The organism is Arthrobacter sp. zg-Y895 (assembly GCF_020731025.1).
GTDB lineage: Bacteria > Actinomycetota > Actinomycetes > Actinomycetales > Micrococcaceae > Arthrobacter_B.
This window is the reverse complement of sequence record NZ_JAJFZY010000013.1, coordinates 1-57145: the sequence shown is the minus strand read 5'-3', so window position 1 is coordinate 57145 and position 57145 is coordinate 1. Positions and strand designations below refer to the sequence as shown.

General features: G+C 66.6%; 49 protein-coding genes, 2 tRNA genes and 1 riboswitch (1 of these 52 cut by a window edge). Of the genes, 11 read left to right on the top strand and 40 right to left on the bottom strand.

The genetic code is table 11. From position 1 onward, the window contains the following. The 7 genes from LJ760_RS16595 to LJ760_RS16565 form a co-directional block, all read right to left on the bottom strand. Nucleotides 1-132, bottom strand: partial view of a glycosyltransferase gene (locus LJ760_RS16595; protein WP_227924431.1) — the beginning only. Its footprint begins 1068 nt before the window's first position; 132 of the gene's 1200 nt are visible here — the first part of the coding sequence; the start codon lies at nt 130-132; its stop codon lies beyond the left edge, outside the window. Then, nucleotides 129-1061, bottom strand: coding sequence for a DMT family transporter (locus LJ760_RS16590; protein WP_227924430.1), 933 nt, complete (start codon nt 1059-1061; stop codon nt 129-131). Before LJ760_RS16590 ends, LJ760_RS16595 begins: the two co-directional genes overlap by 4 nt. Before the next feature lie 48 nt (nt 1062-1109). Then, nucleotides 1110-1751 (bottom strand): CDP-alcohol phosphatidyltransferase family protein, encoded by a 642-nt coding sequence (locus tag LJ760_RS16585; protein WP_227924429.1) that lies wholly within the window; start codon nt 1749-1751, stop codon nt 1110-1112. A 36-nt stretch (nt 1752-1787) separates the two neighbouring features. Further along, the gene (locus tag LJ760_RS16580) at nt 1788-2576 is read right to left on the bottom strand and encodes a phage holin family protein (RefSeq protein ID WP_227924428.1); all 789 of its coding nucleotides are present in this window, start codon (nt 2574-2576) and stop codon (nt 1788-1790) included. A 101-nt stretch (nt 2577-2677) separates the two neighbouring features. Next, entirely contained in the window at nt 2678-4114 is a 1437-nt protein-coding gene (locus LJ760_RS16575) for a sugar porter family MFS transporter (protein WP_227924427.1), read from the bottom strand. Nucleotides 4115-4400: 286 nt separating this feature from the next. Then, on the bottom strand, nt 4401-5597 hold the full coding sequence (locus tag LJ760_RS16570; RefSeq protein WP_227924426.1) for an NAD(P)-dependent malic enzyme: 1197 nt from the start codon (nt 5595-5597) through the stop codon (nt 4401-4403). Between the two features lie 401 nt (nt 5598-5998). Beyond that, nucleotides 5999-6074 (bottom strand) — tRNA-Asn (locus tag LJ760_RS16565). A 112-nt stretch (nt 6075-6186) separates the two neighbouring features. On the opposite strand from LJ760_RS16565, the gene LJ760_RS16560 reads away from it, so the two are divergent. Beyond that, nucleotides 6187-6642, top strand: a complete 456-nt coding sequence (locus tag LJ760_RS16560) for an NUDIX domain-containing protein (RefSeq protein WP_227924425.1) — start codon at nt 6187-6189, stop codon at nt 6640-6642. Between the two features lie 26 nt (nt 6643-6668). Here LJ760_RS16560 and LJ760_RS16555 read toward each other — a convergent pair. The 5 genes from LJ760_RS16555 to dusB all read right to left on the bottom strand — a co-directional run bounded on the left by LJ760_RS16555 (nt 6669) and on the right by dusB (nt 14764). Then, a tRNA-Asn gene (locus tag LJ760_RS16555) sits at nt 6669-6741 on the bottom strand. A 73-nt stretch (nt 6742-6814) separates the two neighbouring features. Then, nucleotides 6815-8860, bottom strand: a complete 2046-nt coding sequence (dnaG, locus tag LJ760_RS16550) for a DNA primase (RefSeq protein WP_227924424.1) — start codon at nt 8858-8860, stop codon at nt 6815-6817. A 113-nt stretch (nt 8861-8973) separates the two neighbouring features. Next, nucleotides 8974-11856, bottom strand: coding sequence for a thioester domain-containing protein (locus LJ760_RS16545; RefSeq protein WP_227924423.1), 2883 nt, complete (start codon nt 11854-11856; stop codon nt 8974-8976). A gap of 320 nt (nt 11857-12176) precedes the next feature. Continuing rightward, complete coding sequence (locus LJ760_RS16540; RefSeq protein ID WP_227924422.1) at nt 12177-13460, bottom strand: deoxyguanosinetriphosphate triphosphohydrolase; 1284 nt, start codon at nt 13458-13460, stop codon at nt 12177-12179. 8 nt (nt 13461-13468) lie between these two features. Next, nucleotides 13469-14764 carry a tRNA dihydrouridine synthase DusB gene (dusB, locus tag LJ760_RS16535; protein WP_442860676.1) on the bottom strand — a complete coding sequence of 432 codons (1296 nt, stop codon included), beginning with the start codon at nt 14762-14764 and terminating at the stop codon, nt 13469-13471. A gap of 57 nt (nt 14765-14821) precedes the next feature. On the opposite strand from dusB, the gene LJ760_RS16530 reads away from it, so the two are divergent. Continuing rightward, nucleotides 14822-16282, top strand: a complete 1461-nt coding sequence (locus LJ760_RS16530) for a short-chain fatty acid transporter (RefSeq protein WP_227924420.1) — start codon at nt 14822-14824, stop codon at nt 16280-16282. Nucleotides 16283-16354: 72 nt separating this feature from the next. Continuing rightward, nucleotides 16355-16939, top strand: a complete 585-nt coding sequence (locus LJ760_RS16525) for a TetR/AcrR family transcriptional regulator (RefSeq protein WP_227924419.1) — start codon at nt 16355-16357, stop codon at nt 16937-16939. Nucleotides 16940-17007: 68 nt separating this feature from the next. On the opposite strand, the gene LJ760_RS16520 is transcribed toward LJ760_RS16525, so the two are convergent. From LJ760_RS16520 to LJ760_RS16510, 3 genes are all read right to left on the bottom strand, one after another. Beyond that, nucleotides 17008-17913, bottom strand: a complete 906-nt coding sequence (locus LJ760_RS16520) for a GNAT family N-acetyltransferase (RefSeq protein ID WP_227924418.1) — start codon at nt 17911-17913, stop codon at nt 17008-17010. Beyond that, a complete protein-coding gene (locus LJ760_RS16515; protein ID WP_227924417.1) occupies nt 17913-19301 on the bottom strand; it encodes a glycine--tRNA ligase in 1389 nt (462 codons plus the stop codon). Before LJ760_RS16515 ends, LJ760_RS16520 begins: the two co-directional genes overlap by 1 nt. A 191-nt stretch (nt 19302-19492) precedes the next feature. Beyond that, nucleotides 19493-20506 carry a DMT family transporter gene (locus LJ760_RS16510; protein ID WP_227924416.1) on the bottom strand — a complete coding sequence of 338 codons (1014 nt, stop codon included), beginning with the start codon at nt 20504-20506 and terminating at the stop codon, nt 19493-19495. Between the two features lie 76 nt (nt 20507-20582). Here LJ760_RS16510 and LJ760_RS16505 point away from each other — a divergent pair, with 76 nt between their 5' ends. Further along, a complete protein-coding gene (locus LJ760_RS16505; RefSeq protein WP_227924415.1) occupies nt 20583-20813 on the top strand; it encodes an RNA-binding S4 domain-containing protein in 231 nt (76 codons plus the stop codon). Here LJ760_RS16505 and LJ760_RS16500 read toward each other — a convergent pair. After that, nucleotides 20810-21472 (bottom strand): alpha/beta hydrolase, encoded by a 663-nt coding sequence (locus LJ760_RS16500; protein ID WP_227924414.1) that lies wholly within the window; start codon nt 21470-21472, stop codon nt 20810-20812. The two genes, LJ760_RS16505 and LJ760_RS16500, sit on opposite strands and share 4 nt — an antisense overlap. Nucleotides 21473-21560: 88 nt before the next feature. On the opposite strand from LJ760_RS16500, the gene LJ760_RS16495 reads away from it, so the two are divergent. Continuing rightward, nucleotides 21561-22403, top strand: a complete 843-nt coding sequence (locus tag LJ760_RS16495; protein ID WP_374200076.1) for an SGNH/GDSL hydrolase family protein — start codon at nt 21561-21563, stop codon at nt 22401-22403. Nucleotides 22404-22411: 8 nt separating this feature from the next. Here the strand turns inward: LJ760_RS16495 and LJ760_RS16490 are convergent, their stop codons facing one another. Continuing rightward, nucleotides 22412-22852 (bottom strand): SRPBCC domain-containing protein, encoded by a 441-nt coding sequence (locus LJ760_RS16490; protein ID WP_227924413.1) that lies wholly within the window; start codon nt 22850-22852, stop codon nt 22412-22414. A gap of 119 nt (nt 22853-22971) precedes the next feature. On the opposite strand from LJ760_RS16490, the gene LJ760_RS16485 reads away from it, so the two are divergent. Then, nucleotides 22972-23751 (top strand): VOC family protein, encoded by a 780-nt coding sequence (locus tag LJ760_RS16485; RefSeq protein ID WP_227924412.1) that lies wholly within the window; start codon nt 22972-22974, stop codon nt 23749-23751. Nucleotides 23752-23756: 5 nt separating this feature from the next. Here the strand turns inward: LJ760_RS16485 and metX are convergent, their stop codons facing one another. Both metX and LJ760_RS16475 read right to left on the bottom strand, forming a co-directional pair. After that, complete coding sequence (metX, locus tag LJ760_RS16480; RefSeq protein WP_227924464.1) at nt 23757-24872, bottom strand: homoserine O-acetyltransferase MetX; 1116 nt, start codon at nt 24870-24872, stop codon at nt 23757-23759. Between the two features lie 38 nt (nt 24873-24910). Next, nucleotides 24911-26227 carry a bifunctional o-acetylhomoserine/o-acetylserine sulfhydrylase gene (locus LJ760_RS16475; protein ID WP_227924411.1) on the bottom strand — a complete coding sequence of 439 codons (1317 nt, stop codon included), beginning with the start codon at nt 26225-26227 and terminating at the stop codon, nt 24911-24913. A 77-nt stretch (nt 26228-26304) separates the two neighbouring features. Further along, a riboswitch (SAM riboswitch) is annotated at nt 26305-26421 on the bottom strand. A 160-nt stretch (nt 26422-26581) separates the two neighbouring features. On the opposite strand from LJ760_RS16475, the gene LJ760_RS16470 reads away from it, so the two are divergent. Further along, the gene (locus LJ760_RS16470; RefSeq protein ID WP_227924410.1) at nt 26582-27232 is read left to right on the top strand and encodes a VOC family protein; all 651 of its coding nucleotides are present in this window, start codon (nt 26582-26584) and stop codon (nt 27230-27232) included. Nucleotides 27233-27781: 549 nt separating this feature from the next. After that, on the top strand, nt 27782-28609 hold the full coding sequence (locus LJ760_RS16465; protein ID WP_227924409.1) for an endonuclease domain-containing protein: 828 nt from the start codon (nt 27782-27784) through the stop codon (nt 28607-28609). 118 nt (nt 28610-28727) lie between these two features. On the opposite strand, the gene LJ760_RS16460 is transcribed toward LJ760_RS16465, so the two are convergent. The 8 genes from LJ760_RS16460 to LJ760_RS16425 all read right to left on the bottom strand — a co-directional run bounded on the left by LJ760_RS16460 (nt 28728) and on the right by LJ760_RS16425 (nt 38485). Then, nucleotides 28728-30536: a glycoside hydrolase family 2 protein gene (locus LJ760_RS16460; RefSeq protein ID WP_227924463.1), complete on the bottom strand. Its 1809-nt coding sequence runs from the start codon at nt 30534-30536 to the stop codon at nt 28728-28730. A gap of 61 nt (nt 30537-30597) precedes the next feature. Beyond that, nucleotides 30598-31386, bottom strand: coding sequence for a CPBP family intramembrane glutamic endopeptidase (locus LJ760_RS16455; RefSeq protein ID WP_227924408.1), 789 nt, complete (start codon nt 31384-31386; stop codon nt 30598-30600). 61 nt (nt 31387-31447) lie between these two features. After that, nucleotides 31448-32008, bottom strand: a complete 561-nt coding sequence (locus LJ760_RS16450; protein WP_227924407.1) for a dihydrofolate reductase family protein — start codon at nt 32006-32008, stop codon at nt 31448-31450. 43 nt (nt 32009-32051) lie between these two features. Next, entirely contained in the window at nt 32052-33275 is a 1224-nt protein-coding gene (hutI, locus tag LJ760_RS16445; RefSeq protein WP_227924406.1) for an imidazolonepropionase, read from the bottom strand. Further along, nucleotides 33272-34723, bottom strand: coding sequence for a formimidoylglutamate deiminase (locus tag LJ760_RS16440; RefSeq protein ID WP_227924405.1), 1452 nt, complete (start codon nt 34721-34723; stop codon nt 33272-33274). The genes hutI and LJ760_RS16440 overlap by 4 nt, the downstream gene beginning before the upstream one ends. Next, nucleotides 34720-35919, bottom strand: coding sequence for an allantoate amidohydrolase (locus LJ760_RS16435; RefSeq protein ID WP_227924404.1), 1200 nt, complete (start codon nt 35917-35919; stop codon nt 34720-34722). Before LJ760_RS16435 ends, LJ760_RS16440 begins: the two co-directional genes overlap by 4 nt. 21 nt (nt 35920-35940) lie before the next feature. Further along, the gene (gene hutU / locus LJ760_RS16430) at nt 35941-37626 is read right to left on the bottom strand and encodes a urocanate hydratase (protein WP_227924403.1); all 1686 of its coding nucleotides are present in this window, start codon (nt 37624-37626) and stop codon (nt 35941-35943) included. Nucleotides 37627-37651: 25 nt separating this feature from the next. Continuing rightward, entirely contained in the window at nt 37652-38485 is an 834-nt protein-coding gene (locus LJ760_RS16425; RefSeq protein ID WP_227924402.1) for an IclR family transcriptional regulator, read from the bottom strand. A gap of 161 nt (nt 38486-38646) precedes the next feature. Between LJ760_RS16425 and hutH the strand changes: the two genes are divergently transcribed. Together hutH and LJ760_RS16415 are read left to right on the top strand one after the other, a co-directional pair. After that, nucleotides 38647-40224 carry a histidine ammonia-lyase gene (gene hutH, locus LJ760_RS16420; protein ID WP_227924401.1) on the top strand — a complete coding sequence of 526 codons (1578 nt, stop codon included), beginning with the start codon at nt 38647-38649 and terminating at the stop codon, nt 40222-40224. A 148-nt stretch (nt 40225-40372) separates the two neighbouring features. Then, nucleotides 40373-40672, top strand: a complete 300-nt coding sequence (locus LJ760_RS16415) for an acylphosphatase (protein WP_227924400.1) — start codon at nt 40373-40375, stop codon at nt 40670-40672. Nucleotides 40673-40924: 252 nt separating this feature from the next. Here LJ760_RS16415 and LJ760_RS16410 read toward each other — a convergent pair whose 3' ends face one another. The 9 genes from LJ760_RS16410 to LJ760_RS16370 form a co-directional block, all read right to left on the bottom strand. Beyond that, nucleotides 40925-41836 (bottom strand): hypothetical protein, encoded by a 912-nt coding sequence (locus tag LJ760_RS16410; RefSeq protein WP_227924399.1) that lies wholly within the window; start codon nt 41834-41836, stop codon nt 40925-40927. Between the two features lie 183 nt (nt 41837-42019). Further along, on the bottom strand, nt 42020-43144 hold the full coding sequence (locus LJ760_RS16405) for an NAD(P)/FAD-dependent oxidoreductase (protein WP_227924398.1): 1125 nt from the start codon (nt 43142-43144) through the stop codon (nt 42020-42022). Next, nucleotides 43134-43931 carry a hypothetical protein gene (locus LJ760_RS16400; RefSeq protein WP_227924397.1) on the bottom strand — a complete coding sequence of 266 codons (798 nt, stop codon included), beginning with the start codon at nt 43929-43931 and terminating at the stop codon, nt 43134-43136. Before LJ760_RS16400 ends, LJ760_RS16405 begins: the two co-directional genes overlap by 11 nt. A gap of 4 nt (nt 43932-43935) precedes the next feature. Then, the gene (locus LJ760_RS16395) at nt 43936-44835 is read right to left on the bottom strand and encodes an aminoglycoside phosphotransferase family protein (RefSeq protein ID WP_227924396.1); all 900 of its coding nucleotides are present in this window, start codon (nt 44833-44835) and stop codon (nt 43936-43938) included. A gap of 116 nt (nt 44836-44951) precedes the next feature. Then, nucleotides 44952-46469 carry an Asp-tRNA(Asn)/Glu-tRNA(Gln) amidotransferase subunit GatB gene (gatB, locus tag LJ760_RS16390; protein WP_227924395.1) on the bottom strand — a complete coding sequence of 506 codons (1518 nt, stop codon included), beginning with the start codon at nt 46467-46469 and terminating at the stop codon, nt 44952-44954. After that, complete coding sequence (gatA, locus tag LJ760_RS16385; protein WP_227924394.1) at nt 46470-47972, bottom strand: Asp-tRNA(Asn)/Glu-tRNA(Gln) amidotransferase subunit GatA; 1503 nt, start codon at nt 47970-47972, stop codon at nt 46470-46472. Between the two features lie 8 nt (nt 47973-47980). Further along, entirely contained in the window at nt 47981-48277 is a 297-nt protein-coding gene (gene gatC / locus LJ760_RS16380) for an Asp-tRNA(Asn)/Glu-tRNA(Gln) amidotransferase subunit GatC (protein ID WP_227924393.1), read from the bottom strand. A gap of 204 nt (nt 48278-48481) precedes the next feature. Beyond that, complete coding sequence (locus LJ760_RS16375) at nt 48482-48976, bottom strand: GNAT family N-acetyltransferase (protein WP_227924392.1); 495 nt, start codon at nt 48974-48976, stop codon at nt 48482-48484. Between the two features lie 119 nt (nt 48977-49095). Further along, nucleotides 49096-49596, bottom strand: coding sequence for a TraR/DksA family transcriptional regulator (locus LJ760_RS16370; protein ID WP_227924391.1), 501 nt, complete (start codon nt 49594-49596; stop codon nt 49096-49098). Between the two features lie 149 nt (nt 49597-49745). Here LJ760_RS16370 and LJ760_RS16365 point away from each other — a divergent pair, with 149 nt between their 5' ends. Then, nucleotides 49746-50498 carry a class I SAM-dependent methyltransferase gene (locus LJ760_RS16365; RefSeq protein WP_227924390.1) on the top strand — a complete coding sequence of 251 codons (753 nt, stop codon included), beginning with the start codon at nt 49746-49748 and terminating at the stop codon, nt 50496-50498. A 155-nt stretch (nt 50499-50653) separates the two neighbouring features. Here LJ760_RS16365 and LJ760_RS16360 read toward each other — a convergent pair whose 3' ends face one another. The 4 genes from LJ760_RS16360 to ligA all read right to left on the bottom strand — a co-directional run bounded on the left by LJ760_RS16360 (nt 50654) and on the right by ligA (nt 56801). Further along, nucleotides 50654-52618: an HNH endonuclease signature motif containing protein gene (locus tag LJ760_RS16360; protein ID WP_227924389.1), complete on the bottom strand. Its 1965-nt coding sequence runs from the start codon at nt 52616-52618 to the stop codon at nt 50654-50656. A gap of 252 nt (nt 52619-52870) precedes the next feature. Further along, complete coding sequence (locus tag LJ760_RS16355; RefSeq protein ID WP_227924388.1) at nt 52871-53722, bottom strand: phosphotransferase; 852 nt, start codon at nt 53720-53722, stop codon at nt 52871-52873. Nucleotides 53723-53748: 26 nt separating this feature from the next. Beyond that, nucleotides 53749-54543 (bottom strand): inositol monophosphatase family protein, encoded by a 795-nt coding sequence (locus tag LJ760_RS16350; protein ID WP_227924387.1) that lies wholly within the window; start codon nt 54541-54543, stop codon nt 53749-53751. Then, nucleotides 54540-56801 carry an NAD-dependent DNA ligase LigA gene (gene ligA / locus LJ760_RS16345; protein ID WP_227924386.1) on the bottom strand — a complete coding sequence of 754 codons (2262 nt, stop codon included), beginning with the start codon at nt 56799-56801 and terminating at the stop codon, nt 54540-54542. The genes LJ760_RS16350 and ligA overlap by 4 nt, the downstream gene beginning before the upstream one ends. Nucleotides 56802-57145: the final 344 nt, after the last annotated feature.

Sequence of the window (57145 nt, the reverse complement as noted above, 5' to 3'; positions counted from 1 at the left end):
GACGTTGTGCCCACGCCCGTGCATCCCCCGGGCCAGCCGGTAGCCGAACTGCGCGGCGCCGTTCAGGTGGGGAGGATAAGTGTCACAAGCGATGAGGACAGTCAGCGGTTTGTCTACCGGGGCGTCGGTCACGTTGTAGGTCCTGCTTTCGGATTCTTTGAGGCCGGCTTCTGCCGCCTCCGCTCTTCGTTCCGACGTTGAATAACGTCAGGGTGATACCTCGAGAGGGCAACGACCCCAACAATAGCAATCAGGGCCGCCACGGACATGGCCACCGCGGCGACGGCGGGAACATCCGGCCGCAATTCGTGCAGGACTCCAATGCCGATGGCGATTCCCACCATGGGGTCGATTACCGTCAGCCCCGCAATCACCAGGTCCGGCGGGCCGCTCGAGTAGGCGTTCTGCACGAACCAGGAACCAAGCGCACCGGCAGCGGCGATCGCCACGATGGTGTACCAGGGCACGTTCAGGAGGAACCGGCCGTTCGGGTTGAGCAGGTCCCCGGCTATAACCTTGGTCAGGACGGCAACGAAGCCGAACAGGATGCCGGCGCCGAGGATGTGCACGATGGCCCGGAGCCGCTTGCCGAAAAACACGTTCAGGCTGCCGAAGAAGATCACGACGACGGCGAGGATGAGGACAATAGTCACTTCCTGCCGCGGCTCCACTACCTGCTCTGAGCGGGTGACCATGATGGCCAGCGACACAAAAAGCATGCTGCCGGCAACGCACGCAGTAATGGCCGCGACCGTAATGCGGTTCATGTGCAGGCCCTGGTCCCGTGAATTCACGACTGTCGTGATGACCAGTGCGATGGAACCAATCGGCTGCACCACCGTCAGGGGAGCCATTGACAGTGCAGCCACGTTCAGGGCCATGCCCGTCCCCAGCAGCAAAAGCCCGAAAAGCCAGCGGGGGTTGCGCAGCAGGCGGCTGATCTGGGAGGAGTTCAGGCCCAGGCCGCCAGTGTCCGCCTTGACGGCGCTGCCTTGGCGCTGGGCACCGAAGGCAAGGAAAAATGCGCTGGCCAAGGCGCAGGCTACGGCGATCCCTACCATCGGCCCGGTCCAGGAGCTGCCGTGCAGTGCGGGGAAACGGAGTGTGCCCTAGGGTGCATGGCCGGTCCCGGTTCCGGCCGGTACATGCTCGCGCTGGTGCAGGTATTTACGCCACGCAGCCACGAGGTATCCGGCGGCCGCCGCCACGTGACCGATGCAGCCCAGTGCCAGTACGGCGGAACCGGCCGCCAAGAGCCAGTGATGGTCAAATCCCTCCACCCGTTCCAGCAGCAGCAGGGGCGCACCCAGCAGCAGCAACGCGGTGCGGATTTTGCCGACGATGCTTACCGGCAGATCGGGGTTGCCCCGGAACAGCAGGAGCGAATTGGCGATCAGGACGGCGTCGGGGATGGCGATGCTCAGGATCAACCAGGCCGGCGCGATGCCGTCTGCCACAAAGGTGGCGGCCACAATGATCAGTGCCAGCCTGTCGGCTACCGGATCCAGCCACTGGCCGGTAGTGGAGACCTGGTTCAGCCGGCGGGCCAGGTAGCCGTCTATCCAGTCGGTACAGCCCACTGCCACCAGGGTGAGGAACGCACTCCCGTAGCGGTCCTGGCTGATGAACAGCACAAACAGGGGGATGCCGAGAAAGCGAAGGACCGTGACCAGATTCGGTAGGGTCCAGAACCGTTCCGATACGGTAATTTCCGTATCGGGACGCGCTCCGGCACCGATAAATCTGATCACGGTCCGATCCCCTCGTCAAAGATGTACGAGTACAGCTTACTTTCGCGCGAGCCGACGGGACATGAGGAGCAGTGCCAGCAGGGAGGCGGCCATTACCGAGAGCGGCTGCCAGCGTTCCTTGATCATGGCCAGCACATCGTCGGATGTGGAGGGACCGGCGGTGCTGGCTTCCTTGCCGCGGGATGCGGCGGCACGGCGGGACTTCAGCTCCTGGATGCGCGCCTTGACGTCCACCTTCTCGCCGAGCCCGTCACGGACCGCAGCGAGGTGCTCGCGGCGCTGCCGCGCACGGGTGCGCAGTTCCTCGGGAGTGGGCTGCTTCGGACCTTCAGGCTTGTCGTCCTTCTCGGCCTTCTTGTCCTTCTTTTCCTTCGGTTCCTTGGGCTTGTCCAGTGTGGCCGGATCGAAGCTGCGGCCTTCCTTCAGCACGCCGACGTCGTAGCGGATGCCGCGGATGGCTTCCTCAGGAAGCAGCGGGAGGGTCTTCTTGAAGCGGCTGTAGCCAATGAGTCCGGCGATGCCTGCGATCACCAGGAACAGTGCGGCGACCAGCAGGGCGGCCAGCCAGCCCGGCAGGACCAGCGACAGTGCCAGGATGCCGGCTACCAGCAGCGAAATGGCCAGTGCGGCAACCATAAGCAGAGCCACGACCATAAAGGCCGCAGCAATGCCGGCCTTGATGCCCTTTTGCTTCATTTCGGCTGTGGCGAGGGCGAACTCGTCATTCAGCTGACGCGGCGTCAGGCGGGCCATGACCTTCGCCAGCCCAACCAGCGACGAGCTTCCCGCCGTTCGCTGTGTCCGAGTGCTAGCGGAGCGGTTCATGCGCCCAGCCTCCGTCCCCTGTTCAGTATTCACCGTTGCCATAACCCCAAATTACCATTCTCCTCAGCGTTATCAGTTTGCCCATCCGCACCAGCTGCGCGTCAGGACGTTTCGAGGCCCTCACGGTCCTCGAGCTCGCGGCCGGACAGCTCGGGAAGTTTGGTCTTCACGAACCAGAAGGACAGCACCGCGAACGCGGTAAAGATGGCGTACATAATCCAGACCCCGAAGTTATCGCTGACCCACGGGAAGGCAAGGGTAACAATGAAATTGAAGATCCAGTTGACCATGGCGCCCAGGCCCAGGGCCAGGGACCGGATGTTGTTCGGGAAGACCTCGCCCAGCGTCACCCACATGACCGGACCCCAAGTGGCCGCAAAGAAGACCACGAAGAGGTTTGCGCCCACCAGGGCCACCGGGCCCCAGATACCGGGCAGGGAGACTTCGCCGTCTACGTCCACGGCCTGGAAGAACGAAACCGTGGCTGCCAGCAAACCCACGAACATACCGGCGGAGCCGATCATCAGCAGCTTGCGCCGGCCGATGCGGTCCACGAAGGCGATCGCTACCAGGGTCATCAGCACGTTCACGATCGAGGTGATCACCGACGTCGTAAAGGAATCGCTCTCACTGAAGCCCACGGACTTCCACAGGGTGGTGGAGTAGTAGAAGATCGCGTTGATGCCGACCAGCTGCTGGAACGCGGCGATGGCCATGCCCACCCAGAGAATGGGCTGCAGGCCGAACTTGGGTCCGCGCAGGTCCCGGAACGTCGGCTGCGGGCTCTTGAAGCTGTCGCGGATGTCGGCGATCTTGCGGTCCGTATCCGTCACACCGGAGATGGAGGTGAGCACCTTGGCGGCTTCCGCGTCGCGGTTTTTCCGGACCAGGTACTGCGGGGATTCCGGAATGGTCAGCGCCAGGACACCGTAGACAATGGCGGGGACGACGCCGACCAGCAGCATCCAGCGCCAGGCCGGCAGGCCCCACCACAGTTCACCGAGCGCGCTGCCTGCGGTGTTCGCCAGGAAGGCGTCGGAGAGCAGGGCGGCAAAGATGCCGATCGTGATTGCCAGCTGCTGGACTGAACCCAGCGCGCCGCGCCATTTGGCGGGGGCAACTTCGGCAATGTAGCCGGGGGCGATGACGGACGCGGTACCGATGGCCAGGCCGCCGACCAGCCGCCAGAGCATGAGGTCCCACTCGGAGAAGGCCAGTGCCGAGCCCACGGAGTTGGCCGCAAACAGCACAGCGGCACCGACCATAACCAATTTGCGGCCCAGCTTGTCCGCCAGCTGGCCGGCAAACCATGCACCGGCAGCACAGCCGAGCAGCGTGATGGCCACGGTAAAGCCCAGGATGCCCGGGCTGAGGGTGAATTCCTCGCCGATGGCATCCACCGCGCCGTTGATCACTGCGGTATCGAACCCGAAGAGCAATCCGCCCACCGCTGCGGCAACGGTGACACCAATCACCTTGCCGGGGTGGGCCACCCGTTCGGATCCGCCTTTGTTAGGTCCTGGCTGCGTCGCGCCCATCGACCGTTCCTCTTTTTCTACTCAACTAGCTGCGTACACGTGACTGGTGTCAAAACACTTAAGCCTACGCACAACACTAAGCATGCTTGTTCATGCACGGTAGCCGGAGCACGCCTGCAGCAACAGATACGCGCCCATCGAAACGCGCAGATTGGTGGTCCCCGCCCTGGAATTCCGGCGCAGGCACCGGGCGGAGCGCCCCGCCGGGACGCCGGAACCGTGGAAGGGGAACATAGCCGATGTCGTCCACTTCACAGGGCCCCGGCGCTGCTCCGACCGCAGGCGGTTATCCTGATGCCGCCGCGACCGCTGCTGCCACGGCAGGTGCCACCCGGGGATCCAACGCGCTGGGGACGATGTATTCCGCCCGCAGGTCCTCCCCCACGAGATTCGCGATTGCCGCAGCCGCGGCAACCTTCATCCGGGCGGTGATCCGACGGGAGCCGCTGTCCAGCGCACCTCGGAACACTCCCGGAAAGGCGAGGACGTTGTTGATCTGGTTCGGGAAGTCGCTGCGGCCGGTGGCGACGACGGCGGCGTGGCGGCGGGCGATGTCCGGATGGACTTCAGGATCGGGGTTGGACAGGGCGAAGATGATGGCCTCGGGTGCCATGCCCGAAAGGACTTCCTCCGAAACCGTTCCTGAGGAGACGCCGATAAAAACGTCTGCTCCCTTCAGCGCCTCGGCCGTGCCGCCGTCGACGCCCCGGGGGTTGGTCCGGGCAGCCAGATCCGCTTTGATGCTGGTGAGCCCGCTCCGGGAACCCGAAACGATGCCCTGTGAGTCCAGCACAACGACGTCGGCGATTCCCGCTTCCAGCAGGATGTTGGCGCATGCGACCCCGGCCGCGCCGGCGCCGGAAATCACCACCCGCAGGTTCCGCAGTTCCCGGCCGGTCACCCGGGCGGCATTGCGCAGTGCCGCCAGCACCACAATGGCGGTGCCGTGCTGGTCGTCGTGCATTACAGGGCAGTCCAGCGCTTCGATCAACCGCTGCTCCAGTTCGAAGCAGCGCGGCGCGGAGATATCTTCCAGGTTCACGGCTCCGTAGCTGGGCCTCAGCCTGACGAGGGTTTCGATGATTTCGTCCACGTTGGTGGTATCCAGCACCAGCGGAATCGAGTTCAGGCCGCCGAAGGTGCGGAAGAGTGCAGATTTCCCTTCCATCACCGGCAGGGATGCGGCGGCACCGATATCCCCCAGCCCCAGGACGGCGGTGCCGTCGCTGACCACCACCACCAGCCGGGAGGCCCAGGTGTGGGTTGCGGCCAGTTCCGGGTCGGCGGCGATGGCCCGGCTGACCTGGGCGACACCCGGCGTGTAGGCAATGGACAGAGCCCGCTTGGAATCCAGCGGCAGCCGGGTTTCCACGGAGAGTTTCCCTCCCTCGTGCGCGGCAAGGATTTCTTCGGCCGTAATGGGATCGGCACTGTTCAAATTGGCGGCGACGGGCGCGGGTGAAGCAGTTTCAGGTGTAGGCATAGCGGTGTGCTCCAGCTGTTGGTTCCAGGGAAGGTCCCGCCGTGCGGGCCCGGGATGAACGGGCGCAGGGACGGCGGATACCGGAAGCCGTAGGGCTCCGGGCCAGAGGCAACAGGATGGGATGCCTTAGCGGCCGGGGGCGGGGTCCCGGGGATGCCGGAACTGCCCTGCCGGGCGCGATGACTGCCAGTGTAAGCGCAGGAATGGGCCAGCCTGCAACTTGGCGCGCGAGCGAATCCCCCGGGTGCGGGTGCATCCCTGCGTTTTGTGCAGATCCCTGCGCCGCGCACCGCAGGAAACCGGACAAAGTGCGGGGATCCAGACAAACCGAGGGAGGGCCGCTGGAGCTCCCACGAAAAAGGGCCTGCAACACGGGTAAAACCCGGTCACAGACCCTTTGCTGGCTCCCCCGACTGGACTCGAACCAGTAACCCTTCGATTAACAGTCGAATGCTCTGCCAATTGAGCTACGGGGGAAAGCGGCGTCCTCAACTATACAGGAAGTTCCCGGTCCTTCCGACCACACCTCCCTTAAGGCACTCCGGTGTGCTGGCGGGCCACGGACGCTGGGCCCGTGAGACAGTTGCGCATGGTCAATCAGGTCCGGAAAGTCGTCTGCTATGCGGTGCAGCAGGGCCACCTGCTGGTTTTCACCCACAAGGAAGTGCCCCTGGAAGTCACGGGCGTGCAGGTTCCGGCAGGAACGATCCGGCCCGGTGAAAAGCCAGCCGATGCCGCAGTCCGCGAGCTGCGGGAGGAAACCGGATTACCCGGCAAGGTTGCGGCATATCTCGGCGAGTCCCGGTACGACCTGCGGCCGATGCGCCAGGAGATTGCGACCCGGCACTTCTTCCTGCTGGAGGTTCCGTCCATGGATCCGGCCGCCCGCTGGGACGCCGGCGAGCCGGATCCGGAGCACGGCGGGCCACACGCAGCCTGGACCTGCTGGTGGATGCCGCTGAACCAGGCCCACGTCCTCGCCGCGGGCCTCGGCGCAATGCTTGGCGGGCTCGGGCAGCACAAAAAAGACCCCCGACCTGCATAGCTGCAGATCAGGGGCCTTCTTAGTTGCTCCCCCGACTGGACTCGAACCAGTAACCCTTCGATTAACAGTCGAATGCTCTGCCAATTGAGCTACGGGGGAAAGCGGCAGGTTTTACTTTACAGAGATTCTGCGCCGAAACGAAATCGGCACCCTGCCGGAGGAATCGGGGCGGTTACTGGTCTCCCCGCAGGGCCCGGCGCTGCATCTCCAGCTCCATGAGCTCACGGTTGAGCTGGTGGAACAGTTCCGGATCGGCGTTCGGATCCAGGCGCTGCAGCTGTCCCAGCTTTTCGGCCTTGAGGTGCGTCACCTGGAGCTCGAAGAGCCGGTTCAAAATGTCCCGGCAGTACAGGGCCAGCGCATCGGCGTCCCGGGCCGGCAGCGGCGTCACGGCCAGCTCGCTGACGAAACCGCGCATCGGCTCCGGCAGTTCCTCCCGCACCCGTTCCACCCAGGCGGCGGGCGCGGTTCCGGCTTCACCGGCAGCACGGATTGCGTCATGGACAGCCACGTAGGCCGGAACCGTGAACCGGGCCGCCTTGAAGCGTTCCCACTGTCCGGCGTCGAGCATGCCCGGCTGCTGCAGGGCGACTTCCAGCGCCTGCCGTTCCATCCGGGCGGCGGGATCATTCGGGTTGGGACGGCTGAACCCGGATGAACGCTCCGGCTCCTGCTGCTCGCTCTGCTGCCCCTGCCACTGCCGCGGCGATTGCTCATCGCGCCGGCCGTACTGCTGCTGGCCCCCACGCTGCTGGCCGTACTGCTGCTGGCCCCCGCCCTGCTGGCCGCCGCGCTGGCCGTATTGCTGCCGCCCCGGCTGCCCTTCCTGGCGCCGCCCTGCCGGTGCTGCCTGTCCGGCATTGTCTCCGCCCGGACCTGCCGTTCCGCGCTTGGCAGCGGCATTGACCGCACGGCTGACGTCGTCGACGTCGGTCCCGAGCCACCCCGCGAGTTCCCGCGCGTACGCGGGCCGCATGGCCGGGTCACGGATGTCCGCCACCACCGGCGCCGCGGCGCGCAGTGCGGAAACGCGGCCCTCCACGGTGTTGAGGTCGAACTTACGCAGCGTGGAGCGGATAGCGAACTCGAACAGCGGGCGGCGGGAAGAGATCAGTTCGGCAACCGCGGAGTCGCCGTGCGTCTGGCGGATGTCGCAAGGGTCCATGCCGTTGGGGTCCACGGCCACGTAGGTCTGGGCAGTGAACCGCTGGTCCTCTTCGAAGGCGCGCAGTGCCGCCTTCTGTCCCGCGGCGTCGCCGTCGAAGGTGAAGATGACCTCTCCCCCGGTGCCGTCGTCGGAGAGCAGCCGGCGGGCGATCTTGATGTGGTCGGTGCCGAAGGCAGTGCCGCAGGTGGCGACGGCGGTGGTGATGCCGGCCAGGTGGCACGCCATAACGTCGGTGTAGCCTTCCACGACCACCAGCTGCCGGGTCTTGGCAATGTCCCGCTTGGCCAGGTCGATGCCGTAAAGGACCTGCGATTTCTTGTAAAGCGGCGTTTCGGGGGTGTTGAGGTACTTGGGGCCCTGGTCGTCTTCGTAGAGCTTGCGTGCGCCGAAGCCGATAACGGCGCCGGTGAGGTCCCGGATAGGCCAGATGAGCCGGCCGCGGAAGCGGTCGTAGAACCGGGAGGCGTCCGAGCCGGTGGAGAACATTCCGGTTTCGGCGAGTTCCTCGCGGGTGAAGCCCTTGGCCGTGAGGTGCTTGAGCAGCGAATCCCAGCCCTGCGGGGCATAGCCGACCCCGAAGTGCTCCGCTGCTGCCGGGTCGAAGCCGCGTTCCTGGAGGAAGTTCCGGGCCGCGGCGGCTCGCTGGGTGCCGAGCTGGCTGCGGAAGAACTCTGCCGCTACCTTGTGCGCATCCAGCAGGCGCTGGCGCTTGCCCACGTCTTCGCGGCGGGGTCCGGTGCCGCCGTCTTCGTAGTGCAGTTCGTAGCCGAGCCGGGCGGCGAGTTTCTCCACCGTTTCGGAGAAGGTGCCGTGGTCCATCTTCTGCACGAAGGAGATGACGTCGCCGCTCTCACCGCAGCCGAAGCAGTGGTAGGTGCCCACCTGCGGACGGACATGGAAGGACGGCGAGCGCTCGTCGTGGAAAGGGCACAACCCCTTGAAGGAGCCGATACCCGCCGATTTCAGGGTCACATAACCATCGATCACGGCCTTGATATCAGTGCGCAGCCGCACTTCATCGATGTCTTCACGCTTGATCAGTCCGGCCATAGCATCCAGTCTATTCTTCCCCGCCAAACCGACCGGGAAGCCCCGGCGAAGCGGGGAAGATGCGCTCGGCGTCCGCGAATGAAGCCGCGGGCGCCGAACGCCTCCGATATTCCCTAGTTCTCCTCTTCCGGACGCCGGCCGAGGAAGATCCCCAGGCCGCCGATCAGGCACAGCCCCGCGCCCAGCGCCAGATAGGCACCGGCGGATACCTCCAGCCCGGTGGCAGGCAGGTACGGCCGGCTCGGCTTGTACCCGGCCGGTGCCGGCCGATCCGCCGGACCCGGACCCGCTGCGAAGCTGAACGTATTGGACACCTCTGCCGTGGCGGTACCCCTGGCGGGGATGGTGACCGGAGCCGGAAGGGCCGAGACCACTTGCACCGCAGACGTAGCCCCGCTTGCTATCTCCATCACCGTGCATTCACTGCCCGCAGCCAGACCATCGAATTCAGCGGTCACGTCCCCCGTGGCGCCGGCAGGGATCCTTACGGTTTCGTCCAGCACCGAGCTGTCCGGTCCGCACCGGACCTGCAGGATAATCTCCCCCTGCTCCCCCGCTGCCTCACCGGCAATGACCTTTGTGACCGCAAGCGTGCCCGGGAGGAACGCATATGTATTCGTCACCGTGGTGTCGACGGTATCGCCCGCCAGGATTTCGACGTCGCCGGGCAAATCAGTGTCCACGGTGACTGCCGCAGTGGCTCCGGTCACCGGTTCCGTAATGGCGCAGGAGGCGCCTGCCGGGATATTCGAGAACACCGCGCCCACGTCTTCGGTGGTTCCGGCCGGAACCTGTGAGATCTCCTCAAACACCGTCACCCCGTCCAAGGTGCACAGGACATCGACCTCCACGGACTCCTGGTTTCCTGCCGCACCGCCGGCGATGACCTTGGTGACGGTCAGCGAGCCCGGGTTCACCGTGTAGGTATTGGTAACGGTAGCTTCCGCCGTTTCCCCGGCGGCTATCGTCACGTCTTCGGGCAGTTCCACGGTGACGCCCACCGCGGGCGTTTCACCCGTTGCGGGTTCAGAGACAGCGCAGCTGGCACCTTCCGGGATTCCACTGACCGTGCCGGGAACGGTTCCGCTGGCGCCTGCTTCAATGGTGATCTCCTGACGGATCACCTCTTCTCCGTCCACGGTGCAGACGACCTCGATCGTGATGGGACCCTGCTCCCCGGCTGCCGGGCCGGCAATCACCTTGTCAACTATCAGGGCCCCGGGATTCACGGTGTACGTATCCGTCACTGTGACCTCCACGCCAGCGCCCGCGGGGACGGTGATCATGCCGCCCGCTGGATCAACCACGGTTTCCACACTGACCTCGGTGGTGGCGCCGTCGGCGGTCTCGGTGACCGTGCAGCTGGCTCCCGCGGGCAGGTCCTCAAACTCCTCGGTGGTTGGTTCCGTGGTGCCGGCTGCAACGGTCACGGTCGTGTTCAGGACCGTCGCGCCTGCAGCGGTGCAGGTCACCTGCAGCGTGACAACGCCCTGCCTGCCGGCCCCCGTCCCGGCAATGTCCTTCCGGACGGCGAGTGTTCCCGTAGTGAAGGTGTAGTCATTGGTCAGTGCGGCAGTAACGCTGCCTGCTGGGGGAACCGTTACGGTCCCTTCCCCGGTCACGGTAACGGCCACGGCGGTGCTTGAGCCGTCAGCGGTTTCCGTCACCGTGCAGCTGGTGCCGGCATCAAGCTCCGGGTACTCGAACGACGCCGGGTCCGTGGTTCCTGCCGGAATAGTTTCCGTGGTGTCCAGCACGGTGGTCCCGTCCAGGGTGCAGACCACGGAGATCGTCACCTCGCCCTGGGCCCCGGATGCCTCCCCAGCGTTGGTTTTGGTGACCACCAGCGTTCCCGGTGTAAAGGTATAGGTGTCCGTGACCGCCGCCGTCGCAGTGCTGCCGGACACGATCGTGACGGCGCCGGGCAGGATGGTGCTCACCTGGACGCTGTCATTGGCTCCGGTGGTCGGTTCGGTGATGGTGCAGGTGGAACCCGCGGGAATGTCGTTGAACGTCTCGGACGCTGTCCCGGTGGCCTGCGCGTCGATGGTGAAGGTGAACGGGGTCCCGGTGCCGCAGTCGATATTGATAACGACGGCGTCCTGGCTGCCGGCGGCCGGTCCGGCAATCGTCTTCGTGACGGTAAGGGAGCCCACCTCGGTGAAGGCTGCGGCCGCCGTCGCGTTGGAGCTGAGCTCCCGCGTGACAGCTAGGATCAGCTTCTGGGCGTTGTCCACCCCCGGCGTTGCCGCGTCGTAGAGATAGACGTTGCCAGTGGGTACGGTGACCGCGGCCCGGGCCGTTAGGTTTGCCGGTCCCGTTGCGCCCGTGTCGCTTCGCACCCAGATCTGCGTTCCGCTGGGAACTGGACTGTTCAGCGGAACGGTCCCGTCGGCGTCGGCGTAGAGGCTGAAGCCTTCGTCCACCGTTACTTCGATTTCATCCGCTTCCGACGTCACCGTGTGCGGTCCGGCGACTCCGGTCACGGGTGCTCCGGTAGTGGGCGGAGTGATGGCGATCGCCGGAGGGTCCGGCTCCTCCAGCGGCCCGGCTGCGATGGTCGCATTCACGATCGACGCAACTGTGGAGTAGATGCTGCTTTGCCGATTTACCACGTAGCCGTCCGTGAAAAACCAGATGGCTGCCTGCACTGCGGCCGCCCTCGTGTTGTTATTCACGCCGGCGGGGAGGTTCGTGCTCGGATAATAATTGTTCAGGATCCGGTTGACGTACCCGATGTTGGGAACGTTGGACTCATCCCACGAGCCGTTTTCGTAGCCGATTCCCGCTCTCGTGGAGGTGCGCAGGTCGATGCAGTACATCTCGGCAGTGGTGGTGCCGCTGGCGTCCTGGGTATTGATGATGCCGGCAAAGTTGACGTTTTCCGTCTGGTACCCGGCCGGAACACCGGCGGGATACGCGTCAATGGGCCAGGTTTGCCCCAGGGGCGGCAGCCCTCCCGACACCCTTGTCCCGGCACCCAGCGAGGTGATCACGATGTCAGTGTTCGAGTTGTTGCCAGAAGGCGCACCAAGAAGAGGCCCGGGATCCACGGCGGCCTGCGCGGGCAGCCCCAGCGGCAACATCGCCAGGCCCAGCAGGAAAACCAGGAGGCTCCGAGAGTGGAACCGTCGGCTTCCTTTCCTGACGCGACGTATCTGACGGGAACGGGTTGACTGCTGTGTGCTCATTGGCGGTCCTCGGGTGCGCGTGTTCGGCCGACCGCCCGGCGATAGTGAATCACCGGACGCTGGACCACCCCGCGCCAAAGGCTAACGGGGCAAGCACCCAACCGCCAGAGAGCTGACCGGAACCCCTACCAGAGCGCCGGAACCGGACCTACCAGCCGCTCGTGGAGGGCGAGTGCCGAACCGTCCGTCAGCGAGGCCACCTGGTCGACGACGACGCGGAGCCGGGCGCCGTCGTCGGCCGCGTCCCGCCAGTCTGCGGCGAACATCGGGTCCAGGTGCTTGTCCCCGGTGGCGGAGAGCTGGGCGACAAGGGCAGTGAGGATTTCACGCTGGCGTTCGTACAGGGGCTGGCGCTGGTCAGTGGTCATAACGAACGTGGTGGCCAGGCCCTTCATAACGGCGATTTCCAGCTGGGTGTCCTCGGGGACCACCATTTCGGCGTTGTACCGGGTCAGCGGATCGGTGCCGTAGATGCCCCGCGTCGCTTCGAGGGCGCTGTTGCAGAACCGGCCGATGAGCTGGCTGGTCATGTCCTTCAGGGCAGCCATCGCACGGCGGCTGCCGTCGGATTCGCGCACCCAGACGTTCGTGGCTTCCAGCCGTGCGAGGGCGGCTTCAATGGCGGCGGCCTCGACGCCCGGCAGGTACCACTGCTGCGTGTAGCCGACCACGCGGGCACGCTGGTCGGGATTGTCCAGCCATTTGAGCTGGACGTGGCCGGCGACTATTGCGTCTTCGACGTCGTGCACCGAGTAGGAGATGTCGTCGGCCAGGTCCATCACCTGCGCTTCGAGGCAGGAGCGTCCGTCCGGAGCTCCGTCGCGCAGCCAGGTGAAGACGGGCAGGTCATCCTCGTAGACACCGAACTTCGTGGTGCGGTGCCCGTTGACGAGCGGAGCGTCTGCAATGGACCACGGGTATTTGGTGGCGGCGTCCAGGCTTGCCCGGGTCAAATTCAGCCCGGCAGGCGTGCCGTCGGGAGCAATGATCTTCGGCTCCAGCCGGGTCAGCAGCCGCAGCGTCTGCGCGTTGCCTTCGAAGCCGCCGATCGCATGCGCAATGTCGTTCAGCGCGGTCTCGCCGTTGTGGCCGAAGGGCGGGTGGCCCAGGTCATGGGACAGGCACGCGGCGTCGACGACGTCGGGATCGCAGCCGAGCGCATTGCCCAGTTCCCGGCCCACCTGCGCCACTTCGAGGCTGTGCGTCAGCCGGGTGCGGACGAAGTCGTCCGTATCCGGGGCGACCACCTGGGTCTTGGCACCCAGCCGGCGCAGGGCGGAGGAATGCAGCACCCGTGCCCGGTCTCGGCCGAACTGCGTGCGGTTGGTGTTTTTCGCCGGTTCCGTAACCCAGCGGGCCAGGTCAACTTCGGTATAGCCTGCGGTTTGGACTGCCTGCGGGAAGGTCATGGGTTGCTTTAGCCGCCTGATACGTCGAGTTCGGCTGCCGAGATGATGGATTTCTGGGCGGCGTTGAGTTCCCGCCCGTCCAACCAGCCTTCCGGCAGCGCTGTCTTTTTTGGTGTTCCGGCCCGTCCGCGCGGTCCCTCGGCGTCTGTGCCGGGGTAGGGAACATCGGGGTCCAGCTGGTCCAGCAGTTCACGGAGTACCGTCAGGGACGGTACCGTGGCCAGTTTAGCGCGGAGGTCTCCCCCTACTACGTAGCCCTTGAAGTACCAGGCCATGTGCTTGCGGATGTCGCGCAGGGCAATCACTTCGTCGCCGAAGGTCTCCACCAGCAGTTCCGCATGCCGGTACACACTGTCGGATACCTGCTTCAATCCGGGCCGGTGCCGCTCGGTGCGTCCCTCGAAAGCCGCTTCCAGGTCACCGAAGAGCCACGGGCGGCCCTGGCAGCCGCGTCCGATGACGACGCCGTCAACGCCGGTTTCGCGAACCATGCGGATGGCGTCCTCAGCGGACCAGATGTCGCCGTTGCCCAGGACGTTCATGTCCGGCAGGGCTTCGCGCAGTTCCGCGATGGCGGACCAGTCGGCTTTGCCGGAGTAGAACTGCGACGCGGTACGTCCGTGCAGGGTCACGGCAGCAACGCCGGAGTCGCGGGCGATCTTCCCGGCATCAAGGAAGGTCAGGTGGTCCTCGTCAATGCCCTTGCGCATCTTGATGGTCAGCGGCACGTTGCCCCGGGAGGCTTCCTTCACCGCCGTCTGCACAATGGCGGTGAACAGGTCCAGCTTCCACGGCAGGGCCGAACCGCCGCCCTTGCGGGTGACCTTCGGGACGGGGCAGCCGAAGTTCAGGTCAATGTGGTCGGCACGGTCCTCCTCGACCAGCAGGCGGACGGCTGCACCGACGGTCTTGGGGTCCACGCCGTAGAGCTGGACGGAACGGACCTTTTCGTCGTCGTCGTGCTTGATGATCCGCATGGATTCCGGCGAACGTTCCACGAGGGCGCGGGAGGTGACCATCTCAGTCACGTACAGCCCTCCCCCGTATTCGCGGCAGAGCCGGCGGAAGGCCTTATTGGTGATGCCGGCCATGGGTGCCAGGATCACCGGGGTGTCCACGGTGATCGGGCCTAGTTGCAGCGGGGGAAGCTCAAGCTTGAGTTCCGGAGATAAAACAGTCACCCCTCTATTCTCGCAAGCCGATGCAAATCCGGTACCGCCCGGCGCCGAGCCCGGGAAAGCTGCCGGCGCGGGGAATTGACACCGGTTCCCTGCCGCCCCTAGCGTGCTGGTGATCTGCATCACTTTTCACTTCCGCATCAAATCGGTTTCGCCGCTGCAACCGAAGATTCGAGGTTTCCCATGACCACCGCTGCCAAGAGCACCTCCGCACCGTCCGAGAAGGGGCTGGCCCGCGTAGCCCAGGTGATGGCCCGCTGGACGGAGAAATGGTTCCCGGATGCTTATGTCTTCGCTCTCGGCGGCGTGGTTCTTGTCGCTTTGGCTGCCCTGCTGAACGGTTCCTCGCCGCAGGCCGTGGTGGACTCCTTCGGGAACGGCTTCTGGGACCTCACGGCCTTTACCCTGCAGATGGCCATGGTGGTGCTCACCGGCTACACCGTGGCCACGTCCCCGCCGGTGGCACGGCTGATCGCCCGGCTGGCGCTTGTTCCACAGACGGCGGCAACCGCCGTCAGCTTCGTGGCTTTCCTGTCCATGTCCGTGTCCTTCCTGAACTGGGGGCTTAGCCTGGTCTTCGGCGGGCTGCTGGCACGTGCGATTGCCCGCCGGCGCGACCTCCAAGTGGACTACCGCGCCCTGGGAGCAGCGGCGTTTATGGGGCTGGGCGCCGTGTGGGCACTGGGGCTCTCTTCCTCAGCCGCGCAGCTGCAGGCAACGGCGGCCTCCCTGCCGCCGGCGCTGTTGGAGGTCACCGGGGTGCTGGACTTCGGCAAGACCATCTTCACGTGGCAGTCCCTGCTGACCTGCGCCATCCTCATCGTGCTGACCACCCTCATTGCCCACTTCTCCGCTCCGCGCGGGGCGGCTATCCGCACGGCGCAGGACCTGGGCGTGGACCTGGACGATTCCCCGGAGCCGGCGGCCAAGCGCGAGCGTCCAGGCGAGTGGCTGGAGTACAGCCGCATCCTGCCGGTGCTGCTCGGCCTGCTCACCGTCGGCTGGCTGGTATCGCAGTTCGTGACCAAGCCCTTCCTGACGGTGATCTCGAGCCTGAACGGCTATCTGCTGGTCTTCCTGATCCTGGGCCTGGTGCTGCACGGCACCCCGCGCAACTTCCTGCAGGCGGTGACCAAGGCCGTTCCGGCGGCGGCCGGCATCCTGGTGCAGTTCCCCCTGTATGCGGCCATGGCGGCCATCCTGACGAAGGCTGAGGGGTCCGGCGGCATAACCGTCTCCGAACATCTGGCCGAGTTCTTCACCAGCATCGGTTCCGGGGGCGGCTTTGCCGTGGTGATTGCGGTCTATACCGTCATCCTCGGCGTCTTTGTTCCATCGGGCGGCGGGAAGTGGCTGGTGGAGGCACCCTATGTGATGCAGTCCGCCACCGACGTCGAAATGAACCTGGGCTGGACCGTACAGATCTACAACGTAGCCGAGGCCCTGCCGAACCTGGTGAATCCCTTCTTTATGCTCCCGCTGCTGGCGGTCTTGAAGCTGCGGGCCAGGGACCTGGTGGGATTCACGTTCCTGCAGTTCACCATCCACCTCCCGGTGGTGCTGCTGCTGGTCTGGCTGCTGGGCATGACCTTCAGCTTCGAACCTCCCGTGATCCCTCCGGAGGCACCCGCACCGGCACCGTAGTCCGGCCCGGGCCCGGCGGCATCTAAGATCGAAGGGACAGTATTTCCCTTCCGCCTAAGGACCCATTGCCGCATGCCACGCGAATCCGGCACGAAGCGCGCCATACTCGACGCCGCATTGGACCTGGCCGCCGCCAACGGCATCTCCGGAACCACCATGGACGACGTGGCCGAACGGGCCGGGGTGGCCAAGGGCAGCCTCTATTACAACTTCTCCTCCAAGGACAAGCTCTTCGAGAAGCTCCTGCTGGAGGGTGTGGGCGCCTTGACCGAGTGCCTCCGGGATGCGCGCAGCGGCCTGGCCGGCTGGAAGGCCATCGAGTCGATGGTCCGCGCTCTGCTAAAGCTGCTGTCCGAAAACCGCGCCCTGGCCAAGCTCATGGCTGCGGAGATCCTGCGCACAGACCGGACCTGGCAGCACTCCCTGCACCTGCTGCGGCAGGAGGCGCTGGCCGAGTTCGTCGAGCCCATCCGTCAGACCGGCGGGCCCGACGGCCTGCCCGACGGCGGAACGGACCGGCTGACCCTGATTGCCGGCAGCGTCTTTGGCGCCACCCTGATGGGTGCGCTTGACTGGCTGGTGTTCGATCCGGAACGTTCCGTGGATGATGTGGCCGCAGCCGTGCTTTATGCGTTGTCCGGGCGGCTGCAGTCCTGAGTCCTGACACGAAAAGAGGCGGCCCCGCATGGTGCGGGGGCCGCCTCTTTTCGTTCTGCTGAGGAAGGCTAGTCGCTGAGGATCAGCGTTTCGCTGCCGACCTGCCGGGCCACGCCCGCCTTGATCAGCGGTTCCAGGGCCCGGACCACTGCGGTCATGGACTCATCCACTTCCAGCTGCACCGGGTACTGGTACGCGAGCATCGCTACCAGGGACTCCACTGCGGCCTGCGCCTCGTCGAGGTCCAGGGTGGTGTCGTACCCCACCAGCACATCGGCGGGTTCGTCCGTGCGTTCCTGCGTGTAGCTCACGGCGAAGGCAGCGATCTTCCCGCCGTCCTTCTTCGGCTTGTCCCGCAGGACGACAGCGCCGGAAGCTCCGGTGGCGTCATTCAGCAGCATCTGCTGGGCCTTGCCGAGTGTCATGTCGGCGCGGTCCCAGTCATGCACGGAGTTGTAGAACTGCGTGACTGACTGGGTGAGTTCCACCGAACCGGTGGCTGCTTCGTCCAGCTGGGGTCCGTCGTCGGTGAATACGGGCAGCTTCAGCTTGCCCGGTTCCACCAGCACCACGCAGGACCGCTGGATCGGGGTGAGCCCGGCTGCTTCGGCGAACCCGGCGGCCGGGGTGCCCGGCTCCACCTTCGCGCGCAGCTTGGTCACGCCCGACGGCGCCGACTCGGCTTCCTTGCGCAGCATGCCCAGCAGGGCGGTGCCCAGGCCGGCGCGCCGGTTTTCCCGGGCTACCTCCACGTAGGCCCACAGCCGGTCCGGGTGCAGGCTCGTCTCGTAGACAACGCCGGCTGCTACCGGAATGCCGTCGTCTTCGGCCACGATGCAGCGGCTCCACGGCTCATTGGAGGACGGGCGCAGCACGGCACGGAACTGCCCGGCCTGCGCACTCTCCGGGTCGCCCCAGAGCTGGTTGAGCTTGAGATCGTCGTCTTCACGCCATTCGCGGAACGAAATAGCCATTACGCGCCGATCAGCCGTTCGGCCAGGTAGCCCTCAACCTTGTCCAGGCTCACGCGCTCCTGCGCCATGGTGTCGCGTTCGCGGACGGTCACAGCCTGGTCCTCGAGCGTGTCGAAGTCGACGGTGATGCAGAACGGGGTGCCGATTTCGTCCTGTCGGCGGTACCGGCGGCCAATGGCGCCGGCGTCGTCGAAGTCGATGTTCCAGTTGCGGCGCAGCTGCGCGGCGAGGTCCTTGGCCTTGGGCGAAAGGTCTTCGTTGCGGCTGAGCGGCAGCACGGCAGCCTTGACCGGTGCCAGGCGCGGATCCAGCTTCAGGACGGTGCGCTTGTCGACGCCGCCCTTCGCGTTGGGTGCCTCATCCTCAGTGTAGGAATCCACGAGGAACGCCATGAAGGAACGGGTCAGGCCGGCGGCGGGCTCGATCACGTACGGGGTGAAGCGTTCGTTCGTGGCCTGGTTGAAGTAGCTCAGGTCCGTGCCGGAGTGCTTGGAGTGCGTGCCGAGGTCGAAGTCGGTGCGGTTGGCAATGCCCTCGAGCTCGCCCCACTCGGAGCCCTGGAAACCGAAGCGGTATTCGACGTCGGTGGTGCCCTTGGAGTAGTGGCTGAGCTTCTCCAGCGGGTGCTCGAAGAGGCGCAGGTTCTCCGGGTTGATCCCCAATTCCGTGTACCAGTTGAACCGGTTTTCGATCCAGTACTTGTGCCATTCCTCGTCCGTGCCCGGCTCGACGAAGAACTCCATTTCCATCTGCTCGAACTCGCGGGTGCGGAAAATGAAGTTGCCCGGCGTGATTTCGTTGCGGAAGCTCTTGCCGATCTGGCCGATGCCGAACGGCGGCTTCTTGCGCGAAGTGGTCAGCACGTTGTTGAAGTTCACGAAGATGCCCTGCGCGGTTTCGGGGCGAAGGTAATGCATTCCTTCTTCATTGGCCACGGGGCCGAGGAAGGTCTTGAGCAGGCCGGAGAATTCCTGCGGTTCGGTCCACTGGCCCTTGGTGCCGCAGTTGGCGCAGGCAATGTCGGCCAGGCCGTTTTCGGGCGCGTGGCCCTTCTTTTCCTCGTAGGCCTCTTCGAGGTGGTCGGCCCGGTAGCGCTTGTGGCAGCTCAGGCACTCCACCAGCGGATCCGAGAACACCTCAACGTGGCCGGAAGCTTCCCAGACCTGGCGCGGAAGAATGACGGCGGAATCCAGCCCGACGACGTCGTCGCGGCCGCGGACCATGTGCTGCCACCACTGCTTCTTGATGTTTTCCTTGAGTTCGACACCCAGGGGGCCGTAATCCCAGGCGGACCGGGACCCGCCGTAAATCTCTCCCGACTGGAAGACGAACCCCCGGCGCTTGGCCAGGGAGATGATGGGATCCAGCTTGGATTTGGTCGAAGCCATGGAATGGTACCGCCGTTCTTTTCGTGTCGAGGGGGCCGCTGGGTGCGGTCCTCTTCTGGTGTCCCTTGGGCATCCGTACCACCGCGAAACGGGTGCACGGTTCTGAGCCGCCCGGGCAAAGCTACAACTACCAGCTTAAGGCGGCGACGCCCCGCTTACCTACCGGCCCGCGCGAGCGGCGTTTTCCGGGTTCAGCGCGGGGTGGATCCGATGTTGGTCCGGCCGGTACGACGACGGCGGAACGGGCCGCCGCCGGGCATGTTCCACGGCAGCGTGGCCAGCACGATGGCGAGCAGTGTCAGCAGCGTGCCGAGGACCGTTGCCGCCACTACCACCGAACCCGGCGCGGGGAAGACAATATCCAGGAGCAGCGAGCCGATCAGCTGTCCGCCGATGAGCCCGAGACTGGTCAGCAGGACTCCCAGGCTGCGCACCAGCAGGGCACCTACACCGATGAAGATGCAGCCCAGCGGCCCGCCGAGGTACAGCCACCACTCGCCGGGCAGCGGATTGCCCGGTCCCGAAACCGCCACCTTGATCCCCCACATCGCGGCCAGCAGGACGGTGCCGGAAATGAAGTTCACCAGCGTGGCGGTGATGGGGGTGCCGTAATGCATGCCCGTGGTGCCGTTCATGGCCTGCTGGAAACTCATCAGCATGCCGGCGGTCAGGGGAAGCAGCACCGGCAGGAGCCATTCGGACGGCTCTCCCCCGCCCCCAAGCTTCGGGCTGACGGCCCAGGCCACGGCGGCAATGGTCAGCACCGCGCCCACTACGCGCATCACGGTCAGCGCCTTCTTGCCCGCCGGTCCGATACCGAGCCGGTCCACCACCAGCCCGGTGAGGGTCTGCCCGGCGACGGCGGCGACGGTGAACACTGCCACGCCCAGGACGGCCACCGTCAGGGTCTGGGAGAGCACGAAGTAGCCGCCGATCATGCCGGCCAGCACGTAGTAGCGCGGGAACCGCCGTTCCCGCAGCGAGGGAATCAGCTGTCCGGCGCCGGCCCGGCCGCGGGGCAGGGCCAGGCTGATGCCGATCATGACCACCAGCCCCACCAGGAAGCTGACCAGGGCGGCGGCCAGGCCGTCGTCGAGCCGTTCCCCCAGGGCGCCGTTGACGCGGGCCTGGGACGGGATGGCAACCCCGGCGAGCAGGGACAGGGGCAGACCGATCAGCGGGGACATCCGCACAGCATTTGGCACCCGACTACCCTACAACCGTCAACGGCTCGGACCGGCCAGCGGAAGCAGCGGCGGGAAAGTCGGGCAGAATGGAGGCATGAGTTCCTCCGATGCCCAAGACCTTCCCATCCGCGACGAAATGATCCGCCTGGGCCAGCTGCTCAAGCTCGCCAACCTGGCCGAGGACGGCATCCAGGCCAAACAGCTGATCGAAGACGGAATGGTCAAGGTCAACGGCGACATTGAAGAGCGCCGCGGCCGCCAGCTGCACGCCGGCGACCTCGTCTCCGTCAACGGCGAAACGGTGCGGGTTACCCGCGAGGGCTAGTTCGCCCGGGTGTTGGCGCGCAGCACCGTATGCACCAGGAACTCCTTCACATGGCCCAGCTCCTGCATGTTGATGCCGTGGCCCATGTTCGAATAGAGGATCTTGGTCAGTGCGGTGTGGGCATTGAGCCACGCGTGCGTGTATTCGATCCGCGGCGCGTCGATGACCGGGTCGGCCTGGTCGCGTCCCCAGAAGAACTGCATGCCGCCCGGCTGCAGTTCGTCGTCGTGGAAGAACGGGTTGTCCTGCGAAGGGACCACAAAACCGGAGAGTCCGACGACGGCGGCGAAGTCCTGCGGCCGGTGCCGCATCAGGGTGGTGGCCACGGCCATCCCCATCGAAAAGCCCAAGAGGCTGACGCTGGTGTGATTGTCCCGAACGGTGTCGAGCCATGCGGCGACGTCCGCTACCGAATCAACCACTGCGTCCACTGAGTAATCGGCGTCGCTCATCAGCGGGAACCAGGTGTAGCCCGGCCCGGAGGCCTGCGGTGCCCGGACCGAAGCGATGGTGAAGTCAGAGGGCAGGTAATCGGCCAGCCCCATCAGGTCCTCTTCATTGGCCAGGTAACCGTGGAACAGCACCAGCAGCGGGGTGCCGGCCCGTTCGGCTTCGGGTTTGGACCAGAGGACAACAGGATTCCACGCGGATTTCGTCATGCATTTATTCTGGCATGCCGGTATTTACAACCTACGGTCGCGTAGCCAAGGGTCGGTTTGCAAGTATTGACCGGTGAGTACAAATTCCTTGCCCGAAGCCGTTTCCGCCCCCGATTCCCGGCAGGCGCAGCAGCCGCTGCACCTCTGGTCCCGGTTCGTGGCCATGGGCGATTCCTTCACCGAGGGCATCGGCGATCCCAATCCGGACAGTCCGGGCGGCAACCGCGGCTGGGCGGACCGGGTGGCGGAGGAACTGGCTTCGGGGCAGCCCGACTTTTCCTACGCGAACCTCGCCATCCGGGGACGGCTGCTGAACCAGATCATTGACGAGCAGCTGGAGCCGGCCCTCGCCTTGAAGCCGGACCTGGTCACCATCTGCGCAGGCGGCAACGACGTGATCCGTCCCGGCGGCGATCCGGACCGGCTGGCCGAACGCATGGACGGCGCCGTGGCCCGGCTGCGCGGATCAGGTGCCGGGGTGGTCCTGTTTACCGGCCCTGATCTCGGGAGCACTCCTGTGCTGGGCGGTGTCCGGGGCCGGGCGGCGATCTACAACGAAAACCTGCGGACCGTAGCCAAGCGGCACGGCGCCGTCATTGCCGACATGTGGGCGCTGCGCGAGTTGAATGATCCGCAGATGTGGGCTCCGGACCGCCTGCATTTCTCCCCGCTGGGACACCACACCATTGCCGCGATGGTGCTGGATACCCTGCAGGTGCCGCATTCACTGCAGCCCCTGGAGACCAAACCGCTGCCTGCAAAAAACTGGCGGACGGCGCGCTCCGAGGACATGGTCTGGGCCCGCGAGTTCCTGTTCCCGTGGGTGGTCCGCCGGGTGCGGCACCAGTCCTCGGGTGACGGGATCTCCGCCAAGCGTCCCGAGGCCGGACCGATGTTCGGGCAGCGGATGCCGCAGGGATCAGCTGACTAGACCTGCTTTCAGGAGCCGCCCGCCTGCTGTGCCTGGTCGGTCTTTTCGGCCTGCTCAATGAGGTTCGCCAGGTGGAAGGCCCACCCTTCCCGGTGGGCTGCGGAGAGTTCGGCACCCACTCCGGCGTCGAGCGCTGCAAAGCCGCTCTCGGTCACTGCCACCCCCGTGGCATCTATTTCGTCGGTCAGTTCGAAACTGACCACTGTGTGGGCACCCCATTCGGGTGCGGTCCAGCGGAAGGAAAGCAGCCGGCCGGGGGCGACGGCCAGGACCGTACCGGTGGCTGTGTGCTCCACTCCGTCCTCGCTCCACCGCTCTTTCAGGGGCGCTCCGGGATGCGCAGCGAAGTCCATGTCCGGCCACCAGGCCGCCCGGTTATCAACGAGCACGTGCCAGAGAACCTCCGGGGTGCACTGCGCCCGGCCGGAAAGCGAGATCCGATCTGCCATGGGGAATGTTCTCCCATGAATTGCCGCGGCGGGCAAGGGGTAGGCCCCTGTTGTCCGCCGAACGGGGTTGGTATAACTGCGGATATCCCTGCAGTTCCTCTAAAAAGAGGTGGCCCGCCATGCCCGCTGCACCCGATCGTTTCCCTGCCGGTTCCCCCTGCTGGGCGGATCTGGCCTCCTCCGATCCTGCCCGGGCCCGGGAGTTCTATGCCGGACTGCTCGGCTGGGACGCTGTGGACCTGGGCAGGGAATCCGGACATTACCTCCACTTCCGGCACAACGGGGACGTGGTGGCCGGCATGATGCAGAACTCGCCGGAGAACACGTTCCCGGATTTCTGGACCGTGTACCTTGCCTCCGACGACGCCGGCGCCACAGCCGATTCCGCTGCCGCCGCCGGAGGGCAGGTGATGCTGGACCCGGCGCGTGCCCTGGACCAGGGCACGGTGGCAGTGGTTGGCGACCCCACCGGAGCGGCCATCGGTGTCTGGCAGCCGGATACCCACCGGGGATTCGCGCGGATCGATGAGACCCGGGCACCGGTCTGGTACGAGCTCATGACCAATGACTATCCGGCGGCCCTGGCGTTTTACCGGAACGTGTTCGGCTGGGAAACAGAGGTCCTGTCAGACACCGACGAGTTCCGCTACTCCACGCTGCAAAGCAACGGCCGTCCGGTGGCCGGGGTGATGGATGCCGCCGCTGAACTCCCGGAGGACGTCCCCTCCCACTGGGAGATCTACTTCGGCCATGCGGACATCGACGCCGCGGCCGAGCAGGCGGAGCAGCTGGGCGGATCGGTGTTGAGCGTGCCGGAGGATTCCGACTTCGGCCGGATGGTCCAGCTGGCCGACCCCACCGGAGCAGCGTTTTGGCTGATGGAGGCCCCGGACGCCTAAGCGTCCTACCCGAACACCTCCCGCTTCAAGGCACCGGAAATCTCCCGGACGCTGGTCAGGAAACCGTCATGCCCGATGGGTGCCCGAATGAGATGGACCTGCGTTCCCCGGGGCAGGGCCGCTGCCAGATCCGCCGACTGCTGGGGAAAGTAGAGCCGGTCCGATTCCACCGCGGCAATGAAGAAGTCCGCCGTCGTGCCTGCGAGCGCCGCGCGCAGGCTTCCCCGGCCCCGGGCGACGTCGTGGCTGACCAGGGCTTCGGTGAGCGCCAGATAGCTGTTGGCATCGAACCGGTCGGCCAGTTTCCGGGCCTGGTGGTCCAGGTAGCTCTCCACGGAGTACCGGCCCCTTCCGGCCGCGTAGGCGGCGCCGAAAGGGTCCTCGGACGCCTGGGAACTGCGTCCGAACCGGTATTCCAGTTCCGGTTCGGACCGGTAGGTGATGTGCGCAATCCGGCGGGCCAGGCCGAGGCCGGCCAGCGGAGGCGTGCCGTTGTAATAGTCGCCTCCGTTGAAATCCGGATCCAGCCGGATAGCGGCCAGCTGCGCCTGGGCAAACGCGATCTGCTCGGCCGTGCTGGCTGCGGTGGCTGCGATCACCCCGCAGTGCCGCACCCGGTCCGGTTCGGTCACCGCCCATTCCAGCGCCCGCGCTCCCCCGAGCGAACCGCCCAGCACGGCATGCCACCGTGCAATTCCCAGCCGGTCCGCCAGCCGCGCCTCCGCCCGGACCGAATCCCGGACGGTGACGAACGGAAACCTTGAGCCCCACGGCAATCCGTCCGGGTCAGCCGAGGCAGGTCCCGTGGAGCCGTAGCAACCGCCCAGCATGTTGACCGAGACCACGAAGTACCGGCGAGTGTCCACAGTCCGGCCCGGGCCCACCAGCTCCTCCCACCAGCCCGGTTCGGTGCTGCTCCCGCGGGCTACGTGGGTGCTGCCGGTCAGCGCATGCGGAACCAGCACGGCGTTGCCGGCGTCCGGGTCCAGCTGCCCCCACGTCTCGTAGGCCAGGACGACGTCGGGCAGGTACCCTCCGGTTTCCAGCTCCAGTCCGCCGATGGAGGCGTACTGCAGCACCCCATCCTGATTGGAGGGGTGCTGCAGCGGGGGCACCGTCAGCGGCTCGTGCCGGGGTGCCGGGTGCCGTGACACGGGCGCTATGCTCCCTTGGCGGCCCGGAACCCTGCGTCAAGGTCCGCGAGGATGTCGTCGATGTGCTCGATGCCGACCGAGAGGCGCACCAGTCCGGGGCTGACCCCTGCGGCGAGCTGTGCTTCGGCACCCAGTTGGCTGTGGGTGGTCGACGCCGGGTGGATCACCAGGGAACGGACGTCTCCGACATTGGCCACGTGTGAGTGCAGCTCCAGTCCGTCCACAAAGCGCTTGCCGGCGTCGATGCCGCCCTCGATCTCGAAGGAGACAATGGCGCCGGTGCCGCGCGGCCCGTATTTGCGGCCACGCTCAAACCACGGACTGGACTCGAGGCCCGCGTACGCAACCGACACGACGTCGTCGTGGCCTTCCAGCCAGTTCGCTACGGCGACGGCGTTGGCTACGTGCCGCTCCAGCCGCAGGCTCAGCGTTTCCAGTCCCTGGGCAATCAGGAACGCGTTGAACGGCGACACGGCGGACCCGAGGTCCCGCAGCAGCTGCACCCGCGCCTTCAGGATGAAAGCCAGGTTCGCCCCGAGGGCCCCGTTGACGCCGAGGTCCCGGGCGTAAACGAGCCCGTTGTAGCTTTCGTCCGGGGTATTGAACCCGGGGAACTTCTCCGGATCCGCGGCGAAGTCGAAGTTGCCCGAATCGACGATGACGCCGGCAATGGCCGTCCCGTGCCCGCCGAGGTACTTCGTGGCCGAGTGGACCACTATGTCGGCTCCCCATTCGATCGGACGGATCAGGTACGGCGTCGACAGCGTGTTGTCCACGATCAGCGGCACGCCCGCCTCGTGGGCCACGGCGCTGATGCCCTCCAGGTCCAGGACATCCTGGCGGGGATTGGAGACCACCTCGCCGAAGAAGGCCTTGGTATTGGGCCGGACGGCATCGCGCCAGTGGTCCAGGTTGTCCGGGTCCTGCACGAAGGTGGTTTCGATGCCGAACCGCTTCAGGGTGTGCTTCAGCAGGTTGTAGGTCCCGCCGTAGAGGCTGGGGCTGGCGACCACATGGTCACCGGCCTGCGCCAGGTTCAGCAGCGCGAAGGTTTCGGCCGCCTGCCCGGACGCCAGCAGCAGGGCGCCGACGCCGCCCTCAAGGGAGGCAATCCGGTTTTCCACCGCTTCCTGGGTAGGGTTGCCGATCCGGGTGTAGATCGGTTCCAGTTCGGCCAGGGCAAACCGGTTCGCAGCGGCCTCTGCACTCGGAAAAACGAAGGATGTCGTCTGGTAGATCGGCAGGGCACGAGCGCCGGTGACGGCGTCGGGCTCCTGGCCTACATGGATCTGGCGGGTTTCAAATGACCAGTCTGCACTCATGATGCTCCTTCAAACCAGGGGCCGCACAACGCCGCCGGGGTGCATCCGGGTACGCCGGATGTCCGGTGGGGTCGTGGGACCCGCGCTTGCCGGACGCCCGTTTGGCGTACGGCCAGGTCTTCACCCGGGGCACCCCACCGCGGTTGGAGGGTTGCCGGCCAGCAAGCCGGGGCTATCTGCTGGCACTCATGACCTGCACCTATGGAAACCGATATGCCGCCGTCGCGCAACCTCTGTGACGCACCGTGAAATGCCGGAGCCTTTTGGCTGTAATCCGGTACTGCGTCGGGGAACATTCCGCACTTAGGCTTCCCTTGGTCGAGACGGGTATCACAACGTGTCACAATGGGCCGCATGCGCTTGGACCATGTTTCTTATGCCTGTGAACCTGACGGTCTTTTGGCCACTACCGAGAGGATTGCTGCTGCTCTCGGCGCCGATTTCGTGAAGGGTGGCGTCCACCCCCGATTCGGTACCCGCAATATGATCCTGCCCCTGGCCAACAACCAGTACGTCGAGGTGGTGGAGGTCCTGAACCACCCGGCGTCGGACAAGGCGCCGTTCGGCCAGGCCGTGCGCCAGCGCTCCGAATGCGGCGGCGGCTGGATGGGCTGGTGTGTTGCCGTTGATGACCTCTCGCCCTTCGAGGAACGTCTCGGCCGGCAGTCCGTCCCGGGCAACCGCAAGTTCCCCGACGGGCAGGAGCTGACCTGGCGGCAGATCGGCATCAACGGCTTGATTGCCGATCCGCAGGTGCCCTACCTGCTCCGCTGGGACGACGGCACAGCGGAGCTGCACCCCTCCAACGCCATTCCGGGAATGCCCGGTTCGGTGAAGCTGAAGTCCCTGACCATTGCCGGGTCCGCCGCACGCGTCACCGACTGGCTGGGCCATCCCGTGGAGAAGCCGCTGGAGAACGTGGATGTCACGTGGATTGCCCCGGCCGGCACACCGGGCATCATGTCCGTCACCTTCGACACCGCGAACGGTCCTGTCGAGATCTAGCACTGGGTTTCTGCTGCTTCTGCTGCCGTTTTGGGGTTTTCCTGCCGGTTCGGGAAATCCCTGCGCTGCGCCGTGGCAGGAATTTCCCAAACCGGCAGGCTTTTCCCGAAATGTGCCCGCACGGTGCCCCCCCCTGCGGTATGTCCGGTTCCCTGCGGTCTGTCCCCGCACTGAGTCCGAACCCCTGCGGTCTGTCCCTGCGCTGTGTCCGGATCCCTGCGGTATGTCCGGATTCCTGCACCGCGCGGCGCAGGAATCGTCACAAACCGCAGGGATCGCGACAAACCGCAGGGCATTGCCACGCCGATGGGGCTCCACAAACCGCAGGCATCGCGACAAACCGCGGGGCTTCGCCAGACCGAGGCGCCCGAGGGTTTTCCACAATAGGGGGGCATACCCTCGCGGGTCCGCTGTTACCCATCCATCTTTGAGCCCATGGATCCGGAGCTCATTTTCACAGCCGATGCGGAGGCCCACGGTGCTTACCGCCGTGCCTTAGCCTCGAGCTGCCGGTCCGGTCAGCTGATCCGCGTCCGTCATGGTGCCTACATGAAGGCGGATGAGTGGCAGCATCTTTCTCCCTGGGAACAGCAACGGGTGCGGATCCGGGCGGCCGTGGAACAGGGACACGGTCAGCGCATCCTTATCCAGCAATCTGCTGCCGTCATGTGGGGGCTGCCCGTCATTGGACACTCTGCTGAGGTTCTGCTGTTGGCCGTACCTCCCACTCATGGCCAGCGCCGTGGTGGGCTCCGCTGGGTGGAGCGTCAGCTGTTGGAACCGGTCACCACCTTGGATGAGGTGGCCCTGACGTCCCGGGCGCAGACCGTCCTGGACATGGCTGCCTATCTCCCTTTCGAGCACGCAGTTCCGGCCATGGACCACGTGCTACGGCCGGATACCGTTCGTGGTTTGCCTCCCCTGGCAAAGGACCGCCTGCGGGAAACAGCCGGGAACCTGCCCGGTCAGGTTAAGCAGCTCCGAGCTCAGCGGGTTGTCGACTTCGCCGATCCACATTCCGAATCGGCGGGTGAGTCCTACTCCCGGGCAGTGATTCACCGGCACCGTTTCCTTCCGCCGGAACTCCAGCAACAGTTCAACACGTCCGCGGGCCGCTTCCGGGTCGACTTTTATTGGCGCGAGCAGAGGCTCGTTGGGGAATTCGACGGCGCAGTGAAATACGGTCGGGGCGATGCAGCCCTTGCCCCTTCGTGGGACACGCTGCGTCAGGAGAAACGGCGCGAAGATGCCCTCCGCGCAACGGGGGTCAGTTTTATACGCTGGTCCTGGGACGACATCTCAAGAGAGCCCCAGCACCCTGAGTCCTTGGTACAGCGCTTGCTCCGCGCTGGTCTCCCCCGCTCCCGACGCCACTGATTCCCTCCGGATTGTCCGAATCCCTGCGGTTTGTGGCAATCCCTGCGCCGCGCGGCGCAGGGAATCGGACAATCTGCAGGGATCCGGACAAAACGAGGCAAACCCGCAGCAAGACGGGTCAGCCCCCGGCAGCCCGGCGAAGCCCCGCATTGATCCCCCGCACCAGCTCGGCGTCGAGCTTTACCACCCGGCGGTCATAGGTAAGCAGCCCGTTGACCTCGTCCTCGACGTCGGTGAGCTGGGTGTAGACCGTGGCGGCCAGCCCGCCGGCGACCGCAGGTTCAATCTGCCGCCGGTGCAGCCGCTCGTAGGCGCGGGCCAGGGCACTCCGGGACCGGAACCGCCGGTAACCGAACTCCTTGTTGTTGAAGGTGTGCCCGGGGATCCGCAGGCTGTACCCGCCGTATTCGGACAGCACCACTGCACGGCCGCCGGCCAGCCAGCCCTTCCGCAGCCGAAAGGGCACAAAGTAGACGTGCACGCTTTTGAGGTCTCCCCCGCCCTGGTCATGCCAGCCGCTGGCGTGGTCGATGGTCCGGGTCGGGTCCAGGCTTCGCAGCAGTTCGGCGACGGCATTGGCATCGAACTGGCCCCATCCTTCATTGAACGGCACCCACACCGCGATGGACGGGCTGTTGCCCAGCAGCTCCACCGTGCCGTGCAGTTCGGCCAGGAACTGTTCCCTGCCCTGCTCGTCGGCACGCCCGAAGGCCGCGTAGTCGCCGTCGGCCCGGTGCGCCGCACCCACCGCGGGGGCAGTGACAACGGAGTGTTTATAGGTCGTGCCGCCGTTGACCAGGTCCTGCCAGACGAGGATGCCCAGCCGGTCTGCGTGGTAATACCAGCGCAGGGGCTCGATCTTGATGTGCTTGCGCAGCATGTTGAAGCCCAGGTCCTTCGCCGCACGGATGTCGGAGGCCAGGGCCTCGTCCGACGGCGCGGTGTACAGCCCTTCCGGCCAGTACCCCTGGTCCAGCAGGCCCGCGTGAAAATACGGCCGCCCGTTCAGCAGCAACCGGAGGTGCCCGGCGTCGTCGGGTCCCGTTCCTACGGTCCGCAGCGCCGTATAGCTGCGCACACGGTCCGCTTCCTTCCCGCCGGTGAGCAGCCGCACGGTGACGTCGTAAAGGAACGGGTCCTCCGGGGACCAGAGGTGCGGATCCGGTATCGGGATCCGCGCCGGCGTACCGGGAACGACGACGACGGCCGCCACCGGGTGCCCGCCCGCGGCTAAGGTGACTTCCGCCTGCAGGTCAGTGCTGTCCGGGGCGGACCGGACATCGTCGACCAGCACCGTGGCGGTCACCGAGTCGAGGTCCGGGACAAGGACCAGACGGGTGATGCTCGCCTGCGGCACCGCTTCCAGCCAGACCGTCTGCCAGATCCCGGATTGTGCGGTGTACCAGATCCCGCCGCGGTCCAGGGTCTGCTTGCCGCGGCTGGCGGAACCGGCGTTGCTCAGGTCACGGACCCGGACCACGATTTCGTGCTCAGCCCCGGGTGAACCGCCGTCCGGACCCGCAGCCAGCGCGTCGGTGATGTCCAGGGAGAACGGCAGGTAGCCGCCGTCGTGCCCGCCCACGGAAATGCCGTTGACCGTGACCCGGCAGCTGGAGTCCACGGCGCCGAAGTGCAGCAGTACCCGCTCCCCCGCGAAGCCCTCCGGCAGGGTCACGGTCCGCCGGTACCAGAGCAGCTGCTGCGGCTGGAGGTACCGGTTCACTCCGGAGAGCGGCGCTTCGGGTGAGAACGGCACCAGGATGTGCCCGTCCCAGTCCCCGTCCCGGGGCGGCTGCTCCCGACGGGTGCCTGTGATGGCGTACTGCCAGTAGCCGTTGAGATTGAGGTAGCTGTCGCGGGCCAGCTGGGGTCGGGGGTATTCCGGCAGGACGGATTCGGGGTCCAGGGCTGTACCCCAGGAGGTCATCAGTGTCACGGGGCCATCCTATGTGCCCGAGGAGTCGCAGTGCCCGCTAGTCGGGCGCCCGCTAGTCGCCGATCCCGATGGCCGAACCGAAGAGGGCGAACCCGACAAACCCGGCAATGTCCACCAGCGCGTGCGCGATCACGAGCGGCATCACCCGCCGCGTCCTGGTGTAGACGTAGCCGAAGAGCAGGCCCATCAGGAAGTTCCCGATACCGGGGCCGATGCCCTGGTAGAGGTGGTAGCTGGCCCGGATCAGGGCGCTGGTGAGGATGATCGCCGGCGTCCCCCAGCCCAGTTGCCGCAGCCGCAGGAACAGGTAGCCCACCACAATGACTTCCTCGAGCACGGCGTGCCGAATGGCAGAGAGGATCAGCACCGGCAGTGTCCACCAGTAGGTGTCCAGGGCTGCCGGGACAATGGCGGTGGTGATGCCCAGGGCCCGTCCGGCGGCGTAAACGCCAAGCGTGCCGATACCGATGACCGCTGCCAGAGCCGCCCCCAACGCGAAGTCCCGAAGCGGCCGGGCAAACGTGAACCCGATCCGGCGGAACGCGGACTTCCCCGGTTCGGTCAGCAGGAACAGGACCAGCGCCACGGGCAGCAGGGAGAAGAAGATCCCCAGCAGCTGGTACACCAGGTCGAAGTACGGCCTGTCATCGAGGACGGGATTCAGCGTGGTGGTCTGATCGCCCAAGGGCGCCTCGGTGGCCTTTTCGATGAGTTCGACGACGGCGTAGACCCCGGACCTGCCGAGCGAAAGCCCCAGCACAATCAGGATTTCGAACACCAGCATCCGGCGTGCCCGCGGATCCAGGGATTCGGCGGGGGCGGAGGGGAAGGCAGCGCGCATGGACACCATTGTGCCGGACGCCGCCGGGTGGATCCCGGTGCGGAGCTGCCCGGATGCGGGCCTACCCCGTCTCGTATCGGACCTGGACCATGCCTTGCTCATCGAAGCGCCGTTCCCGTGCCAGCCGGAGGTTTGCCCTTAGCCCGTCGGGAAACACCCGGGTTCCGCCGCCCACCGTCACGGGCCAGATCATCAGTTCCACCACGTCCACGAGTCCCATCCGGAGGGCCGTTCCGGCCAGGGTGGGGCCTTCAATGGTGAGGTCGCCGGGCGTTTCGGCTTTCGCCCGCTCGACGGCCTGCGCCGTGAGTTCCCTTTCCAATCGGGTCCGTTCCGTCCAGACATCGTCCAGCGTCCTGGAAAAGACCACCTTTCGGGCACGCTTCCAGACCTCGACGAAGCTGGCCGATTCCGGTGACTCGTCGGCTGCGGAGGGGTCGGTCTCCCAGACGGCCATGGTTTCGTACATCCGCCGTCCGTACAGGTACGTGGTCACGTTCGCCATGTCCTCGGTGAGCGCTGCAATCACTGCTTCGGTGGGAAAGGCCCAGGAAAAGTCGCCCTGGGCATCTGCGATGTAGCCGTCCAGGGTTGAGGAAACCGAATAGATGATCTTTCCCATGCGTCAACTCAACCCGGCACCTCAGCGGAGGACAAGGGTGCGATCAGCGGCGCACCGGCACCCCGGCTCGAAACACCATGCCGGTCAGCGGCATGCCGGGCCGGTACGCCAGATGGGCGGCCGAGGGAGCGTTGAGCAGCTGCAGGTCGGCACGGTGCCCGACGGCGAGCGACCCGACAGCCCGTGCACCGTCCCGGTCCTCCCCGGTGTGCACCCGCAGTGCCAGAGCGCCGCCGTAAGTGGCGGCCTGGACGGCTTCCTGCACGGTCAGTCCCATCTGGAGCACAGCGGTGGCCACGCAGAAGGCCATGGAGCTGGTGAAGGACGTTCCCGGGTTGCAGTTGGACGCCAATGCCACCTGCACGCCGGCGTCCAGCAGCTGCCGTGCCGGAGCCAGCGGTGCCCGGGTGGACAGGTCGCAGGCGGGCAGGCATGTTGCCACGGTGCCGGGAACTCCGGTACCCGCATCCCACCCGGACCATGTGTCCGCGAGCGCGGCCACGTCGTCGTCGGACAGGTGGTTCACGTGGTCGACGCTGGCCGCCCCGAACTCCACGGCGAGCCGCACACCGGCCCCCGGGCCGAGCTGGTTGCCGTGCACCCGCAGCCCCAGGCCCGCATCCCGGGCCGCCTGCAGCACCCGGCGGGACTGTTCCTCGGTGAAGGCTCCCTTTTCGCAGAAAACGTCTGCCCACTGCACATACGGGCGCACTGCAGCGAGCATGTCGGTGCAGACCAGCTCCGTGTACTCGTCGGCGTCGGCTCCGTCCGGAACGAGGTGCGCGCCCAGGAAGGTGACGGTGTCCGCCACTGTGGAAGCGATCCGGGCATGCCGGCGTTCCTCCTCCACGCTCAACCCGTAGCCGGTCTTGGTTTCCAGGTACGTGGTGCCGCCCGCTGCGGCTTCGGCAGCCCGGGCCAGGAGCATCCGGGTCAGGTCATAGTCCGACGCCGCCCGGGTGGCTTCCGTCGTGACGGCGATCCCGCCTGCTTCGTAGGCCTGCCCCGCCATCCGTGCCTCGAACTCCGCGCTGCGGTCCCCGGCAAACACCAGATGGGTGTGCGAGTCCACCCAGCCCGGAAGCCCGGCCCGCCCGCCGGCGTCGATGACCTCGTCAGCCGCCGGAGCGTTCCCCGCCGGGCCGATCCAGCTGATCCGTTCCCCCTCGAACACCACGGCCGCGTCCCGCAGCACGGGGGTATCCGCGGTGTCGTCCTGGGTGGAAAGTTCACCGATGTTGGTGATCAGTGTTGAAGCGGAGCTCATGGGCGCCGGGTTCCTTCCAAGCGGGTTTCGTGCACTGGGGCGGCCGCAGAGTCGACGGCGGCAATGGCCTCCCGCAGCAGGGCGGCCGGGTTTCCGAGTGAAGTGTGCGAACCGTTCCGGGCGCGCAGCCGGCCCCCGACGACGACGGCGGTTACGTCCGCAGCGGTGGCGGAGAATGCCAGCTGGTCGGGCCGCGATCCGGCGGTCCTCAGGCTGTGCGGGTCCACGGCCGTCAGGTCGCAGGCCTTCCCCGTTTCCAGCCCGGGCGCTGTCCGTCCCTGGGCGCGCGCACCGGCGTCGGACGCGGCGAAATGCAGATCGCTTGGAGCAAAGGCCCCGCGCTTGCCGCTCCGCAGCCGCTCTCCGTATTCCAGTGCCCGCATTTCCAGCCACGGATCGACGACGGCGTGCTGGTCACTGCCCAGCGCCAGGGCAACTCCGGCTTTCCGCAGGGCTGACGCCGGGCCGAGCCCGTCAGCTAGGTCCGCTTCCGTGGTGGGGCAGAACACCGCAGTGGCCCCGGCCGCTCCCAGCAGGGCGACGTCGGCGTCGGTCAGGTGCGTGGCGTGGACGGCCGAGAGCCGCGGGCCGAGCAGCCCGTGCCGGTGCAGCAGCCCGGTGGGGGTCAGCCCGGTGGCAGCGAGGCAGTCGGCGTTTTCCTGCGGCTGTTCGGACAGGTGGATGTGCAGCGGAATCCCGGCTGGGAGCCGCTCCGCGATGCGGGCCAGTGCAGCTTCCGGTACGGCGCGGACCGAGTGCAGGGCGGCCCCGACACTCACCTGCTCCGGATCGAACCGCTCCCCGACCACCGCCTGCAGCGACGCGAACCGCTCCAGCCAGGCATCGGCGTCGGCATCCCCGAACCGCCGCTGCCGGGAGTCCAGCGGTGTCCCCGAACTGCGTGTCCCGGAACCGCCTGGTCCGAAACCGCCGGAAAGATAGCAGGTGTCCAGCAGGGTCAGCCGGATGCCGGCGGCAACTGCGGCCCGGGCCAGGGCCAGTTCCATTGCGTGCCCGGGATACGCGGAGCCGTCCGGCGCATGGTGCACATAGTGGAATTCGGCCACGCTGGTGTATCCCGAGACCACCATCTCCGCGAAGACCGCCGTCGCCAGCTGCTCGTAGAGTTCCGGCGTGAGGGTGCCCGCGGCCGAGTACATCTGCTCGCGCCAGCTCCAGAAGTCCCCGGCGCTGTGGGTGCGTCCACGCAGCACCCGGTGGAAGGCATGCGAGTGGGCGTTGGCGGCTGCCGGATAGACGACGCCGGACAGCACCAGGTCCCCGGGTTCGGCTGCCGTTCCGGGTGCGGCTGCCTTGACTTCGCCGGCGGAGCCGACCGTCAGCCGGATGCCTTCCCGGATACTGCCCTCGTACCACCCGGCCTCGCACCAGACGGCAGCACCCCCGGGCGGAGGACCCTCGATCAAAGGGCCCGCCGCACCGCTCACAGCAGCGCCTCCAGGGCGTCGGCGAGCGCCACGGCGCCGGCATCGGCGTCCTCGGCCTCCACGTGTTCCTCCGGGGAGTGCGAGATCCCGGTCGGGTTGCGGACAAACAGCATTCCGGAAGGCACGTGTCCGGCGAGGATGCCGGCGTCGTGCCCCGCCCCCGTGGCCAGCACCGGGGCCCCGGGAAGAGCCAGCTCCAGGCTGCGGCCCAGTGCGGCGTCGAAGCTGACTGCGCCGGTCCACGATTCCGGTGTCAGGGAGACGGTGCAGCCTTCGAACGCAGCGATTTTCTGCGCCTTGCCGTGGATGTTTTCCACGAGGGCCAGAGCGGTGGTGTCGTCGGGGTGCCGGGCGTCGAGCCAGAGGTCCACCCGGGAGGCGATGACATTGGTGCCGCCGGGCACCGGAGCGATGCGGCCCACCGTGGCCCGGGCACCGTCGACGGCTTCGGCGGCCTTCTGGACGGCAACGATGATCTGCGCGGCTGCAACCATGGGGTCGGCGCGGTCCGCCATGGCCGTGGTGCCGGCGTGGTTTCCCTGCCCGGAAACGCTGATCCGCCAGCGGCCGTGGCCCAGCACCGATCCGCCCACTGCCACCGCCGGTCCGTCCTCGCCGAGCCCGCGGCCCTGCTCCACATGCAGTTCCACGAAGTCGCCGATCCGGGCCAGCGCCTCGTCGTCGCGTCCCAGCCGTGCGGGGTCGAGTCCGTTGGCCCGGGCGGCGTCGGCGAAGGTGGTGCCGTCGGCATCGCGCAGGTTCCGGGCCTTGTCGGCATCGATTTCGCCGGTCAGCAGCCGCGAGCCCAGGCAGGCGACCCCGAAGCGGGATCCTTCCTCTTCCGGGAAGACGGTGATGGCGAGGGAGCGGTTCCGGCTAATCCCGCGCCCGCGCAGCAGGTCCACGGCGGCAAGCGCGGAGGCCACCCCCAGCGGCCCGTCGAAGGCTCCGCCGCCCGGCACCGAGTCCAGGTGGCTGCCGGTCACCAGTGCCCCTCGTTCGGGTTCTCCCCACCAGGCCCAGAGGATGCCGTTGCGGTCCGTTTCCCCGTCCAGGCCACGGCGCTGTGCCTCCTGGACGAACCACTCGCGGAGCGTCAGCTCCGGTGTGGAGAACACCGGGCGCGAGTAGCCGCCGCGCCGGGAATCCCGTCCGACGTCGGCAATGGAAGCGAGCAGGCCGGTAACAGTGTCCATGGTTCTCTCCAGGCGGGGGGCTTATTCGTTCATGGGGATGCGTACTCCGCGTTCTGCGGCGACGTCCGCTGCCCGGGAGTAGCCGGCGTCCGCGTGCCGCATCACGCCGGTGCCCGGATCATTGGTCAGAAGGGTTTCCAGTTTACGGGCGGCCAGCTCGGTTCCGTCCGCCACGCCCACCTGGCCGGCGTGGATGGATCGGCCGATGCCCACGCCGCCGCCGTGGTGCAGGGACACCCAGGTGGCGCCGGAGGCAGTGTTCAGCAGGGCGTTGAGCAGCGGCCAGTCCGCAATGGCGTCCGACCCGTCGGCCATGGCCTCGGTCTCCCGGTAGGGTGAGGCCACCGACCCCGAATCCAGGTGGTCACGGCCGATCACAATGGGGGCGCTCACCTTGCCCTCGGCGACGAGCCGGTTGAACAGGAGCCCGGCCTTGGCACGGTCACCGTAGCCCAGCCAGCAGATGCGTGCGGGCAGGCCTTCGAACTCGACGTGTTCGGCCGCGGCGTCGATCCAGCGGTGCAGGCGGAGGTTCTCGGGGAACAGCTCCTTGATGGCTGCATCGGTCACCGCTATGTCCTGCGGATCGCCGGAGAGCGCCACCCAGCGGAAGGGCCCCATTCCCTCGCAGAAGAGCGGACGGATGTACGCGGGGACGAAGCCGGGGAAGTCAAAGGCCCGCGCATAGCCGCCCTGGCGTGCTTCGTCGCGGATGGAATTGCCGTAGTCGAACACTTCGGCACCCGCGTCCTGGAATCCGACCATGGCGGCAACCTGCCGGGCCATGGATTCGCGGGCCTGCTTGGTGAAGCCTTCCGGATCCGCGGCGGCTTCGGCCTGCCAGCGGTCCACGGGGATACCGGCGGGCAGGTAGCTCAGCGGGTCGTGGGCGGAGGTCTGGTCGGTGACAATGTCGACGGTGACCTCCCCGGCCTGCTGCCGGCGCAGCAGCTCCTCGAACACTTCGGCGGCGTTGCCCACCAGCCCCACGGACAGGGCACGTTTTTCGTTCCGTGCAGCCATAACGCGGGCGACGGCGGTGTCCAGGTCCGGTGCCACCTCGTCCAGGTAGCGCTTCCCGACGCGTCGGCGCAGGCGTGACTCGTCGACGTCGACAATCAGGACCGCCCCGCCGTTCAGGGTGACAGCCAGCGGCTGCGCACCGCCCATGCCGCCGCAGCCCCCGGTCAAGGTCAGGGTGCCGGCCAGGGTGGCGTTTTCGTCGCCGAAGAGCTTCCGGGCCACGGCCCCGAAGGTTTCAAAGGTGCCCTGCAGGATGCCCTGGGTGCCGATGTAGATCCACGAACCGGCGGTCATCTGGCCGTACATCAGCAGGCCCTCCGCTTCCAGCCGGCGGAACTCCGGCCAAGTGGCCCAGTCCCCCACCAGGTTGGAGTTGGCGATCAGGACACGCGGCGCCCATTCGTGGGTGCGGAAAACCCCCACCGGTTTGCCCGACTGCACCAGCAGTGTTTCGTCGCCGGCCAGCGTGGAGAGGGTCCGGATGATGGCGTCATAGGCTTCCCAGCTGCGGGCAGCCCTCCCGGTGCCGCCGTAGACCACCAGGTCCTCGGGCCGTTCGGCTACTTCCGGGTCCAGGTTGTTCATCAGCATCCGCAGCGGCGCCTCGGTCTGCCAGCTGTGCGCGGTGAGGGTGGTGCCGCGGGGCGCCCGGATGCGGCGGGACGGGTCAGAGGTGGAAGACATAGCCAGACCGTAGCCCCCGGGCGGTTCAGGGTACATCCACCCCGGTGGTGACGTCTGGGATGCCAGACACATTGGAAGCAGGCTGCGGCCGGGCACCGAGCCGGCGGGAAAGCTCTGCGGCGCACCGCAGCAGAGCGGGCAGGACCTGGTCCGCCAGAGCCTCGATGCCCGGTACCGGTGCACGGTTTGGTGCGGTCAGGGTCAGGCCGGCAACCGCATGCCCGGAGCGGTCCGGCACGGGCACGGCAATGGAAGAGAATCCCTCGGTGACTTCGTCCTCCTCCCAGGCATAACCGCGTCTTCGGACCTCTTCAAGCAGGCCCGGCAGGCGGGCACCGCTGCTGCGGGAGGACCGCACCGCCCCGGGGTCCGGGTAGAGCGCGCGCAGCTGTGCACCGGTCATCCCGGCCAGCAGGACCCGGCCGCTGGCAGTGCGGTGTGCCGGGAGCCGGATGCCGGCGTCGGTTACCAGCGGCTGCTGGCGCGGAGCCCGTTCCTCGATCACGTAAATCACGTCCGTTCCCTGCAGCACTGCCAGATGCGCGGTGAAGCGGGTCTGCGCCACCAGCCGGCGCAGCGGGAACCGGGCAATGCGCTGCAGCGGAGCCTGCCGGGCATAGCCGGTGCCCAGTTCGTGTGCCGTAGCACCGAGGGCATACCGGCGTTCTTCCGGCAGGTGCACGGCAAACCCATCGCTTACCAGCGCCGCGAGCAGGTGGTAAGTGGTGGAGCGCGGCAAGGAAAGGTCCCGCGCGACGGCGGACGCACTGACCGGTCCGGCCTGTTGTCCCAGATAGCGCAGGATGGCCAGGACCTGGGCTGCGGCCGGGACCTGGACACGGGTATAGGCGGCGGGCATGTCCAGAGTCTAGGCCAGTGTCTGGGATCCCAGAAGCCGAATCTGCCCGGGTCCCTCCCCGCACCGGATTGAAAGGGCAAGATGGATAGCAACCACCGGCACGAGCAGGCCGGGCACCTAAGCCCGGACCGCCAAGTTGCCGAAGCGCAGGAGGAATAAGCATGCAGGCAAGGGACAACGTGGGCACGGCCGCCGTGGAGCTGGGGGTCGGTCCGCTCTCCGGCGAAGATATCCTCGCCGTCGCCCGGCACGGGGTGCGGGTGTCGCTGGCTCCCGAGGCCCTGGCTGCCCTGGCCTCCTCGCGCGGGGTCATCGAGGCCCTTGCCGCAGACGACAAGCCGCACTACGGCGTCTCCACCGGGTTCGGTGCCCTGGCGGTCAAGCAGATCCCGCCGGAGCAGCGCGTCCAGTTGCAGCGCTCGCTGATCCGCAGCCACGCGGCGTCGTCGGGCTCCGAAGTGGACCGGGAGGTGGTGCGTGCCCTGATGCTCAACCGCCTGGCCACGCTGGCCACGGGCCGGACCGGAGTGCGTCCCGCCGTCGCACTGGCCTACGCGGGGATACTCAACGCGGGCATCACCCCTGTGGTCGGTGAATACGGGTCCCTGGGCTGCTCCGGAGACCTTGCTCCCCTCTCCCACTGTGCCCTGGCGCTGATGGGTGAAGGGGAAGTGCGCGACGCCGGCGGGCAGCTGGTGCCCGCTTCGGCAGCGCTCGCCGCGGCCGGGTTGGAACCGGTGGAGCTGCAGGAGAAGGAGGGGCTTGCCCTGATTAACGGCACGGACGGGATGCTGGGCATGCTGACCCTGGCCATCGCGGACCTGCACCGGCTGCTGGCCACGGCGGACCTCGCCGCGGCCATGAGCGTGGAGGGCCTGCTCGGCAGCGACAGTGTGTTTGCCGCCGACCTCCAGGCGCTGCGGCCCCAGCCCGGGCAAAGCGAATCAGCCGAGAACATCCGCTCGGTCCTGTCCGGATCGGCGTTGATCGAAGAACAGAAGACGGGCGGATTCACCCGGGTGCAGGATGCCTACTCGCTGCGCTGTGCGCCCCAGGTTCATGGCGCCGCCCGCTCCACGCTGCTGCATGCCGAAGCCGTGGCAGCAGCCGAGCGGGCATCGGCCATCGACAACCCGGTGGTGACGCTGGACGGACGGTTGGAGTCCAACGGCAACTTCCACGGCGCCCCGGTGGCCTATGTGCTGGATTTCCTGGCCATCGCCGTCGCGGACGTGGCCTCCATGAGCGAGCGGCGCACCGACCGGTTCCTGGACCGGTCCCGCAGCCACGGCCTCAATGCCTTCCTCGCCCACGACCCCGGTGTGGACTCCGGGCACATGATCGCGCAGTACACGCAGGCCGGAATAGTCTCGGAGCTCAAGCGCCTGGCGGTGCCGGCATCAGTGGATTCCATCCCGTCCTCCGCCATGCAGGAGGACCACGTTTCCATGGGCTGGGCGGCGGGGCTGAAGCTGCGCCGGGCACTGGACGGACTGACCCGGGTACTGGCCATTGAGCTGCTGACCTCGGCGCGGGGTCTGGATATGCGCGACGGCGGCACGGCCACTTCCCGGAGCGCTCCCGCAGTGACGGCGGCACGGGCCGTGATTCGGACTGTTGTCCCCGGCCCCGGTCCGGACCGGTACCTTGCCCCGGAAATCGAGGCTCTCAGGGTGCTCGTCGACGGCGGCTCCCTGCTGGCAGCCGTGGAGGCGGAACTGGGTACCCGCCTGCACTGATTTTCCCTCCGAAGGAACTCCCCGCCGTCCGGAGGCGATCCCCCGGTGCTCCCCCGGCGCTACGCTGTCCAGATGGCGCTACGCTGTGCAGATGGCGCTACGCTGTGCAGATGGCGCTACGCTGTGCAGATGGCGCTACGCTGTGCAGATGAATGAGCAAGAGCATCCGGAAGGAACTGCCCGCCGGCTGACGGCCCGGATTACCGGGGAGGTCCAGGGTGTCGGATTCCGGTACCGCACCCTTCGGCAGGCCGTGCGGCTTGGCTTGACCGGTGTGGTCTCCAATGCGGCGGACGGATCCGTCCATGTGGTGGCCGAGGGCAGGGAACCGGCCTTGGACGGACTTCGGGAATTCCTGCGCGGCCCGAAGGCACCGGGCGTGGTGGCCGACGTCGAAGAATCCTTTTCCCCGGCCACCGGAGAATTCCGCGAGTTCAGCGCCGAATAGCACAGTCGATTACTGCACTGCCGGGTTGCTTCCGAGCACCGGGCCGCAAGACCTGCGGGTTAAAAGGGAAAACGCCGGCAGACTTGGGGCTGGTTGGGGGAAACAACCCTAGTCTGCCGGCGTCCGGACCGGTCACTACTCGGTCCATTCATCACTCGCACCCTTATGAGGTACTAACGACGATAAACGGCCCGTCTGGGTAGGTGCTGAAGACAACCTGACAACTACCTGAGTATGCGGCGCCGCTGAAGATCAGGCGGCGACGAGCTGACGCGCGACTGGACCACCGGGACGGGCTGCACCGGCGGAGAGACCACAGGACGGTGCGCTTGTCTGGCGGGGAAGAATTTCCTGCTGAGCCGTGCGGATCCCGGGCATGCTCATGCCGGTCTCGGAGTGGGCAGCCTTCGCTTCCGGAGCCGCAGCTCGTTCGGGCTTCTTGGTTCCGGCCGACCCGCTGTTGGAGGCCTTCCCCCCACCGGAACCCTTCCCTGCCGACCCCGGCTTCTTGCCGCCGGTGCTCTTTTTCGGAGCAGTGGAGGCCTGGCCGACGGTGCCGCGCGAGCCGTTGTTGTTGGCGGGGCGGGACTTTGCAGCCTGGGCCTTCTTCGGCTGGGCAGGCTGTTTCGGAGCAGCCTTCTTCTTGACGGCGGACTTGTTCACGGCGGACTTGTTCACAGCGGACGTGCTGCCAGTCGACTTTCCGGGAGCAACCATCGCAGCGGCCGCAGCGGCGGACTTCTCGGCGGCCACGGCAGAGGTCATTGCAGCCGTCCGTGCCGTCAGGGCGGCAGCCACGTCCAGGGCATCCACCGTCTGGGGCATCCGCACGGATACGCCGGGGCGGCCATGCGGCGAGGCCGGACGGAGAGCGGCCATGATTTCTTCCGTCGCTGACCGCGTGGTGTCCACGAACACGGCGGCGGCGCTGTCATCGGGTGCGGCTTCAACCCGCTCGCGTGCGGCCCGGTTGAGGACGCGGTAAAGCGCCGAAATGACAATCAGCAGGGACGCACCCGTGCCGTAAAGAAGAATCAGGGAAAAGGCGAGCGAGGTGGTCCCGCCGGAAAAGAAACCAATGCCGATAACGGCAGAAATCAGCCACAGCGTACTAAGAATTTCCAGGATGGAACGAACCCGGATGTAAAGCGGACGCTGCTGCACGCCAACAAATTTTGGCGGCAAGAAATGTGGCACTGAGACTGACCTTTCGGGCACCGAATTTTTAATGCATTCGGATTTTTGGGAACGCGGTTGTTACTACAACTCTAGGCATGTCTCGGGAACCTAATGACCATACGCGCGCACCTTGGCTGATTCGTTACGCGCCGACTGGTGAGACTTTCGTCACACTTGCACCCGAGCGGGACTAAGGGCCTTCCGAGCATCATTTCCCCCGGTCTCGGCAAGCAGGATTCCCGCTGCCAGCTCTGCGATGGCGGACGAGGTCTGGAACCCGTATCCGCCTTGTCCCGCCAGCCAGAAGAACCCCGGCACAGCCGGATCCCAGCCCGCTACGGGCAACCCGTCGGGCGCCTCCGTCCGCAGCCCGGTCCAGGCCCGGGCAACCCCTGTGATGCCCATGGTTGTGACACTGTTCACCACCTCCACGAGCGCCTGCACATCCGCGTTCCGTGGCCGGGCATCCTCCGCCACGCTTGGTTCACTCTCCGCCGGCGAGATCAGTACCTGCCGGCCCTCCGGCCTGTAGTAGAACCGGTCAGAGGCGTCAGCCACCATCGGCGCACCGGCTTCCAGCGGTCGCTCAACCTCGACGACGGCGGCGGTGCGGCGATAAGGCGTGAGCCGCAAGGGATGCGCCCCAAAGATACCGGCGAGAGTGTCCGCCCAGGCGCCGGCCGCGTTGACCACCGTGGAAGCCTCGAAGCGCATGCCCGGTGCAGACACCTTCCATCGCGTCCCCTCCCGGGCCTGCCGGGCCGCTTCGACCCGCTGCCCGGTAATGATCCTTCCCCCCGCTGCCAGCAGCCGTGCCCGATGGAATTCCAGCAGGGCGTCCGTGTTGCAGGACACCGAGGTGGTATCCAACCCGGCGGCGCTGAAAGTCTCCGGCCGAAGCTCCGGCGCCAGCCCCAGGGCTTCAGCCGGCATGACCGGATGCATGTGGGTGCTTGCCCTGTCCCGCACCGCCTCTTCATCCCCGATCAGCAGGAAGCTCCGCGGCGCCAGGATCGGCTCGGACAGATCTGCTTCCGCTGCCCGAATCAACGCCAGGGTACGCAGGGTCAGGTCCTGGATAAGGGGCGGACCGTAGCTGGGGATCAGCTGCCGGGCCGAGCGCGAAGACGTGTGGTAGCCCAATGTCGGTTCAGCTTCCACCAGGACAACGCCGCCTGCCCTCCCCCGGGTTTCCGGGGATGCCGCCAGCCGAGAGGCTACTTCGGCGGCCAGGGACAGGCCTGCAATTCCTCCGCCGATCACCAGGACGCCGCAGGAAATGTCAGCGGTCATGGAAGGTCCTTTCCAGGGTAAGGATGGTGGCATCGTCAGCGCTTTCGTCCAGCTCTGACTGCAGCGTGCGCAGGGCCAGCAGCATCTCCTGGGCGGGGACTGCGGAGCCTGCCGCCGCCAGGAAGCCGCCCGGCCCGCCGACAACGCCCAGTTCCACCGCGCGCCAGGCACCGTCGGAGGCAAGCACCACCCGCCGTGCCGGGCCAAGCCGGACAGTGCGTGCCTGGTACGCGGCTTCTGCTTCCCGCCGGGCCACCCACAGCCGTCCGGGAGTATTGCGCAGTTCCCGGTCCAGCACCCGCAGCTCGCGTTCCCGCACCGGGTCCGCCGAAAGTTCGGTGCCGATCCGGATATCGGCAGGTTCGTGGGTGACATGGACCAATGAGCCGTCCTCCAGTTCCACCACGGCGTGGCAGTCCGCCAGTGCGAGGATCTCCACGCCGTCCCCGGTCAGCTGCGCCAGGCACAGGGCAGCAGACGGGAAGCGGATCCGCTCCTCGCCGGCCAGGGTGCGGGCCAGCTGGTCCATCCGGGTCAGGGCGTCGGCCAGCACCTGCGGGGCGGGTGCAACACCGGCCGCCATCGCGGCATCCGTCAGCAACAGGTCGAGATTCCGGGCGTACCAGGCCGGGTCCGAGGGGCCCGGCAGTCCGAGCTGAGGCAAGAGGGCACTGGCGCCGTCGATTACCCAGGCGGTGGCGCCCGCGTAGCCGCAGGTGTCCTCCTGCACGTGCCCGTCGCCTTCAGTGGAAATCCGGACGGAGTGCTTCCAGCTGCCGGCCGCCACCGGGCTAGAACCTCTCCCGGTCGCCGGTGAGGATCTCCATCAGGGTTTCCGAGCCCACCAGGTTCAACCCGGGAGCGTCATCGGAGTTTGCCAGCAGAATGGTGGCAATGCAGAGGGCCCAGCCGCGGGCCCGCTCCCAGATATAGGGATCCTCGTCGTATTGCGGGCCAAGGGCGGCCCGGAACGCGCGCCTGCCCTCGGCCTCGAACACCAGCCAGGCGGTGGCCAGATCAGTGGCTGGATCCCCAGCTGTCATATCACCAAAGTCGATCACGGCCTGCAGGGCGTTGTCCTTGGAAATGAGGTTCGCGGAATGCAGGTCCCCGTGCAGCCACAGCGGCGGTCCGGGCCAGGCAGGGAGTTGCTGCACCTGGTCCCAGAGTTCCCCCACCCGGGCGGCATGCGGCACCATGCCGCTGTCCAGTCGTTCCAGCACGGAGTCATACCGGCTGGACAACGGCCCCCCGCGGTACGGGTTGCGGGGGTAGTCCGATGGCGCCGGGCGGTGGAATGCGTTGAGGAACCCGGCCAGTCCGGAGGCCAGGCACACGTTGCGGTCCCGCGGCTGCAGCGAGACATCCTGCCCGTCAAACCAACTGGTGATGCTCCACGGCCAGGGGTAGAGCGCGGAGGGCGTGCCGCAGAACACGGGGGCCGACGTCGCGACGGGCACATCTGCGGTCAGGTCCGGCAGCCACCGCTGTTCGTTCGCGGTCAGCCCGGCGGCGGAGCGGCGGCGCGGCAACCGGATGGCGTAGTCGGTGCCCAGCCGGTAAATGTGGTTGTCCCACCCGCTGCCCGCTGACCGCAGGTCCAATTCGGCCAGATCGGGCCGCTGTTCCTGCACCAGCTGACGGACCAAAGCCAGATCGGCGGAGATATCAGCTGCGGGAAGGTTGGCCATTTCGAAAGCCTACCCGGCAGCTGTGTCTCCGGTCACCTTGAGGAAGCTCCCGCTTAAACGGCAGGACCCCGGCAGGCACAATGCCTACCGGGGTCCCCCGTCAATCTCTCGCTGCGTTAGCCCTGCACGCCGAGGCGTTCCAGGATAAGCTCGCGGACGCGGCCGGCGTCGGCCTGCCCGCGGGTGGCCTTCATAACGCCGCCCACGATGGCGCCGACGGCCTGGACCTTGCCGCCGCGGATCTTGTCCGCGACGTCCGGCTGGGCCGCCAGTGCGGCGTCGATCGCTTCGAGGAGGGGGCCGTCGTCGGACACCACGGCCAGGCCGCGCTTATCGATGACTTCCTCCGGGGTGCCTTCGCCGGCGAGGACACCGTCGAGGACCTGGCGTGCCAGCTTGTCGTTGATCTTGCCGGCCTGGACCAGGCGGTCCAGTTCCACGATGAGCTCGGGCGTGACGCCTACGTCCACCGGATCCACTTCGGCTTCCTTGGCGCGGCGGGCAACCTCACCCATCCACCACTTGCGGGCAACCTGTGCGGAAGCGCCGGCGGCAATGGTTTCCTCGATGGCTTCCATGACTCCGGCGTTGACGACGTCGCGGAACTCGGCGTCGGAGTAGCCCCAGTCTTCCTTGAGCCGCTTGCGGCGCTCGGCCGGCGGCTCGGGCAGGCGGGAGCGCAGCTCTTCGATCCATTCCGTGGTGGTGACCACGGGCAGGAGGTCCGGTTCCGGGAAGTACCGGTAGTCGTCGGCGTCGGACTTCGGCCGACCCGAGGTGGTGGACCGGGTGTCCTCGTGCCAGTGGCGCGTTTCCTGGACAATCTCGTTGCCGGAGTCCAGGACGGCGGCGTGGCGCTGGATCTCGAAGCGCACGGCGCGTTCGACGGCGCGCAGTGAGTTCACGTTCTTCGTTTCCGAACGCGTGCCGAACTTTTCCTGGCCGTACGGGCGCAGCGAAACGTTGGCGTCGCAGCGGACATTTCCGCGCTCCATCTTCGCGTCGGAGACACCGAGATTCTTCACGATTTCCCGGATGGCTGCCACGTAGGCCTTGGCCAGTTCAGGGGCACGCGATCCGGCGCCCTCGATCGGCTTGGTGACAATCTCGACCAGCGGCACGCCGGCACGGTTGTAGTCCACCAGGGAGAAGTCGGCGCCCTGGATGCGGCCGGCGGCCCCGCCCATGTGGGTGAGCTTGCCGGCGTCCTCCTCCATGTGCGCGCGTTCGATCTCGACGCGGAACACGGTGCCGTCTTCAAGCTCAATGTCCAGGTAGCCGTCGTACGCGATGGGGTCTTCGTACTGGGAGGTCTGGAAGTTCTTGGGTGTGTCCGGGTAGAAGTACTGCTTCCGGGCGAAGGTGCAGGATTCTGCAATCTTGCAGTTCAGCGCCAGGCCGATGAGGATCGAGTACTCCACGGCCTTCTTGTTCACCACCGGCAGCACGCCGGGCATGCCCAGGTCCACCGGGGTGACGGCCGTGTTGGGCTCGTCGCCGAAGATGTTCGGGGCATCGGAGAACATCTTGGTTTTGGTGTTCAGCTCCACGTGGACCTCGAACCCCAGCACCGGGTCGTACTTCTCCATGGCCTCTTCGAAGGACAGGGTTTCATCCTGGATATGGACGGACATTTACTTCACTCCTCCGAGTACGGGTGCCGAGGCCAGCAGCGGGCCGCCCCACTTCTGCTCGAGCAGGCCCTCCAGGGCTGCGCCGGCACGGTAGAGGCGGATGTCTTCGCGGGCCGGGGCCAGGAACTGGATGCCGACGGGCAGTCCGTCGGACAGGCCGCCGGGGATGGAGATGCCCGGCACGCCGGCCATGTTGGCCGGGATGGTGGCGACGTCGTTCAGGTACATGGCCAGCGGATCGTCCAGCTTTTCACCGAGCTTGAAGGCCGTGTTGGGCGAGGTCGGGGAAATGAGCACGTCGGCCTGGGCGAACGCGGCGTTGAAGTCGCGCTGGATCAGGGTGCGCACCTTCTGGGCCGAGCCGTAGTAGGCGTCGTAGTAGCCGGCGGAAAGGGCGTAGGTTCCCAGGATGATGCGGCGCTTGACCTCGTCGCCGAAGCCGGCGGCACGGGTGGCACCCATGACACGTTCGATGGTCAGCGGCGGCTCGGCGGGCAGCTCGCGCATGCCGTACCGGACGCCGTCGTACTTGGCCAGGTTCGAGGAGGCCTCGGACGGCATGATCAGGTAGTAGGCGCCGAGGGCGTACTTGAAGTTGGGGCAGGACACCTCAACGATTTCCGCGCCCGCATCCCGCAGCATGTCCAGGGACTCGGTGAAGCGGGCCTGAACGCCGGCTTCGTAGCCTTCGCCCTGGAGTTCCTTGATGACGCCGATCCGCATGCCGGCGACGCTGCCGTTGCGGGCGGCGTCGGCCAGTGACCCCACGGGGTCCGTCAGGGAGGTGGAGTCGCGCGGATCGTGGCCGCCGATGAGTTCCTGCAGCAGGGCAGCGTCAAGCACGGTGCGGGAGACCGGGCCGATCTGGTCCAGCGAGGAGGCCATGGCGATTGCGCCGTAGCGGGAGACGCCGCCGTAGGTGGGCTTCACGCCCACGGAACCGGTGACGGATGCCGGCTGGCGGATGGAGCCGCCGGTGTCGGTGCCCAGTGCCAGCGGAGCTTCGAAAGCGGCGACGGCGGCTGCGGACCCGCCGCCGGATCCGCCGGGAATGCGGTCCAGGTCCCACGGGTTGCGGGTGGGGCCGTAGGCAGAGTGTTCCGTGGAGGAGCCCATGGCGAACTCGTCCAGGTTGGTCTTGCCGAGCATCGGCAGGCGGGCGGCACGGATCTTCGAGATCACCGTGGCGTCGTAGGGGCTCATCCAGCCCTCGAGCATCTTGGAGCCGGCTGTGGTGGGCTGGCCCTTGGTGACGATCAGGTCCTTGATGGCGATGGGGACGCCGGCCAGTTCGTGCAGTTCCTCGCCGTTGGCGCGTGCCTTGTCGACGTCGGCGGCAACCTGCAGCGCCTCATCGGTGTTGACGTGCAGGAAGGCGTTGATGGCGCCGTCCACCTCGGCGATGCGGTCCAGGTGGGCCTGTGTGACCTCGACGGCGGACACTTCACCGGCAGCCAGCTTGGCGGCCAGCTGTGCGGCGCTTGATGTAATCAGTTCACTCATGGAAGCTTTTACTCCTCATCCAGGATGGCAGGGACCTTGAAGCGGCCGGCGGCGTTGTCCGGGGCGCCGGACAGTGCTTCTTCATTGGTCAGCGTCTGCCCCACAACGTCTTCACGGAAGACATTGACCAGCGGGATGGGGTGGGAGGTTGCCGGGATGTCCTCGCCGGCAACTTCGCTTACGGATTTGATCGAATCCACGATGACATCGAGTTCGCCGGCCATCTTGTCCAGCTCGTCGTTGGTCATCTCAATGTGGGCCAGCCGCGCCAGATGCGCCACAGCCTCACGATTGATCTCAGACATGAGTCTCCCATGCGTCTTTTAGGAACGTTTTTCGGCTTTACGCCGGTATCCGTTCCAGTCTACGGCGTTTCGGGGCAGGGCATGGAGGCCGCCGCCACACCCTGCCGGCACGCTGCCACACGCTGCCGACGCGCTGCCGACGCGCAAAAGCCGTCCCGCCGCCGTCGGGCACCGGGACGGCCGGGGCCGCGTACTGATGAAGGACTAAACGGCCTTGCGGAACACCCAGAGAATGTAGTCTTCGCCGGGAACGGTCCAGTCCCGCTCCGGAGCCCGTTCAAACCCGCAGGACAGGTAGAGGGCATGGGCGTTCAGCATGGTGGTCATGCTGGTGAGGCTGACCGCCTCGATACCGTCCTTGTTCCGGGCGTAATCGACAATGGCGTTAACCATCGCGCGGCCCACTCCCCCGCGCTGGAGGGTCGGATCCACGGCGAGCATCCGGAATTCCAGTTCGCCTTCAATCGCGATGTCGGTGTAGGGCTGGCCCGCGTAGGTGATTGCGGCGGAGGCAGCCACCTTGCCGTCGAGCTCTGCTACCCACAGCTCGGTGTGCTTGGCGCGGTCCTCGACGTTTTCCAGTTCCTTGACATAGGGGTTGTCGGCCTCGATGTGGTTGCCGTGCAGGTAAGCCTCACGGGTAATCCGGCGGATGTCGTCAAAGTCAGCCTCGGTGGCAAGCCGGATGGTGATGCTCATGCGTGGTACGAGTCCTTAAGATCTTGGTTGAAGTGCACGTAGATTCTATCCCCGCCACGCCGCGGTTCCGGACGGCGGTGAGGAGGCGCACAGGTTCAACCGCAGCGTCGGCGGCGCGATTACCTCCGACGGACTGAAGCGCACTCCACGCAGAAGCGGGTTTCGGGGCGGATTTCGAGCCGGGCCGTCGGGATCGCCGTCCCGCAGCGTTCGCAGATGCCGTAGCTATCGGTGTTCAGGCGTTCCCGTGCCTCCATCAGTTCAAGGAGCGAGGTTTCCGCTGCGGCCAGCAGTGCCACCTCGTTGGCCCGTTCTACGGAAACCGTGGTTCCTTCGGGATCGTGCTCGTCGTCTGCCGGAATGTCCTTGGCGGCCAGGGTGACTTCGCGGATCACGGCCGTAAGCGTACTGATCTGCTCGCGGGCGTGTTCCATCCGCTCGTCGATCAGGCGGGCAAAGTAGCCCGCGTCCAGTTCCGGCGGGGTCTGTGGTGTGGGGGTCTGCGGGGCGGGCGTCTGGGTGGTCGTCGCCTGCGGGGCGGGCGTCTGCGGGGCGGCCGCTACCGGCTCGGGCGTTCCGCGGATGGTTTTGCGGGGGGCCGTGGGTGCTTTCTTAGGCATGCGTTTTCCTCCTGTGAGTCGGTGCTGCACGGGATGCATCGGGAATAAATTATCCGACGTCGGAGCGGGGAAACGGGCCCCGCAGGACGGTCCTTTCCTCAGGGCTTAATCCCGGTAAGATTCGGCTCAACTGTCCGAAGTCCGGGGGAATGATGGTTGACACGTTCTACAACGAGCCGCGGTTGGTGGCTCTCTATGACGAAGACAATGCCGGGCAATGGGACACCGACTTTTACGCCGGTTGGATTGGCGATAAACCGCTCCGCATCGCCGACGTCGGATGCGGTACCGGCAGTTTCGCCGTGCGTCTGGCGCAGGCGGGCCACACAATGACCGGCGTCGATCCGGCCTCCGGCATGCTGGAGATGGCGCGGTCGCGTGACGGCGGCGAACTGATTACGTGGCTGCAGGGTACCGCCGCGGATCTGCCTCCGGGTCCGTTTGATGCTGCCCTGATGACCGGGCATGCGTTTCAGTGCCTCCTGACGGAGGCCGAGATCCTCGAAACGCTGACGGCCGTTCGGTCGCGGCTTGTGCCCGGTGGCACCTTCTATTTCGAGACCCGGAATCCTGCGGCGAAGGCCTGGCTGGAGTGGGACAGCGGCAATGCTGGCCCGTCGGTCCAGGAATCTTCTGCGGGAACTCTGGAGGTGGAGTGGGAGCTGATCTCGGTGGAAGACCAACCCGACGGCGCGTTGGTCACCTTCGAGGACCGCACCGTCTTCCGGTCCGACGGCGAGCGGTTCGTCAGCCGCAGCACATTGAAGTTTGTGCGGGCAGAGGTGCTGAAGGAGCTGCTGGATCGGGCCGGGTTCGGCTTCGTGGACTGGTACGGAGACTGGGAGGGCGGACCGTTCATGGAAACGTCCAGCCGGGAGATCATTGTGGCCGCGCGGCGGTAGCCCGGGAGTAGGTGCCACTAGCTGTACTGTCACGTTCTCGGGGCGCGGGGGCAGGGGCAGGACGTCCCCCCACCGAGGCACCGCCCGGGCAGGACGTTCCATGGCCGCGCGCGATTCGTTTGGCTCAAGATCGCCGGGATCGACGTCTGGGCGGCTCAGAATGGTGCTGTTTCCTGATTGGGTTCGGCCTGCACATAATCCTTCCGCAGGTGGTCCAACTGCCCATGGTCCTTTCGCGGGTCCGATGCTGTGTCCGGTGGTCCAAGTTCCAGAAACGGCTCTGTGCGGTAGACCCGGCCGGTAGGCGAAGTCCACTCGATCACTCCGGGGGTGGGTTGGGATGCTTTCCAGAACCCCAGGGTCTTGTACCGGTGGTGCCGACGGCACAGGTGTTCCAGGTTTCCGTGGTCCGTGGGTCCGCCCCGGGCCCAGTCGACGGTGTGGTCGATATCCGCATTTGCGGTGCTGACCCGGCAGCCGGGGAACCTGCAGGTTCCATCCCTTGCCCGGAGCCATCGGCGGAGTCCTGCCGGGACTTTTCTGCGCCGTCCCACGCCCAGGATTTCACCTGTCTTTGGGTCCTGGGCCAGTCCGGTCCAGCCGGCGGCGTTGCGGGCGAGCCTGCGTGCCGCTTCGGCACTGATCGGACCGTAACCGTGCAGTTCAGCCGGCTGGTCGTCAGCTCCGAAGAGGGTCTCTGCGTTGATCAGGACCATGATTTCCGCCCGAGGGACGATCTCCTCGTCCGGCCCGGTTGGGCGATCGTGTGCGCCCTCGGGGCCGCTGCCAAGACCGGTTCCGTCCGCGTCCCGGGCGGCTGCGCCAGTGTCATTCCTGGTGTCGCCGGTGCCGGGTCGGGTTCCAGTCGCGTCTCGGGTTCCGGTCGCGTCTCCGGTTCCGGTCGCGTCTCCGGTTCCGGCCTCGTCCCGGGCGGCTGCGCCAGTGTCATTACTGGTGTGGCCGGTGCCGGGTCGGGTTCCGGGCGCCGTAAAAAGTCCCCGGCTGCCGCCCATGAGCAGCTGCGCCAGAATATCCGCACGCAGCTGGTCCGTGGTCCGGGAATCCCCTCCCGCCTGCTCACCCCGCGCCGCAGCGCTTAGCGCCGTATAGATCTGCTGCGCTTCCGCTGCACGCAGATAGGCCGACAGGCAGGACATGCCGTCCTCCTCCCGGTCCAGGGTGACCTTGCGCTGCTCGAACGCGGTCAGGTGCCGTGTGCTGACGGTCTCCGGATAGCATTTCTCCCGCAGCCGGCGGGCCTGGGCGGAGAACTGGGACCGGGTCTGGCCCTCCGCAGCCGCCAACAGGTCCGCTTCGAACCCGGGGAGTTTCTCCGCAGGAACGTTCTGGCACTGGTCCAGCACCACTTGGGCGTGCTGGTAGGAAAGGCGTCCCTCTTCCAGCCCGGTCAGGGTTGCCGTATGGGAAGTGCACAGGCTTATCGCTTCGCTGAGGAGCCGCTGTCCGGTGACCTGCGGGACATTCAGGATGGTCGCGCATTCGGAAGCTGCGAGGCTGAAGGCCAGCCCCGGGTCGATCCATTTGAAAGCGGCATACATGTCGTCGCGGAAGAGCTCCCCCATCCGGTTGACCAGGCGGGCTTCCTGCGCCTGCATCCAGGACATCAAATGCGCCATCCGGGACAGGGCCTCGGCGACCGTCTGCGCATCAAAGGCTTCAACGTTCTTCAGGGCCAGCGTTCCGGTGAAACCGTCTGGGAAATCGGAGGCAGAACTATCGGCTCCGGAGGCACCGGCATCAGTGGTCTCGCCGTCAGGATTGAGGTTGGTGGCGGGAGCTTCGGGATCGGCTGGCTCGGCAGAGGAGGGGCCGGCATGAAGAGGGCCGGCATCGGGAACGGGATTCTCGGTTGACTGGGCGCCGGCCTCGGCGTCGTTCTCCGGAGTGGCAGTGGAAGTGTAGGCACCCGCGCCAGCGGTCCCGTCAGGCTTGGCAGGTTCGGCAGGCTTGGCAGGCTCGGAGGTGGCCAGTTCAGCCCGGTACACCGACAGGGTGCAGGCCGCACAGGGCGCATCTGTTTCCCCAGTGCTGCCATCCGGCTGCTGGTCTTTCCTGCCCTGCTCTTCGGTTGTCGGTTCGGTGTTCCCGAGCTGATCCATACCTCAGGATTTCATCCGGCACTGACATTTCCGGCCCAAAAACAGGTCAAAACCGGCCCCTTCGGAAACGGAAAATACCCGTCTTTCGAACGCAACTACCTACCCACAAACCAAGCCCCCGGCGGCGCTGAGCCAAACCCGTTCAAACCCCGAAACAGCACCTAGTGACCTCCTCCTGGCAGGGTTGGCGGCGATGAAGGAGCGTTTCTCAGGCTGCCTCGTCAAACTCAAACTCCGGTCATATGAGCCGTTTCAGAAGTTCCCCAGCGCTTCCCGGAGCATCCGGTGGCCTTGTTCCTCAAACTTATGGTCACCGAATTGGTACGCCCAGGCAGCGGTCGAAACAGCTTCCCTCAGCAGCGCTACGTTCCAGAGTTCGCTGTCTCTGAAGTTTGTACCGTAGCCCTCGAAAAAGGCGGCCTCCAGATGGCTACGAGACCTCCATTGCTGCACCGCCAACCGACAAAGGTCGGTCATGGCAGGACGGAATTCGAACCGGCCAAAGTCGATGATCCTCAACTCGCTGCCGTCCATGAGCCAGTTGCGAGGTTGCCAGTCACCATGGGTCGGAACGAGAACCACCGGCTTGGGCCGATAGGCGCCGAGAATGGCCCCGGCCTGTTTAACGCGGGATTTGGAAATACGGTGCGGCTTCTCCAGCCAAGACAACGCTTTGGCAGTGGACCGCACCTCATAGTCGACGTCAGTACGCGCAGTTTGCTCATGGAATATCCGCAAAAGACTGCCGGCCTGCCGATACGTTTCCGTGTCGTATTCAGCTGCGGTCCCCTCAACGAGAGAACCTTCCAGATACTCCGTGACCAAGGTGTTTTCGGAACGGTCCGACTGTACGAGCATGGGCGCACGCTCCAGCCGCGCCCACACGCTGACCCAGGACTCGTGGGCGTCTATCTCACGGCCGATGTGGTGGTTGGAAGGCCCGGCAGCTTTGATGACGTACCTGCGCTGTGCGTCCGCTACTTCAAGGACCGCGGTATCCAGTAGCTTCCAGGAGAGATCGGTAACGAGACGCACCCCCGGGAGCCAAGCCTCGACAAGTTCAGCCTGCCGCGCGCTCAGCCGGTTCCGATGCCAAGATTCCATCCCAGCAGACTAGCGTCCGGGGACAGCTAGCCCAGAAGCGCAGCCCCGGCGACAGTGACGGCGTCGAGCCGCTCGGCGTCGTTGGCAGGCTGCGGCGGACGCTGGACAGGCACACCGGCCTCCTCGGCAATCAGGGCACCGGCTGCGTAGTCGTATTCGTTGAGACCGCGCTCGATATAGGCGTCCAGGGAACCGTCCGCCACCATGCACAGGTCCAACGCCGCGGACCCCAGCCGCCGCACATCGGCGAACTGCCCGGCCAATTGGGGCAGGGCCGCGTACTGCTCCGACCGCACGCCGGCGTCATAGGAGAACCCGGTGCCGAGCAGCTTCCCGACCCGCTGCGGATCGGGACCGGTTAGCTTCCGGACGCTGCCGTGCTCAGCCAGCCAGGCGCCATGCCCGCGGGCCGCCGAATACACGCGCACCAGAGCAGGAGCGTGGACGACGCCGGCCAGCCACTCGCCGTCGTCGTTCACCGCTGCCACCGAGGTGCCGTAATAGACGATGTCGCGGATGAAGTTGGTGGTGCCGTCCAGCGGATCGATGGACCAGCGGATGCCGGAGGGATGCACCGGGACAGCCGGCTCGAGCTCCTCCCCCAGCACTGTGTCGTGCGGGCGCAGGCGGGCCAGGACTTCCCGAACCGCCACCTCGGCTGCGGTGTCGAAGTCGGTGACCCAGTCGCCGTCGGCACTCTTGTTCACCGCATTGAGTCCGCCGGCCGAGCGCTGTGCCAGCACAGCGGCACCCGCTGCGGCAGCCTCGCGGGCCACTTCGAGCAGTTCCAGCGGGTCCGCCGCGTCGGGCAACGGCATCATTCGGACTCCCCGGCCAGCGCGGACTCCGGCTCAGGTTCGGGTAGCGGGCCGCCCGGCACCGATCCCTCGGCCAGCAGCGTGCGGAAGCCGTCTTCGTCGATCACGCGGACACCCAGCTGCTCTGCCTTGTCCAGCTTGGTGCCGGCGTTCTCCCCGGCCACTACATAGTCGGTCTTCTTGGAAACCGATCCGGAAGCCTTGCCGCCGCGGGTCAGAATCGCTTCCTTCGCCTCGTCGCGGCTGAAGTTGGGCAGCGTGCCGGTGACGACGACGGTCAGGCCCTCCAGCGTCCGCGGCACGGATTCGTCGCGCTCGTCGGCCATCCGCACCCCCGCAGCAGCCCAGGCGTCCACGATCTCGCGGTGCCAGTCCTCGGCGAACCATTCCTTCAGCGCGGCGGCGATCGTGGGGCCGACGCCGTCGACGTGCGCCAGCTGCTCTTCCGTGGCGGAACGGATGGCGTCCATGGAACCGAAGGCACCGGCCAGGGCGCGTGCCGCCGTCGGGCCTACGTGCCGGATGGACAGCGCCACCAGGACCCGCCACAGCGGCTGGGCCTTGGCCTTCTCAAGCTCCGTAAACAGCTTGTGCGTAGTGGCACTGGGCACGGACGGCTTCTTGGCGGTGCCCTTGGTGTAGAAGTACGGCACGAGTTCGGTCCCGTCCACCACGCCCTTCACCCGCTTCGGCCGTTCGATCCGCACGTCCGCCAGGTCTTCGATCTTCAAATCGAACAGACCCGCTTCGCTGCTGAGCGGCGGGGTTTCAGGCTCGGCCGGCGAGGTGAGCGCGATGGCCGCTTCCCAACCGAGCGCCTCGATGTCGAAGGCACCGCGCCCGGCCAGGTGGAACACCCGCTCGCGCAGCTGCGAAGGACAGGACTTGGAGTTGGGGCAGCGGATATCCACGTCCCCTTCCTTGGCCGGCTTCAGCTCCGTGCCGCAGGAAGGACAGTGGGTGGGCATCACGAAGTCGCGTTCGGTGCCGTCACGGAGTGCGACGACGGGGCCCACGATTTCCGGGATCACGTCACCGGCCTTGCGCAGCACCACGGTGTCGCCGATCTTCACGCCCTTGGCCTTCACCACGTCCTGGTTGTGCAGCGTGGCCATCTCCACCGTGGAACCTGAAACCAGCACCGGCGTCATCATCCCGTACGGCGTGACCCGCCCGGTGCGGCCGACGTTCACGCGGATGTCCAGCAGCTTGGTATTCACTTCCTCCGGCGGATACTTGTAGGCCACGGACCAGCGCGGCACACGCGAGGTATTGCCCAGGGCCCGCTGCAGGGAAAAGTCATCGACCTTGACCACAATGCCGTCGATTTCGTGGGAGAGATCGTGCCGGTGCTCGCCGTTGTCGGCAATGTACTTCAGCACTTCCTCGTAGGTGTCCAGCACCTTGTAATAGGGCGACGTCGGCAGTCCCCACTGCTTCAGCAGTTCGTAGGTTTCGGACTGGCTGGCCACGTTGAGTCCTTCGCGCGCCCCGATGCCGTGCACGTACATGCTCAGCGGGCGGCGGGCGGTGACTTCGGGGTCCTTCTGCCGCAGGGAACCGGCGGCGGCGTTGCGCGGGTTGGCGAAGGGGGCCTTGCCCGCTTCCACCATGGTTTCGTTCAGGTGCGCGAACTCCTTTGAGGGGATGAAGACCTCGCCGCGGATTTCCATTTCCGCCGGGAGGTCCTCGCCCTTGAGGGTGCGCGGGATGGAGGCGATGGTGAGTACGTTGTGGGTGATGTCCTCCCCCGTCGTGCCGTCCCCGCGGGTGGCGGCCCGGACCAGTTCGCCGTCGCGGTAGAGCAGGTTGACCGCAAGGCCGTCGATCTTCAGCTCGGTCAGCCACTTGATCTGCGCACCGGGGGCAATGTTGGCCACGGAGGACTCGGCCTTGCGTACCCAGGCGTCGAGCTCGTCGAGGGAGAAGACATCCTCGAGGCTGTACATCCGCTGCAGGTGTTCCACCGGCGAGAACGCCGCGGATACTTCGCCGCCTACCTCCTGGGTGGGCGAGTCATTGGTGACCAGCTCCGGGTGCAGCGCCTCGATCTCTTCCAACCGGCGGTACAACCGGTCGAACTCGGCGTCCGAAACCAGCGGTGCGTCTTCGTTGTAATACGCGAAGCGGTAGCGGCGCACCTGCTCGGAGAGCGTCCGGTACTCCTCGCGCAGGTCGTCTGCGGGCGGGGTGTCCGTGCTGACCGACTCGACGGCGGCTTCTGTGTCCGTGGGTTCCGGGGATGTCTTGGCTGTGCTCACCTAACCAATCTTGCCGTATAGCGCCCGGTTGCGGGAGTTGCGCGGGACGGCGACGCCGGACGTTCGGTCCGGCATCGGGATCGCCAGCCAAACAGGTCCATGGCCTGGATGAGGCGAACCCGAGCCGTACTCGCCGCCCTGGCCTCTGCCTCAGGACCCGAACGTCGGAGCCAACCACTCCGTTGGACCAAATCCAGGCCGCCATCCTTCAGGCAGTAGTTAGCCGATGTTCTGCACGGCGGACTTCGCCCGCGCACCCGCACCCGCAGCCGTCTCATCATTCTGCGACAGCGTCTGCTTCACCAACGCAATAATGTTCCGCGTCTCGTTGGCCGCGTTCCGGA

Bases quoted from the DNA above. Each gene is read 5' to 3' on its own strand.
- LJ760_RS16460 (WP_227924463.1), bottom strand. From the start codon at position 30,536: ATGACCTCCTGGGGTACAGCCCTGGACCCCGAATCCGTCCTGCCGGAA.
- gatB (WP_227924395.1), bottom strand. From the start codon at position 46,469: ATGTCCGTCCATATCCAGGATGAAACCCTGTCCTTCGAAGAGGCCATG.
- LJ760_RS16350 (WP_227924387.1), bottom strand. From the start codon at position 54,543: ATGATGCCGTTGCCCGACGCGGCGGACCCGCTGGAACTGCTCGAAGTG.
- LJ760_RS16560 (WP_227924425.1), top strand. From the start codon at position 6,187: ATGGTCAATCAGGTCCGGAAAGTCGTCTGCTATGCGGTGCAGCAGGGC.
- LJ760_RS16590 (WP_227924430.1), bottom strand. From the start codon at position 1,061: ATGGTAGGGATCGCCGTAGCCTGCGCCTTGGCCAGCGCATTTTTCCTT.
- LJ760_RS16470 (WP_227924410.1), top strand. From the start codon at position 26,582: ATGCGCTTGGACCATGTTTCTTATGCCTGTGAACCTGACGGTCTTTTG.
- LJ760_RS16365 (WP_227924390.1), top strand. From the start codon at position 49,746: ATGATGGTTGACACGTTCTACAACGAGCCGCGGTTGGTGGCTCTCTAT.
- LJ760_RS16455 (WP_227924408.1), bottom strand. From the start codon at position 31,386: ATGCGCGCTGCCTTCCCCTCCGCCCCCGCCGAATCCCTGGATCCGCGG.
- LJ760_RS16525 (WP_227924419.1), top strand. From the start codon at position 16,355: ATGCCACGCGAATCCGGCACGAAGCGCGCCATACTCGACGCCGCATTG.
- LJ760_RS16490 (WP_227924413.1), bottom strand. From the start codon at position 22,852: ATGGCAGATCGGATCTCGCTTTCCGGCCGGGCGCAGTGCACCCCGGAG.
- LJ760_RS16405 (WP_227924398.1), bottom strand. From the start codon at position 43,144: ATGACCGCTGACATTTCCTGCGGCGTCCTGGTGATCGGCGGAGGAATT.
- LJ760_RS16375 (WP_227924392.1), bottom strand. From the start codon at position 48,976: ATGAGCATCACCATCCGGCTTGCCACCGAGGCTGACTTTGACGACATC.
- LJ760_RS16475 (WP_227924411.1), bottom strand. From the start codon at position 26,227: ATGAGTGCAGACTGGTCATTTGAAACCCGCCAGATCCATGTAGGCCAG.
- LJ760_RS16530 (WP_227924420.1), top strand. From the start codon at position 14,822: ATGACCACCGCTGCCAAGAGCACCTCCGCACCGTCCGAGAAGGGGCTG.
- LJ760_RS16580 (WP_227924428.1), bottom strand. From the start codon at position 2,576: ATGAACCGCTCCGCTAGCACTCGGACACAGCGAACGGCGGGAAGCTCG.
- gatA (WP_227924394.1), bottom strand. From the start codon at position 47,972: ATGAGTGAACTGATTACATCAAGCGCCGCACAGCTGGCCGCCAAGCTG.
- LJ760_RS16360 (WP_227924389.1), bottom strand. From the start codon at position 52,618: ATGGATCAGCTCGGGAACACCGAACCGACAACCGAAGAGCAGGGCAGG.
- LJ760_RS16520 (WP_227924418.1), bottom strand. From the start codon at position 17,913: ATGGCTATTTCGTTCCGCGAATGGCGTGAAGACGACGATCTCAAGCTC.
- LJ760_RS16395 (WP_227924396.1), bottom strand. From the start codon at position 44,835: ATGGCCAACCTTCCCGCAGCTGATATCTCCGCCGATCTGGCTTTGGTC.
- LJ760_RS16370 (WP_227924391.1), bottom strand. From the start codon at position 49,596: ATGCCTAAGAAAGCACCCACGGCCCCCCGCAAAACCATCCGCGGAACG.
- LJ760_RS16485 (WP_227924412.1), top strand. From the start codon at position 22,972: ATGCCCGCTGCACCCGATCGTTTCCCTGCCGGTTCCCCCTGCTGGGCG.
- hutU (WP_227924403.1), bottom strand. From the start codon at position 37,626: ATGTCTTCCACCTCTGACCCGTCCCGCCGCATCCGGGCGCCCCGCGGC.
- LJ760_RS16515 (WP_227924417.1), bottom strand. From the start codon at position 19,301: ATGGCTTCGACCAAATCCAAGCTGGATCCCATCATCTCCCTGGCCAAG.
- LJ760_RS16540 (WP_227924422.1), bottom strand. From the start codon at position 13,460: ATGACCTTCCCGCAGGCAGTCCAAACCGCAGGCTATACCGAAGTTGAC.
- LJ760_RS16505 (WP_227924415.1), top strand. From the start codon at position 20,583: ATGAGTTCCTCCGATGCCCAAGACCTTCCCATCCGCGACGAAATGATC.
- dnaG (WP_227924424.1), bottom strand. From the start codon at position 8,860: ATGGCCGGACTGATCAAGCGTGAAGACATCGATGAAGTGCGGCTGCGC.
- hutH (WP_227924401.1), top strand. From the start codon at position 38,647: ATGCAGGCAAGGGACAACGTGGGCACGGCCGCCGTGGAGCTGGGGGTC.
- hutI (WP_227924406.1), bottom strand. From the start codon at position 33,275: ATGAGCTCCGCTTCAACACTGATCACCAACATCGGTGAACTTTCCACC.
- LJ760_RS16500 (WP_227924414.1), bottom strand. From the start codon at position 21,472: ATGACGAAATCCGCGTGGAATCCTGTTGTCCTCTGGTCCAAACCCGAA.
- LJ760_RS16575 (WP_227924427.1), bottom strand. From the start codon at position 4,114: ATGGGCGCGACGCAGCCAGGACCTAACAAAGGCGGATCCGAACGGGTG.
- gatC (WP_227924393.1), bottom strand. From the start codon at position 48,277: ATGTCTGAGATCAATCGTGAGGCTGTGGCGCATCTGGCGCGGCTGGCC.
- LJ760_RS16435 (WP_227924404.1), bottom strand. From the start codon at position 35,919: ATGGACACTGTTACCGGCCTGCTCGCTTCCATTGCCGACGTCGGACGG.
- LJ760_RS16425 (WP_227924402.1), bottom strand. From the start codon at position 38,485: ATGCCCGCCGCCTATACCCGTGTCCAGGTCCCGGCCGCAGCCCAGGTC.
- LJ760_RS16570 (WP_227924426.1), bottom strand. From the start codon at position 5,597: ATGCCTACACCTGAAACTGCTTCACCCGCGCCCGTCGCCGCCAATTTG.
- LJ760_RS16355 (WP_227924388.1), bottom strand. From the start codon at position 53,722: ATGGAATCTTGGCATCGGAACCGGCTGAGCGCGCGGCAGGCTGAACTT.
- LJ760_RS16415 (WP_227924400.1), top strand. From the start codon at position 40,373: ATGAATGAGCAAGAGCATCCGGAAGGAACTGCCCGCCGGCTGACGGCC.
- LJ760_RS16450 (WP_227924407.1), bottom strand. From the start codon at position 32,008: ATGGGAAAGATCATCTATTCGGTTTCCTCAACCCTGGACGGCTACATC.
- LJ760_RS16465 (WP_227924409.1), top strand. From the start codon at position 27,782: ATGAAGGCGGATGAGTGGCAGCATCTTTCTCCCTGGGAACAGCAACGG.